Below are 55,791 nucleotides of genomic sequence, written 5' to 3'. Positions count from 1 at the left end.
GACACGGCAGCGGTGGGCAGCATGGCATAGCCCTCGGTCAGGGTCATGCCGATGGCCGGGGCGTCCAGCAGGGCAAACAATTCCTTCTTCACCGTATGGTCCGGACAGGCCGGGTAGCCCGGTGCCGGGCGGATGCCACGGTATTGCTCGTCGATCAGCGCTTCGTTGTCCAGCGCCTCGTCAGCAGCATAGCCCCAGAACTCGCGCCGCACGCGCTGGTGCATCAGCTCGGCAAAAGCCTCGGCCAGCCGGTCGGCCAGCGCCTTGAGCAGGATGGCGGAGTAGTCGTCGTTGGCTTCCTCGAAGCGTTTGACATGCGGTTCGATGCCGATGCCGGCGGTGACGGCAAAAGCACCGATATAGTCCTCGACGCCGCTGTCAGCCGGGGCGATGTAATCCGCCAGTGCCCAGTTGGGCTTGCCGTCGGCCTTGGGCAGCTGCTGGCGCAGGCCCACCCAGGTCATCTGGCTGCTGCTGCCGTCCACGCTGCGGATGTCGATATCGTCATCATTCACCGTAGCGGCCGGGAACAGGCCGATCACCGCATTGGCGGCGAGCCAGTTTTCGCTGATGATTTGCGCCAGCATGGTCTGGGCGTCGGCATACAGGCTGCGGGCGGATTCGCCGACGACTTCGTCATCCAGAATGCGCGGGAAACGGCCAGCCAGCTCCCAGCTCTGGAAGAAAGGCGTCCAGTCGATCAGCTGGGCAATCTCGGCGAGCGGATAGTTTTCGAAACGGCGCACGCCCAGCCACTGCGGCTTGGGTGGGGTGTAGCTGGCCCAGTCTGTCTGCTGCTTGTTGGCACGGGCCACTTCCAGGCTGACTACCTTGCGGTTGGCCTTGTTGGCATGGCCTTCGCGCGCACGCTGGTAGTCGGCAGCCACTTCCGCGACAAAGGCATCGCGCAGGGTATCGGACAGCAGGTTGGAGCACACCCCCACCGCACGGCTGGCGTCCGGCACATAAATCACCGGCTGCTGATAGTGCGGGGCGATCTTCACCGCCGTATGCACCTTGGAGGTGGTGGCACCACCAATCAGCAGCGGAATGTCAAAACCCTGGCGCTGCATTTCCTTGGCCACATGGCTCATTTCTTCCAGGCTGGGGGTAATCAGGCCGGACAGGCCGATGATGTCGGCCTGGTGCTCGCGCGCGGCATCCAGAATGGTCTGGCACGGCACCATCACGCCCAGGTCGATCACCTTGTAGTTGTTACAGCGCAGCACCACGCCGACGATGTTCTTGCCGATATCGTGCACATCACCCTTGACCGTGGCCATGATGATGACGCCTTTGGCCGGCGCATCGGCCAGCCCCATGCGGATTTTTTCTTCTTCGATGAAGGGTTCCAGATGCGCCACGGCGGCCTTCATCACGCGGGCGGATTTCACCACCTGCGGCAGGAACATCTTGCCGGCGCCAAACAGGTCGCCCACCACATTCATGCCGTCCATCAGCGGGCCTTCGATCACATGGATCGGGCGTTCGCTCTTGAGACGGACTTCTTCGGTGTCTTCGACGATATAGGTGGTGATGCCCTTGACCAGCGCGTGTTCCAGCCGCTTTTCCACCGGCCATTCGCGCCAGGCCAGGTCTTCCACCTTTTTCTCGCCCGCCGCTTCGCCCTTGAAGCGTTCGGCCAGCGCAATCAGGTGTTCGGTGGCGTCGCCGCCATCCTTGGGCGTGCGCATCAGCACCACGTCTTCGATACGCTCACGCAGTTCCTTGTCCACCTCGTCATACACTTCCAGCGCGCCGGCATTGACGATGCCCATGGTCATGCCGCGCTGGATGGCGTGGTAGAGGAACACCGCGTGGATGGCCTCGCGCACCTTGTTGTTGCCACGGAAGGAGAAGGACACATTGGACACGCCGCCGGAAATCTTGGCATGCGGCAGGTTTTGCTTGATCCAGCCGGTGGCCTCGATAAAGTCCAGGCCGTAACGGGCGTGCTCTTCAATACCCGTGGCCACGGCAAAGATATTGGGGTCGAAGATGATGTCTTCCGGCGGATAACCCACCTCGTCCACCAGAATGCGGTAGCTCTTTTCGCAGATTTCCACCTTGCGGGCGTAAGTGTCGGCCTGGCCTTTTTCGTCGAAGGCCATCACGATCACCGCCGCGCCATAGCGGCGCAGCAGGCGCGCTTGTTCCTTGAACTTGTCCACCCCCTCCTTCATGGAGATGGAGTTGACGATGCCCTTGCCCTGAATGCACTTGAGGCCGGCTTCGATCACTTCCCACTTGGAGGAGTCGATCATGATGGGCACGCGGGCAATGTCCGGCTCGGCGGCGATCAGCTTGAGGAAGCGATCCATGGCCGCCAGCGCGTCCAGCATGCCTTCGTCCATATTGATGTCGATGATCTGCGCGCCGTTTTCCACCTGCTGCCGCGCCACATCCAGCGCGGTGGCGTAGTCGCCGTTCAGAATCAGCTTGGCAAAGGCGCGGCTGCCGGTGACGTTGGTGCGCTCGCCCACATTGACGAACAAATCGTGGTCGCCAATATTGAAAGGCTCCAGCCCGGACAGGCGGCACTTTTTCTCGATGTCCGGCAAGGCGCGCGGCGCAATGCCATCCACCGCGGCGGCAATGGCGGCAATGTGCTCCGGCGTGGTGCCACAGCAGCCGCCAACGATGTTGATCAGGCCGGATTGGGCCCATTCACGCACATAGTCGCCCATGGCTGCCGGTTCCAGGTCGTAACCGCCAAAGGCATTGGGCAGGCCGGCATTGGCATGCACCGACACATAGGTGGCGGATACACGGGACATTTCTTCCACATAGGGCCGCAACAGGTCCGGCCCCAGTGCACAATTCAGGCCGAAGGACAGGGCATCGGCGTGCGACAGGCTGTTGTAGAAGGCTTCGGTGGTCTGGCCGGTCAGCGTACGGCCAGACTGGTCGGTAATGGTGCCGGACACCATGATGGGCAGACGGGCGATGTCCGGGTGATCGTCAAAATACTGGTGGATGGCAAACACCGCCGCCTTGGCGTTCAGCGTGTCGAAGATGGTTTCCACCAACAGGAAATCCGCGCCGCCAGCCACCAGACCGTCGATGGCCTCGGTATAGCTGGCCACCAGTTCGTCGAAACTGACATTACGATAGCCGGGGTCGTTGACATCCGGGCTGATGCTGGCGGTGCGGTTGGTGGGCCCCAGCACGCCGGCACAGAAACGCGGTTTGGCCGGATTCTTTGCGGTTTGCGCCACACACAGCTCTTTCACCAGCCGGGCTGCCGCGTGGTTGATCTCCCACACCAGGCTTTCCATCTGGTAGTCGGCCATGGCAATCGACGTGGCATTGAAGGTGTTGGTTTCAATGATGTCGGCACCGGCATCCAGATAGGCCTGGTGAATGCCGCCAATCACATCCGGCCGGCTCAGCACCAGCAGGTCGTTGTTGCCTTTTACGTCACAGGGCCAGTCGGCGAACCGCTCGCCACGGTAGTCAGCTTCCTGCAGGTCATGGCGCTGGATCATGGTGCCCATGCCGCCATCCAGGATCAGGATGCGCTGTGACAGCTGGGAAAATACCGGGTGGGTGGTGTTTTTGGTCATGGCAAACAGGCTGTTATTGGCTAGAACGATAAAAGGCACACTCAAGGTGCGGCCGATCAGTTTACCATTGGGTTTGGAACTGTCAGACAACTAACTAAGAAGAAGAGAGTACAAGCTTATGGTTGGTTTGAATAAGACCTGGCTGGCGCTGTTGACGGGAGCAGCGCTGGCACAAGTGGCCGCCGCAGGAGGCATGTTGAAAATCGGGGTGTCGGATTCCGACGCACCGCCCATCGTGGTACTGACGCCGGACAACCAGGCACTGTCCGGGGGGCTGACCAAGGAACTGGGCGATGCACTGGCCGCTGAACTGGGCATGAAAGCCCAGTATGTGGTGATTGCGCGCAAGCGGGTGGAAAACGCCATTGAAACCGGCAAGGTCAACATCGTGTGCAATGCCAATCCGGAATGGTATGGCAATGCCGCACGCCTGGGCTGGACGCGCGAATTCTATCCGCAAGTGGAGCGGGCGCTGTCGCTCAAGGACATGCCGGACCTGCACCAGGCCGATGAAATGGCCGGCAAGCGCATCGGCACCATTCGCGGCTACAGCTACCCCACGCTGGAACACCTGTGGGCAGTGGGCCGCACCACCCGCGTGGATGAGCCTCGGCTGGAACTGCTGGTCAAGTCCTTGCAAAAGCATCTGACCGATGTCGCCATTTCCTCGGAACTGGAGCTGGCCTGGTGGGCCAAGACCAATCCGCAGGAAGCCCGCGCCTTCAAGCAGCACCCGCTGACGGTAACCTATATGCCCACCATGTGCGCCGTGGCCCCCAGCTCGCCGGTCAGTACTGAAAAACTGAACCAGGGTATCGAGGCCATGCGCCGCAGCGGCAAGCTGAAGGCCATTCTCAAGGCCTACGAATGGCAGGCCGAGTAAGCTGTTTCACGTGAAACAGGGCAGGCCGACCGGCTTGCCCTGGCGGTACACCAGGTGTGCAAGCGTGACGGTACCCGTCTCCGGGCTCGCGCTTGCCCCTCCTGCCAGCGGCAGTCGCATCTCCCCGCCCAGCCCAAGCCGGTTGTGGTGTTCTCATCGTGGAACACGCACCGGGCTTCATCATCAATCCGCTCTTTGTTGTACACGCATCATGCACATTGTCTATCTGCACGGCTTCAACTCCAGTCCGCAATCGCTCAAGGCACAGGAAACGGCGGCCTGGCTGGCCCGGCATGCCCCCGCCGTCACCTTGCACTGCCCACGGCTGTCGCCGCATCCGGCCAGCGCCATTGCTCAGGCAGAAGAATTATTGCTGTCCCTGCCCGCCGACAGCTGGCTGATCGGCAGCTCACTGGGCGGCTACTACGCCGGCTGGCTGGCCGAACAGCATGGCCGCAAGGCGGCGCTGATCAATCCCGCCATCACCCCGTATGACGATCTGCGGCACTATCTGGGCTCGCAGCGCAATCCCTACACCGGGGAAGAGTACGTGCTGGACGAAGCCGACATGCAGGCTTTGCTGGACATGCGTCTTGCAGCACCGGCAGCCGGTGAATACTGGCTATGGCTGGGCAGTGCGGATGAGGTACTGGACTGGCAGGCCGCCGCACGCTATTACCGCGGACACCGACAAACCATTTTCAATGGCGACGACCACCGGCTCAAGCGCTGGCCTGAGTGTCTGGCTCCCCTGCTGGACTGGGCTGCTTCTGCTTGCTGAGCAGGCTGCTGGCCCGCTGCATGGCCACGGACAGGCGCTCCAGGCTGACCGGCTTGGACAGGAAGTCATTCATGCCCGCCTGCTGGCAACGCTCGCGGTCTTCATCGAAGGCATTGGCGGTCAGCGCAATGATGTGGGGCTGGCAGTCCAGCTCCAGCTGACGGATGGCGCGGGTGGCGTCCAGCCCGTCCATTTCCGGCATCTGCATGTCCATCAGGATCAGCTCCACCCCGCCCTGGCTGACCCGTTCCAGCGCCTGCCGCCCGTTGGCGGCCAGCAGCACATCGCGGTAACCCAGCTTGTCCAGCAGCTTGATGATCAACTTCTGGTTCACCGTATTGTCCTCGGCCACCATGACCGACAGCGCGGCCGCCCCAGGGCTCGGCGCCTCCTCCGGTAGCACGATGACCGGCGCCTCGGCGGCCGGAGCGCTGGTCTCAGTGGCAACCCAGTGCACGCTGAAGCAGCTGCCCACACCGGGCTCGCTGCTGACATCGATGCGCCCGCCCATGGCCTCGGCCAGGCGTCGGCAGATGGCCAGCCCCAGCCCGGTGCCGCCATAGCGGCGGGTGGTGGTGGAGTCGGCCTGCTCAAAGGCGGTAAACACCTTGCCCAGCTGCTCCTGGGTCATGCCGATGCCGGTATCACGGATCACCAGCACCAGACGCTTCATGTCGAAGGTATCTTCCAGCGGTTCGATGCCCACCGTCACGGTGATCGCACCCTGGTGGGTGAACTTGATGGCATTGCTCAGCAGGTTGCTGGTGATCTGGCGCAGCCGGGTGGCATCGCCCAGCAGCCAGGCGCTGCCCTGTGGCCGTTGCCATTCGATATGCAGGCCGGCCTCCATCGCCTTGGGCACAAACAGGTTGACCACGCTATCGAGCAGGGCATACAGATTGTAAGGCCGCTGTTCCAGTGTCAGCTTGCCGGCATCGATCTTGGACAGGTCGAGAATGTCGTTGATCAGCGCCAGCAGCGAAGTGCCGCACTCCTGCAAGGTGGCCACCTGCTCGCCCTGCTCCGCGGTCAGCTTGGAATGGGACAGCAACTCGGCCATGCCCAGCACCCCGTTGAGCGGCGTACGGATTTCGTGGCTCATCACCGCCAGGAATTCCGACTTGGCCTTGGCCGCCATTTCCGCCTTGAGCAGGGCCTCGGACAGCTGGGCCATGCGCCATTCGACGATCTTCTCCAGTTGGGCCGCCACGGTGGACAATTCGAAATTGGCGTCGTACAAGGCGCGGCTGCGCTGTTCCAGCAATACCTCGGCCTCCTTGCGCGCGGCTTTCTCGCGCTGGTAGCGCTTCTGGTAACGCAGCAGCTGGTCTTGCAACTGGGCCAGTTCGTCTTCGCTCATACCAGTTCCACCACAAAGCGCACCTTGCTGCCTTCATCGTTCAATGGCTCGACCACGATGCGCCCCTGCTCGCCGAAATGATCGAGCGCCCCCTGGATCAGCCCGGAAGCCAGCGGGGCCAGGCAGCGCGGCGAGCGGTACAGCAAGGTCAGGCAGCGCTCATCGCTGCTGAGCACCTCGATATGGGGCAGTTGTGCATCCGGATAGAGCTTGTGTACTTCCTGGTGAATGTGTTTCTCGATATTGCTCAGCACCATGAATGCATTGCTGCAACCCTGGATGCTGTACGGATACAGCAGGGCAAAACGCCCGAACAGGTAATGGCCGAAGGCGTAGATCAGCGCCTGCGGCTCCAGCCCGCTGCGCTGCGACAAGGCCGTCACCAGCGCCACCATCTCGGCAAAGGGGTAGCTGCCCACCGCGGTGTAGGCACCTCCTGACTTGATGCCGGCATCCTCGATGATGTCATCCACCATGTCGGCAGAAAAACGGCTCTCCACCATTTCCAGAAACTCGGTAAACACCACGCCTTTCATGCTTGTTCCCTTCGTGTGGCTTGCATGATCTGCTCCGCCCGATCCGATCTTCCCTGCTGGCAGCAAGGTACCCTGGATTCAATGTAGGAAGAAAACCGGCCAAACACCAAGTCAGCCCCCCGCGGGAAACGCACTGTTCGCCAGACACGGCTTGCATGGCGCCGGTACGCGGTGCAGACTCGACGCCATGTCTTCATGCTGGAAAAGGACCGTACCATGAGTCAGGCCATCCGTTTTCACGTCACCGGCTCACCCGATGTGCTGCAGCTGGAAAACAGCAGCGTCGGCGAACCCGGCCCAGGCGAAGTGCGCCTGCGCCACCATGCCATCGGCGTCAATTTCATCGATACCTACCAGCGCAGCGGGCTTTATCCGGTAGCCCTGCCCAGCGGCCTGGGTTGCGAAGCCGCCGGTGTGGTGGAGGCGGTAGGCGAAGGCGTGACCCAGCTGCAAGTGGGTGACCGCGTCGCCTATGCCGGCGGGCCGCTGGGTGCCTACAGCACGGAACGGCTGCTGCCGGCAACGCTGCTGGTCAAGCTGCCGGACAGCATCAGCGATGAAGTGGCCGCCTGCATCATGCTGCAGGGCATGACGGTGGAGTACCTGATCCGCCGTACCTTTGCCGTCCAGCCCGGCATGACCGTGCTGTGGCATGCCGCTGCCGGCGGCGTCGGCCAGATCGCCGTGCAGTGGCTCAGCTCACTGGGCGTGCAGGTGATCGGCACGGTCGGCTCGGCGGCCAAGGGCGAACTGGCCCGCCAGCTGGGCTGCGCCCATGTCATCAACTACAGCGAGGAAGATGTGGTGGCACGGGTGCGCGAAATCACCGGCGGCAAGGGCGTGCCGGTGGTCTATGACTCGGTAGGCAAAAGCACCTTCGAGATGTCGCTGAACAGCCTGGCCCCGCGTGGCAGCTTTGTCAGCTTCGGCAATGCCTCTGGAGCGGTGCCGGCATTCGAACCGCTGCTGCTGTCGCAGAAAGGTTCGCTGTTTTTCACCCGCCCCAAGCTGGCCGATTACATCGCCCAACGCGCAGAACTGGAAGCATCGGCAGCGGCCTTGTTCGAACGCATTGCCGCCGGCGCGGTGCAGGTCAGGCCATCCGCCAGTTATCCGCTGGCCACCGCCGCGGCTGCGCACCGCGATCTGGAAGGCCGCCGCACCACCGGCTCCATCATTCTGCAGCCCTGAATCGCGGCTGCCCATGAAAAACCCCGCTGTCGCGACAGCGGGGTTTTGTTTTGTGCCGGCTTCAGTTGCCGGAAGGTGCCAGGGCCTTGCGCACGCATTCGCGGCCTTGCTGCGCTGCGGTTTCGGCACAGCTTTGTTCGGCCGCCGCCCGCTGTTCGCAGCGGGCCTTGTTGGAGGCGTGGCTGCAATCCGCCGCCGGCAGGCGCTCGCGCACACACAGCCGTCGCGCCAGCCCCTCGCTGCCCTCGCAGGCCGCCTGGGCCGCCAGCAAGGCCTCGCAGCGCCGGGCATCGCGGCTGCGCTGGCAACTGAGCGCCGGGGTGAACTGTTCGATACAGGCGCGCCGTGATCCGGCAGTCAGATCCGAACAACTGAGCCAGCCCTGGCGGTAACTGGCACAGCGCTGCGGCGCCATCGCCTTGTCACACTCCGGGGCCGCCTGCAGCTGTGCCGACCATGCCAAACCCGCCAGCATGGCCAAACCCGCCAGCCAGTTGCCGCTACTCCACTTACCCCAAGCTTTGTTCAAGGCCGTGATCCTTGCCACTGGCAATGTCCGGCTGCTAAAGATAGCCGGATCAATCGTTCTGGAATTGCTCCTGAGCCTTTTGTCGCTTGTCGCGCCAGAAATTGCGCTGGCCCGGCGGCGGATGCGAAAAACCATCCGGTGCAAAACGGTCAGGTCCACCCATGCCACCCGCAGGCGGCGCCCCTGGAGGATGTCTGTGCTGCAGGCGGCGCGCGTCTTCCGGCGACAAATCACCGGCCTGCACCGCCTCCTTCAGACGCAGATTGCGCAAGCGGCGCTCCTCGCCGGCAGCTTGCCGGGGCGGGAAACGCTGGAACTGCGCTGCACCATCCTCCACGCCATTCGGGCCTTGCGCCAGCGCTGGCAAGGCGAACGCCGTCACCGTGGCAAACAGCAAGACATAAATGGCATGGTACTTCATGGCTTCATTTTAACCTGACATTACGCCTCCTGCCATGATGACTCAGCGGCATCACAGCAGAAGGCTGATGGAATATGAATGACTGTGGGCTTACTTTTCACCGGCTGGGCGCCGCATCGGGGTCGATGCGCCATCCGGCACGGTGTAACCGGCAAGCGGCGTTGCCTGCTGGGTGCTTTGCGCGGCCAGCTGGCGCGCCTCGCGCACATCGGCACCGTTGCCACCGCGCTCGGCCGCCTGCACTACCGCGGCCAGACCCGGCAAACAGATGGCAAACAGCAGTAAAATCAAGGACTTTTTCATGATCATGATCTCCGGCATGCAGCACACCGTCCCAGTGTAGAAGGCGGCCTTTGCGCATCCGTGTGTCGCATGTTACCAAATGTTAACTTTTGTGAATGGCCGATGGCGTTTAACAGAAATTCATGATCCACCATCGCCTAGCCGGTTGGGTCGGGTTAAGCTTTGCCATCAGCATGCCAGCCGCTTTGCCGCGCCGGGCGATCAAGGAAAACACCATGGAACACAACAAGATTCTCATCGTCGACGACGACGCCAAGCTGCGCGAACTGCTCACCCGCTATCTGGGCCAGCAGGGTTATGTGGTCGACACCCTGCCGGATGCCCGTGAACTGGACCGCAAACTGGCACGCAACCGTCCGGACCTGATGGTGCTGGACGTGATGATGCCCGGCGATGATGGCCTGGCCGTGGTGCGCCGCCTGCGCGCCCAGGGCGAGATGGTGCCGGTCATCATGCTGACCGCCCGTGGCGAGGATGTGGACCGCATCCTGGGCCTGGAAATGGGTGCCGACGATTATCTGCCCAAACCCTTCAATCCGCGCGAGCTGACCGCGCGCATCCAGTCGGTGCTGCGCCGCCATCACGCCACCCCGGCGCTGGCCGCCCGCCACGAGTCCGACGAGGTGATCGAGTTTGGCGAATTCCAGCTCAATCTGGGCCGGCGCGAACTGCTGAAAAACCAGCAGCCGCTGTCGCTGACCACCGCCGAATTTGCCGTACTCACCGTGCTGGCCACCCATCCGCGCCGCCCGCTCACCCGTGAACAGCTGATGGAAATGGCGCTGGGCAAGGGCAATGGCGAATCGCTGGATCGCAGCATCGACGTGCATATATCCCGCCTGCGCAAAACGTTGGAGGGCGGCGACAGCCCGCTGCGCTTCATTCAGACCGTGTGGGGCTACGGCTATGTCTTCGTGCCCGACGGCAGTGAACGGGAGTAAGCGGTGCTGCGACGCCTTGCCGGTTCCCTGCTGTTTCGCCTGATCGTGCTGGTGGTGGTGGTGGTGGTCACCACCCAGATCGTCACCGTCTATATCGCGGCGGGTGAGCGCCACAAGCTGATGGACAAGCAGCTGTATGCCCAGGTGGTGGACACGCTGGCCTTCCTCGAAGGCTCGATGGACAATATGAGCCCCGACCAGCGCAGCGCTTTTCTGGCCAGCTACAACCGCCCCGGCCTGCCGCGCCTGCTGCCACAACAGGCCGCAGCCAGACAACAGTTCGACACCGAACTGCCGCGGGTGGCCAACAGCCTGGTGAGCCGGCTGAGCAAGGGCCTGGACGACACCGTGCGCGGCTATATGGTGCACCGCGAAGACCGCAACGAACTATGGGTCAACGTGCATGTGCTGGACACCCCCTACTGGCTGGTGATTCCATTTGGCCGCTATAGCGACCGGCCCATCTACGCCATCATCCAGGCTGCGCTGCTGGCCACCTTGCTGGCCACCTTGCTGGCCTCGCTGGTGGCATGGCGCATCACCCGCCCCATCGGCAAGGTGGTGGCAGCCTCACGCGAGCTGGCGCGCGGCAAACTGCCGCCGCCGCTGGCCGAAGAGGGGCCGCGCGAGCTGATGGCGCTGGCCCGCGGCTTCAACCACATGGCCAGTGCGCTGGATAGCGCCGCCCGTGAACGCCGGCTGATGCTGGCCGGGCTGTCGCACGACCTGCGTACCCCGCTGACCCGCTTGAAGCTGATGCTGGAGCTGCAGGAACACAATAGCGATACCCCGGACATGCTGGCGGATATCGACGAGCTGTCGCGCATCGTGCGCCAGTTCATCGACTTTGCCCGTGCCGAAGAATCGGCCAGGCTGGAGCCGGTGGCGCTGGCCGAACTGGCCGACAGCGTGGTAGCGCGTTTTGGCCGCGACGGGCTGGATGTGAAACTGCTGCGCCAGGCCGAGCCGGAACTGCAGGCCGATGCCCTGGCGCTGGAGCGGCTGCTGTCCAATCTGCTGGAAAACGCCCGCCGCTATGGCAAGCCGCCGCTGCGGGTGGAAATCGACCAGCGCGACGGCATGGCGGAACTGAGCGTGATCGACCACGGCCAGGGCATTCCCGCCGCGCTGCGCGAATCGGCGCTGGCCCCCTTCGAGCGGCTGGCCGAACACCGCGGCACCGATGGCGGCAGCGGCCTGGGGCTGGCCATCGTGTCGCGCGTGGTCAAGCAGCACCATGGCCAGCTGCAGTTTGCTGACGAGGCCGATGGCGGCTTCCGCATCCGCATCCTGCTGCCGCTGGCTCAGCCGCAGCCAGTCAGCGCCTGAGCCGAAGGCGGGCGTCGGCTGGCTCAGCCAGCACGGCGCCAGCCCAGCAGCAACACCCCGCACAGAATCAGCACCCCGCCCAGCAGCATCAGCACGCCGACAGGCTCGGCCAGCAACATGCTTCCCCACAGCACGCCAAAAACCGGCACCAGATAGGTGACGCTGCTGGCGCGGGTCGCACCCAGCCTGTCGATCAGCCAGTAGAAAATCAGATAGGCCAGCGCGGTGCTGCCCAGCGCCAGCATCACCACCGCCCCCCATACCGTGGCCGATGGAGCCTGGGCCGGCAAGGTCAGCCACGCCAGCGGCGTCACCAGCACCGCCCCGCTGAACAGGCTGCCGGTGGCCGTCACCAGCGAAGGCAGGCCGGGCAACCAGCGCTTGGCCATATGGCCGGACCAGCCATAACAGGCGGTGGCGCCCAGCATGGCCAGCACGGGTAGCATGGTCCTTACATCAAAGGCGGCCCCACGCCCCAGCATCAACACCAGCACCCCGGCCAGCCCCAGCAGCAAACCGGCCGCCCGCGGTGCGGTCATGCGCTCGCCTGCCAGTGGCATGGCCCACAGCGCGGTCATCAGCGGGGTAGTGGCATTCAGCACCGACGCCACCCCCGCCGGCAGGCTGAGACTGGCCCAGGCAATCAGGCAGAAAGGCAGTGCCGACAGAAACACCCCCACCACGGCAATGCGCTGCCAGTGTTGCCGCCACAGGCCGATACCGCCTCGCCACAGCAAGATGGGCAGCAAGACCAGCGAGGCCAGCCCCAGCCGCAAGGCAATCAGCACGAATGGCCCCAGCGCGGGCACCGCCACCCGCATGAACAGAAACGAAGCCCCCCACAAGGCTGCCAGCACCACCAATCCTGCCATTTCCCGTCGCATCGCCACCCTCCCCTGGTCATGACTGCCAGCATAAGTGGGAAAAGCCGCCGCCGCTCCCTGTTTCTTGCCATCGAATGCCTCATTCCAATGCCGCCAGCAACTAGTTCCAGCGGCGGATGGCAAAGCGGATGGCCAGCCCACACACTGCCAGCTGCCACTTTCGCCCCGTACTGAGCACCATGGACATCGACGATTTCAACACGCTGCTGGCTGCAGCCCGCCAGCAGTCCGAGCCGCAGCATCTGCTGCTGGTATTTACCAAAGCCGTGCTGCATGACGACCACCAGCCGCAGGAAGCCGAGCGCTTTGCCCGCGGCGAGGGCGGCATCCTGCTGCCCAGCATGTGCCTGGACCGCGCCGCCAGCGAACTGGCGGACTTTGCCAGCCTGCAAGCCGAATCGGCCCGCATGGGCGAGCCGTGGCAAATCGTGTTTGTCGCCTGTCTGGATGGCAGCGCCGGTGGCCCGCCCGCCGCAGCCGATATCGAAGCGGCGCTCAAGCGCATGATCCAGACCATCCAGACCGGAGGCGATGTTGCGCGCTATCTGGCTTTCGATCACAACGGCGACATCGTGCGTTTTCATTAAGACCATCACTGCGCTGCCACCAGCCATGGCGCAGCCCCGGCCTGGGCGCTAAGCTGAAGCGGATCAGACAGCACAAGTCCCAACCCTTGTGCTGTAGCATCCCGCATTCAGCCCACGCCTGCCGGAGCCCGCATGAACCTGTCCCTGCTCAGCCGCTATGCCTTTTTCGCCGCCTGCATCCTGCTCAGCCTGATCGGCCTGGTATTGCACCAGATCGAATGGCTGTGGCCCTTCACCCTCGCAGCCATCGCGCTCAGCCTGCTGGGCGTGCTGGACCTCACCCAAACCCGCCACGCCGTGCGGCGCAACTACCCGGTGCTGGGCAATATCCGCTATCTGGTGGAAGCCATCCGCCCGGAAATCCGCCAGTACCTGCTGGAAGCCGATGGCGAACAGCTGCCCTTCTCGCGTGACCAGCGCTCGCTGGTTTACGCCCGCGCCAAGAACACCCAGGCCGACAAACCCTTCGGCACCCTGCTGGATGTATATGGCAGCGGCTTCGAATTCATCAGTCACTCGATCCGCCCGGCCCCGCGCAGCGACCCGGCCGGTTTCCGGGTGCAGATTGGTGGCCCGCAATGCGCGCAGCCCTACTCCGCCTCGGTATTCAATATTTCGGCCATGAGTTTTGGTGCACTCAGCGCCAACGCCATCCGCGCGCTCAACCAGGGGGCCAGCCAGGGCGGTTTCTACCACGACACCGGCGAGGGCAGCATCAGCCCCTATCATCTGGAACACGGCGGTGACCTGGTATGGGAGCTGGGCAGCGGCTACTTTGGCTGCCGCGATGCAGACGGGCATTTCGACCCGGAGCGCTTTGCCGCCCAGGCACAAAACCCGCAGGTGAAGATGATTGAAATCAAGCTTAGCCAGGGGGCCAAGCCCGGCCACGGCGGCATTCTGCCCAAGCACAAGGTAACGCCGGAAATCGCCGCCACCCGTGGCGTGCCGCTGGGGCAGGACTGCGTGTCGCCCTCCAGCCACAGCGCCTTCTCCACTCCGCTGGAGATGATGGCCTTTATTGCCCGGCTGCGTGAGCTGTCTGGCGGCAAGCCGGTGGGCTTCAAGTTTTGCCTCGGCCATCCGTGGGAATTCATGGCCATTGCCAAGGCCATGCTGGAAAGCGGCATCCTGCCGGATTTCATCGTGGTGGACGGCAAGGAAGGCGGCACCGGCGCGGCACCGCTGGAATTCACCGACCATATTGGCGTGCCGCTGCGCGAGGGCTTGCTGTTTGTCCACAACACTCTGGTGGGGCTGAATTTGCGCGACAAGATCAAGCTGGGCGCCAGCGGCAAGATCATCAGCGCCTTCGACATTGCCAGCGTGCTGGCCATCGGGGCCGACTGGGCCAATTCCGCCCGCGGCTTCATGTTTGCCGTGGGTTGTATCCAGAGCCAGAGCTGCCACACCAACCGCTGCCCCACCGGCGTGGCCACGCAAGACCCGCTGCGCCAGCGCGCTCTGGTAGTGCCGGACAAGGCCGAGCGGGTGTATCACTTCCACCGCAACACCCTGCATGCGCTGTCCGAGATGCTGGCCGCCGCCGGCCTTACCCACCCGGAACAACTGGAGGCGCATCACCTGGTGCGGCGGGTGAGCGATACCGAAATCCGCCTGTACTCACAGCTGCATGTGTTCTTGCAGCCGGGCGAGCTGCTGGCCAGCGAGATCAAGGCCGAGTTCTATGGCCGCATGTGGCGTATGGCGCAGGCGGGCAGTTTTGCGCCGGCCCATGCCTGAAACTGCAGTCAGGGAGGCCAGCCGGCCTCCCCGCCATTCTCAGCCCGCCACGCTGTCAAAGCCGGACAATACATTTACCGCATTCACCCCGATGTCCTCCACCGCATAGCCGCCTTCCATCACAAACAAGGTGGGCAGGCCCAGCCCGCCAATGACTTCACCCATGCGCAGGTAGTCGGCGTTCTTTAATTTGAAGCGCGAGATCGGGTCTTGCTCGAAGGTATCCACCCCCAGCGACACCACCAGCGCGTCCGGCGCATAGGCGGCAATCTTGCTGCAGGCATCGGCCAGCGCCGGGCCGTAGTGCGACCAATCGGTGCCATGGGCCAGCGGGTAGTTGTGATTGAAGCCCAACCCGGCCCCTTCCCCGGTTTCGTCGGCATGGCCGAGGAAATAGGGGTACTCCACCATGGGGTCGCCATGCAGGGACAAAAACTGCACATCGCTGCGCTGATAGAAAATGCTCTGCGTGCCGTTGCCGTGGTGGTAGTCCACATCCAGAATCGCCACCCGCTTGGCACCACGGTCCAGCATGGCCTGGGCGGCAATGGCGGCATTGTTGAGGTAGCAATAGCCGCCCATATAATCCGCTGCGGCATGATGGCCGGGCGGACGGCACAGGGCAAAGGTGCTGTGCCCGGTGGCCAGCATGGCATCCAGCCCGCTCAGCGCCACATTGGCCGAGGAACGGATGGCCTGCCAGGTGCCGGCGGTGATGGGTACCCCGGCATCGAAGGAGTAATAGCCCATCAGGCCGTCGATATCCTGCGGGATACGGTCGGTACGCAGGCCGCGCACCGGCCATACCAGCGGCAGCGCATCATGATTGCGGCCTTCGGCCTGCCACAGGCTCCAGGCTTGCTCCAGAAAACGCACATAGCCCGCGTCATGCACGCGCAACAGCGGCTGCAGCCCGTGTTCGGTGGGGGCGATGATGTCGCCCAGCCCGGTCTGGCGCACGCGCTGCAACACCATGTCGGCGCGGCTGGGCATTTCAAAGCAAGGCTTGAGAGTACCGTCAATCAACTCGGCATTGCCGTGGTGCAGGTGGTGGTCGTCACTGTAAATCGTCAGCATGCAGGTCTCCTTGCCGCGGGCATGGGGCCAGCGGCATTGCTTGGTGTTGGCGAGGGAAAGCCGGCTGCAGAACCTGGTTCTTAGCCGGCGAGACTTATTTCTTCAGCTTGGTCCACACCCGGTCGCGCAGGGCATTGGCCTTGGCCGAACAGTTCTTGTTGGGCACAAACAGCGCGCGCATGGCGGCGGTGGGGTTGATGGCCGGGTCGGCCTTGAGGTCGGCGACAAAATAGGCAGAGCTGCCCTTGATGGCATTGTTGTAGCCGGTGAAGTTGGAGGCCTCGGCGATATTCTTCGGTGCCATCATCCAGTTGATGAAGGTGAGCGCGTTATCGCGGTTCTTGGCGCCCTTGGGGATGACCAGATTGTCGTTCCAGAAGGGGATGCCCTCTTTCGGATAAACAAACACGGCGGACTTCAGCTTCTGCCGGGTACGGTAGGCGGCACCGTTCCATTGCTGGTGCATGATGACTTCCTGCGCCTGCATGCGTTCGATGGTGCCGTCGGAGTTATACATGGCCAGCATGGGCTTTTGCGCTTCCAGCAGGTCCTGGATGCGCTTGGCCTGCTTGGGGTCCTCGGTACACTGGTCCACTTTCAGGTAGATGGCGGCAGCCTTGTACAGCTCGGCCACGTCATTGAGCGCCACCACCTTGCCCTTGAGCGCGGCCGGCGGAGTGAAGAAGCTCTTCCAGCTATTATCCAGCTTGCCGCCCGGCACGCGGCTGGCGTCATAGGTAAAGCCGGTTACCCCCCACATATAGGGTGCGGAATATTCGCGTTGCGGGTCGAAATCCGGCTTGTTGAGCGGAGCCTGCACCAGCTTGAAATTGGGCATCTTGCTGACGTCGATTTTTTCCAGCAGGCCTTCGTCACGCATGATCTTCACCATGTAGTCAGACGGCACCACCACGTCATAGCCCTTGGCCCCGGCCTTCAGCTTGGCCAGCAAGGATTCGTTGGAATCAAACACATCCAGGTTGACCTTGATGCCGGTTTCCTTCTCGAAGCGCTTGAGCAAATCCTGCGGAATGTAGTCGGACCAGTTGTACAGGTTCAGCTCTCCTGCGGCCATGGCCGAGGCGGATAGCAGCAGTCCAGCCGCCAGGGCCAGCGCATGCAGTTTGCAGACTTTCATGGCAATTCTCCTTCGTATGTTGTGCAACAAGCGAAACATGAGGGGCGAAACCGCCGCCGACCCGGTTCAGGATTTGCGCTGGCCCATCCAGTAGGACAGCGCGACAAAGGCAATGGACACCAGCAGCATCAGCGCCGATACCGCATTCACTTCCGGGGTGATGCCCATGCGGATCAGGCCGAAGATGTATACCGGCAGTGTGGTGGCACCGGCACCGGCCACAAAAAAGGTGATGACGAAATCGTCCAGCGACACGATGAAAGCCAGCATGGCGCCGGACAGCACACCAGGCAGAATCAAGGGCAGGGTCACCCGGCGGAAGGTGGCAAACGGCCCGGCGTACAGATCCGCCGCGGCTTCCGCCAGCCGTGGGTCCAGCCCTTCCAGCCGGGCGCGGATGGGCAGATAGGCAAAGGGGATGCAGAACACGGTGTGGGCAATCAGCACCGTCAGCAGGCCCAGGTCCAGCCCCAGCGCCAGGAAAAACAGCAAGGACGCCACGGCGGTGACGATTTCCGGCACCAGCAGCGGCAGGCCCAGCATGGCATTGATGAAAGCCTGGCCGCGAAAGCGCCTGCCGGCCATGGCCAGCGCCGCCATGGTGGCAAAGCTGGTGGCCAGCAGCGTGGCCCCGCAGGCGATGATCAGCGAGTTCTTGGTAGCCCGCAGGATGTTGTCGTTGTCCATCACCTTCAGATACCAGTCGAAGGAAAAACCGGTCCACAGCGTGGCAATGCGGTTGGCGTTGAAGGACAGCACCACCAGCACCACGATGGGCAGGTAGAGATAGACAAAGGCCAGCATGGCGGTGGGGGTGACGCCACGAAAGCGCCACAGGGTATTGGATGCTTGCATGTCATTCTCCCGGAGGGCGCTGGAAGCGCCTGGTGTAAACCCACATCGCCAGCAGCACCAGCGCCAGCAACATGAAGGACAAGGCAGCACCGAACGGCCAGTTACGCGCAGTGCCAAACTGGTTCTGGATCAGGTTGCCTATCATCAGGCTCTTGCCGCCGCCCAATAGCTCGGGGATGTAATAGGAGCCGATGGCCGGAATGAACACCAGCAGGCAGCCCGCCACGATGCCGGGCATGGCCAGCGGCAGAATCACCCGCCGTAGCGCCTGCCAGCGGTTGGCTCCCAGGTCGAAGGCTGCTTCCACCAGCCGCCAGTCCATTTTTTCCAGACTGGTGTAGATGGGCAGCACCATGAAGGGCAGGAAGGAATAGACAAAGCCGATGGCCACCGCCGTGGGGGTGTACAGCACATCCAGCGCGCCCTGACTCAGGCCCAGCCAGGACAGGCTGCTGTCGATCAGCCCACCATTGCGCAGCAGCAGCATCCAGGCGTAGGTGCGCACCAAGAGGTTGGTCCAGAACGGGATGGAAATCAGCAGGATCAGCCGCTGGCGGGTTGTTTCCTCTTTCAGCGCGATATACAGCGCGGTGGGAAAGCCGATCAGCAGCGTCACCACGGTGGCAAAACCGGCCAGCAAAAACGAACGGCCGAAGATTTGCAGGTAATCGCTGTTGAGCGTGAGGCTGTCGTCCAGATCGCGCTCGTACAGGAATTGCACATAGGCATCCAGGCTCCACTCATGCCAGCGCACGCCGCCGTAGGTGTCCGGCGCCAGTACCGACATCCAGGCCATCAACAGCATGGGCAGCAGCATGAACAGCAGCAGGGTAAGCGTGGTGGGCGCCAGCAGCAGGCGGCGACGCCAGCGCCGTTGTGGGTCAAGCGACATGGTCGGCCTCCTGCAAACGGTGGAAGGCACCGGGCTGCGCCGACAGCTGCACGCTGTCACCCACCCGCGCCAGCCGCACCGCACCGCTGTCATTGGTATTGCGCACCCGGCAGGGCTGACCGTCGGCCAGTTGCACGGTGTAAACGGTATCCACACCGCGATACACCACCTCGGACACCACGCCGTGCAGGCCGCTGCCGCTGGTGGACAGTTGCAGGCGCTCGGGCCGCACCGCCAGCGCGGCATGGCCGTCGTGGCTTTGGTCCAGCACCGTGCCGGGCAGGCTGCCGGCATCGCCAAAGTGCAGCAGGCCATCAGCCACCCGGCCTTGCAGGAAGGAGGTTTCGCCGATGAAATCGGCGACGAAGCGGTTGGCAGGGCGGTCGTAAATGTCCTCCGGGCTGCCCACCTGTTGCAACTTGCCCGCCGACATCACCGCGATGCGGTCGGACATGGTGAGCGCTTCTTCCTGATCGTGGGTGACAAACACAAAGGTGATGCCGGTTTCACGTTGCAAGCGCTTGAGCTCCACCTGCATTTCCTTGCGCAGTTTCAGGTCCAGTGCGGACAGGGATTCGTCCAGCAGCAATACCTTGGGCGATGGCGCCAGCGCACGGGCCAGCGCCACCCGCTGCTGCTGGCCGCCGGACAGCTGGTGCGGACGGCGGCGGGCAAAACCGCCCAGTTTCACCAGCTCCAGTTTTTCCGCCACGATGGGCTTGATGTCGGCAGCCTTGACCCCGCGCATTTCCAGCCCGAAGGCCACGTTTTCTGCCACGGTCAGGTGCGGAAACAAGGCATAGCTCTGGAACACGGTATTCACCGGGCGCTGGAAGGGCAGCTTGCCGGCCAGCGATTGGCCATACAGGCGGATGTCGCCGCTGCTGACGTCCTCGAAGCCGGCAATCATGCGCAGCAAGGTGGTCTTGCCACAGCCGGACGGGCCCAGCAGGGTGAAGAATTCGTTCTCGCGGATACTCAGCGCAATATGGTCCAGCGCCAGTACCGCATGTTCATCATGACCAAAACGCTTGCAGACATGGTCGACCTCAATGGCCACACGATTGCCGCTCATGGCAGTCCTCCGGTGCAAATGCAGTGAAAACACGCCCCCGCACCACGCCGCATGGCGGTGGTGTTGGGCTGCTGTCAGGGTCAGGAAAGCCTGGCGCTACACGCCGGGCGGACGGGCATGGCCGCACGGGCTGAGCCGTGCAGCCGGGTCATGGCACAGGAAGGAACTGCCGTGGCAGCGCGGGGAACAGTCCCCCTCCGGCAGCGTGCCGCTGTGTCGCAGCGACTGGCGCATGGTCGGGCATGGCGTCGCCGGGATGGCGACAGCGCAGGGTTTGCTCATGGTTTCTCCTCCGTTTTGTGTGATCGGACGTGGCATTGCCTATGGGCCGGGCAGCCGCGGGGCACTCTCCTGGCGAGGGAGAACTGGCCTTGGCAATGACAGCGAGTGGTCCGTCTTTTTTTATTCATTCTGCCAACAAGCGCCGCGGCGAAAAGATACATAGCGGTCAACTATGGGATAAATACGGCCAAAAATGGCCTGCCAACCGCGTGCAGGATGGCTCCCATCGCTTGGGACAGGCCATTCCGGACAGGGCAAACCCGTCCCCTGGCCGGCGCGCCAGCCGGGGCAGAACAAAGGGGTGCAAAGGCGGCGTCAGCGGCGCAAATCGGAGGGGCGCTTGCCGGTCCAGCGGGCAAAGGCATGGCGAAAGCTGGCGGCTTCGGCAAAGCCCAGCCGCTCGGCAATCATGCTGATGGACAGGCTGCTTTCCTGCAGCAGATGCAGTGCCTGCTGGTGCCGCGCCTGATCCAGCAGGGCCTGGAAGGAGGTGCCCAGCGCCGCCAGCTTGCGGCGCAGGGTGCGTTCGGACATATGCAGGTTGGTGGTCAGCTCGTCCAGCCGGGCAAAGCGTACCGGGTCGGACTGCATCAGCCGCAGCACCCGTGCCACCAGCGCCGAGCCATGGCTGCTGGCCCATTGCTGCTGCTGGCGCTGGCACTGTTCCAGCGCCATGTGAAAGCTGACCGCATCGGCCAGCGGCTGGGGCCGGTCCAGCCATTTGGCCGGAAACAGCAGCGCATTTTCCACCATGTCAAAACTGCCGGCCTGGCCGAAAATGGCCGGATAAAGCCCGGCATGCGCGGGTGGGGCAAAGCTCATGTGCACCGCCTTGGGCGACCAGCGCACCCCCATGCAGTCGCGGGCGATGGTCCACATCGAGGACAGACACATTTCGGCATTGAAGCTGAGCAAATCCGCGCGGTAGCGATAATCGTCGGCCAGCAGCCAGGCTTCCTTGCCACGCTCCTCCAGCCGCAGGGTAAAATAGCTGGCCAGCAGCAAGGGAAAGCGGATGGCGGTTTCCAGTGCCACGCGCAAGGTGGGGCTGACCAGCATGGTGTAACCCAGAATGCCGTAGTTGGAGGTATGCATGGCATGGCCCAGCCGCAGGCCAAGGGCATCGTCCTGCGACAGGCGCCGGGCCGTGTCGAACACGGTGAGTTCCTGATGATGGTTGATCAGCCGCGCCGGCTCCAGCAGGCGTTCCGGTGGAATGCCGCTGCCGGCCAGCAGCTCGGCCGCGGCAATGCCCTGTTCGGCCAGCACATTCACCGTGGACACGATGGCGTGCAGCGACACCGGCCGGCCGGCAGGGTTGTCGCCGCCGCACAGAACAAGGCTGTCCTTACCGGAAGACTGGGCCAAGCGGTTTTCCTCGTGTTTTGCATGCAATGGCCTGATCTTGCCGCCCGGATAGCCGCCACACAAGCCAGGCGGGCGGGTGGCCGATCAATTTTTGTAAATCTGCTTGTGCCAGGCCGCCGCCACTGGGAACAATAGCCCGGCACATGCAGTCTACCGTTGCCACAGCCGGCTTGACCGACAGCCTGTTCAGCGCAGGAGGCCACTGCTGCAATGACTTTTCTCACCGCAAGATTTCGCACCGTGATAGATAACGCCAAGACCATGACCCATCTGAAGAAAACCATTGCCGGCACCCTGCTGCTTAGCCTGGGCCTGCTGTGTGCGTCGGCACAGGCTGCCGTCTCCCTGCTTTCCGTCTCTGACAGCGTCAGCGCCACGGTGGGCAGCATTTCCACCTCCTTGCAGAACTCCTCCAAGGCTGTTGGCAAGATTGCCGAAGGCGACTACAAGGTGGTGGCCGTGGCCCAGGCCGAGCAAGCGGGCAAAACCCAGCTCACCCTGGTACCGGTGGCTGCCGCCAACAATACCGAACCGTTCAATCTGTTCGTGGCCCAGGCGGATGTGAAGCATAGCGGCGTGGAAACCGGCCAGATCGTGCATGCGCAGAAGCAAGCCTATGGCCTGGTGTTTGCCCGCGCCGACAACCAGCAGCCGTTTGCCCTGCTGCTGGATCAGGCCTGGAAATCCGAAGTACAGCCCAAAGTGGTGTCCTGATCCTGTTGCACCGTTACACCGGCCGAGGTCTGCAAGCCCTGCTGCTGGCAGGGCTGCTGGCCTTGGCGGCCACACTGGCCAACGCTGCGGCGGCATCGTCCTTGATGTTCTGCGAGCAGGCCTCACAGCAAAGCGTGGCACGCAAGAGCGAGCTGCTGCTGTTCAGCCAGCAGGTGCGCCAGCTGCTGGATGAATCCGGCCATCAGGCGGCCATCATCTCCCGCTCCGGGCTGGATCTGGAACGCTTTCACATCCGCCTGTCGCATGCCGGCATCAGCCTGCGCAACAATCCCAATACGCCATGGTCGGTACGCCAGCTCTACTACGCGTGTGACGAACAGCGTCCGCATTTGTACGACCAGGGCCTGCCCGGTTTTCTGATCGACCAGCCGCAAGGCAGCAATGTCTATCTGTCCATCCTGCTGTTGCCGGCCAAACAGGAAGCACAACTGGTGGAGGCCGCACTGGACAACAAGCTGTCGCTGCAGCTGCTGGGGGCGGACTACAGCGCCAATGCCTATCCCTTCTCCACCCGCTACCAGAACTGCAACCAGTGGCTGGTGGAGCTATTGGCCCACGCCTGGGGGCAATTGCCGCGTGCAGGCGATGGCCGCAGGCAGGCACAGGACTGGCTGCAACAACAGGGCTACCGCCCGGATACCGTCGATGTGAAACACCGCTACATGGTGTGGGCGGCCAATGTGGTGCCGCTGGTGCATAATGGTGACCACCCGGACAGCGAACTGGCGGCAAACCGCTATCAGGTGAGCCTGCCCGCGGCCATTGAAGGTTTTGTGCGCCAGCAGGCCGCCGGAACCGAACGTATACAGGTATGCCTGCGTGGCAAGACCCTGGTCACCCACCATGGCTGGGACGACATGGCGGATGATTGCCAGCCGGCCGAGGGTGACACCGTGCAACAGCTGGACTAGGCAGTGGCCGGGCGCAAGCCAGCGCGCTTAACCTTTCTTTACCCGATCTTTACCTCCACCCCCCTCATGTCGTCGCTGCGCCATGCCGATAATGAAGCATCCGATCATCATTTGTATGCAGCGAGACCGTGATGGATATCAGCAAAGCAAACGCGGTAAACAATAGCGGCACCAGCACACTGAGCGCTAACGGCCAGACTGCCGCCAGGGCGGGCAAAGCCAGCAACACGCTGGACAGCGATGGCAAGGCGGCAAGCGCCTCGCCCTCCACCATCGTGAAACTGCAAAGCAAGGGCAAGGCGGATGAGGCCAGCAGCGACAGCAATGCAGCCAGCACGGATGACAACGCGCCATCCGCCGTCAAATCCTTTACCTACGGTGTGCTTAACCTGCCCGACCCGGCGGCCGAGCCCGCCCCGGCAACGCCCCAGTCCGACAACAGCTATTTCACTGCCGGACGCTGGGCGGCGGCGGCGGTCACCGTCGGCACGCTGATTTCGCTGGTGGTTTGAGTCCGCATCCCACTGCATCGTCAACATGCAAAAGGCCGCTTTGCAGCGGCCTTGTTGTTTCGCCAGCCCGGTTCAGCGCCGGGCAATCAGCACAATCCCCGCCCCCACCAGCAGCATGCCGGCCAATTCGCGCGCCAAAGGCCACTCTCCCAATTGCACTGCGGCCATGGCCACCGCCAGCAGCGGAATCACCAGCGCGTTGAAACTGAGCGTGCTGGCCGGCAAGCGCTTGAGCAGCCACAGCCAGGCCAGCCAGCCCACCGCGCTGGACAACACCCCGGCATACAACAGACCCAGCACAAAACTGCCGGACCAGTGGATATGGGCAAAATCCGCCCACGGCCACAGCGCCAGAATGGGCAGCAAGCCAATCAAGGCTTGCCAGGCCGAAAAATTCAGGCTATCGAGCTGGCCACAGCGCGTCGCCCGCTTGCTCAGTACCGAACCGAGCGCCCAGAAGAAACCGGCCAGCACCGCCAGCAGCATGGGCAGCACACCGCCATGCAGCTGCCAGGGCGCCACAATCAGCATCAGCCCGACAAAACCGGCCAGCAGCGCCTGCCGGGTACGACGGCCAAACGGTTCGGCCAATAGCCAGCGCGATAGCAAGGCCACCCAGAACGGCATGGTGAACACCAGCACCGAGGTCCGCCCCGCCGCCCCCGCCACCAGCGCCAGGGTAATGGACAGGCTGTACAGGCAGGTGGTGCTCAGCCCCACTTGCGCCGCCTGCATCAGCCGCTGCGGCCGGATGGCACGGCCACGCGCCAGCAGCACGCCAAACAGGGTCAGGCTGCCCAGCGTGGTGCGCAAAATCAGATGGGTAATGGGCGTGGTGGCCTGCAAGGTCTGCTTCATCACCACATAGTTGTAAGCCCACAGCGTCACCAGCGCGGCAAACAGCAGCATGGGCAGCCAGCGTGCTGAGGCGGCGCTGCGGGACAGGAAGGGGTTAAGGGTGGTAGTGGAAGCCGACATGGTGCATCTCCGATGGATGCTGCCAGTGTAAGCAGCACGCCAGCTTGCACCGCTGCGTTTTACTGCGTCAGAATGCACACAAACTGATGATTTTGAATATTCAATGCAGGAAAACTGATATGGCGGATGAAAAACAGCTGGATAGCTACGACCGCAAGCTGCTGGCGCTGTTGCAGGAAGACGCGCGCCGCACCCACGATGAACTGGCCGAAGCCGTCAGCCTGTCGCCTACCGCGGTTACCCGGCGGCTGAAACGGCTGCGCAGCGAGGGCATCATCCGCCGCGAGGTGGCCCTGGTGGACCCGGCCGTGCTGGGGCGACCATTACGGCTGGTGGTGAATGTGATTCTGGAGCGCGAGCGCATTGCGCTGGTGGATGCCTTCAAGCAGGCCATCCGCGCCGCGCCGGAAGTGGTGGAGTGCTACCACGTGACCGGGCGGCCGGACTTTGTGCTGGTGGTGCTGGTACGCGACATGGGCGATTACGAGCGCTTTTGCCGCGAGCACATCATGAGCAATGACAATGTGCGCGAGTTTGAATCGCTGGTGGTGATGGAAACCACCAAGTACAGCACCGCCGTACCACAAGACACGGCGGGCGAAGGTAGCTGAAACCCCGGCCCGCCCGCGGGGCTAGCCCTCGTGCAGCAGCGCGTGCTGGATTTCCGACAGTGCCTGCGGCACGCGCATGAAGTTGAGCGGCATGCCCAGCCGCCGTGCCATGTGCGAAGTTGAGAACATGCCGCACAGCTGGTAATGGCCGGTGTTCAGGTCCAGCTCGGCCACCAGCGCATGCTGCCGCCCCTGCTGCTTGAGCGTGGCCACCATGTGGCCGACGGTGGCGTGCTGCACATCGGCCAGCGACAGCATTTCCAGTTCGCTGCGCGGCGTCATCACATCGCGCACCAGCACTTCATCATGGCGCTTGCCATGTTCCAGCATGCACTGCACCGGGCGCTCACCCAGAATATCCGACGCGGTGATCAGGCCCACCAGCCGGCTGTCCTCATCCTGCACAAACAGCAGGCGGATGCCGCGGCTGATCATCAGGTTATGCGCGTGACGCAGGATTTCATCCTCGCCAATGCTGACCGGATCGATGATGCGCAGGTCGGTCATCACCTCCAGCGCCGGGCTTTTCAGATTGATGGGACGCAGCGGACGCTGGTCCAGGTGCACCAGGTCGGTATGTTTGGGCATGGCCATGGATGGCAGCGCTTGAAATGAAGTTTCCATGTGACTCTCCAGCTGGATCGATGTTGTTGTCTGGCCAGACGGCGAGGCCTGGTCACAGTGGCACGACAGGCTGGCTGTCGCGTCGCTGACGGGCTGGACCGGCGCTGTCTCCCCCGCTACGGTCCAGATTTCATTCTAGGCAGGATTTTCCGGATGCAAGGCCGCTGTTCGCAGCATGCTGCAAATTTGTGTTGCAGCCCTCTGCGGATGAATGGCCGGGCGAAACATGCCGGGCAGCGGGCGGCCAGCAGTACGGCACAAACAAAAACCGCCCCTCGGGGCGGTTGGCATGTCTGGCACAGCAAATGCCACGGTCACTGCTGCATGATGGCTTCCAGCTCTTCCACGGTTTTGGGAATCGGCTCGCCCAGCACCCGGCTGCCGCTTTCCGTCACCAGCACATTGTCCTCGATACGGATGCCGCCAAAACCAGTCATCTCGGCAAAACGGGCGTAGTTGATGTACTGGCTGTGGCGGCCTTCGGCCTGCCAGGCGGCGATCAAGGCCGGAATGAAATAAATGCCCGGCTCCACCGTCAGCACCATGCCGGCTTTCAGCGCCTTGCCCAGCCGCAGATAGCCCAGGCCGAACAGCGGGCTGCGCTGCACGCTGTCGTCATAGCCCACCAGATCCTCGCCCAGACCTTCCATATCGTGCACATCCATGCCGATCTGATGGCCCAGGCCATGCGGGAAGGCGATGGCATAGGCACCGGATTCGACAATCTCCTCCACCGGGCCATGGAAGAAGCCCAGTTCGCTCATGCCCTGCACCATCACCTGCGCCGCCAGCTTGTGCACATCCAGATAGCGCACGCCGGGCTTGATGGCGGCAATGGCCTGCAACTGCATGTCCAGCACGATGTTGTACAACTTACGCTGTTGCTGGTTGAAACGCCCGCCCACCGGGAAGGTACGGGTGATGTCACTGGCGTAGCCACCACCCGAGGTACAGCCGGTGTCGTTCAATACCAGGTCGCCCTTTTGCAGCACATTATCGTGGGCATGGTTGTGCAGCACCTCGCCGCGGCGCGAGAAAATGGACGGGTAAGCCAGCTGCCAGTCGTGGCGGCGCATGATGCCTTCCATGATGCCCACCACCTGATGCTCCACCACGCCGGGGCGCGAGGACTGCATGGCCGCCACATGCATGGCACCGGTCACCGCCAGCGCGGCTTCCATTTCCGCCACCTCTTCCGCGCTCTTGATTTCGCGCAGCGCCACCACGGCACGGGTCAGCTGTGGCGAAAAACCGCCAGCCACCTCGGCCGGATGCACCTGCAGCAGGCGGCCCAGCTCCAGCCGGGTTTCGCCGCGATACGGGGCCAGGTAGTGAATCGTCCGCCCGGCAGCCCGTGCAGCGGCCAGCACCTGCTCCAGCGCGGCATAGGGCTGGCTGTGGCTGATGCCGGCACGCGCGGCGCGCTCGGCCAGCGTGGGCTGCGGGCCGGTCCACACGATGTCGGCCACTTCCGGATCATTGCCGAACAAGGTGGTGCTGCCAGCCGCCGTGTCGATCAGCGCCGCCATGCCCGGCTGGTTCTGGCCAAAGAAGTAGCGAAAGCTGGAATCCTGCACAAAGGGAAAGATGTTGTCGTGGTAGTTCATCGGCGAATCCACATTGCCGACGAACAGCAGCAGGCTGCCCGGCAGGGACTGTTGCAGCGCCGTGCGGCGTTGCAGATAGGTAGCGGCAGAAAACATCGTGTTCACTCCTTTTTCAACCATGTCAGCCGTGCCAACGGCACCCGGACGGCATTTTATGGCCGATATCGCACTGACTGGAAAATTGTATACAGAATGACCACTGTACACGGCAGGCCGGGACATGACCAGCTTCCCACCCCGCGGCAAGCGCTGCCGACCCAGGCAAAGCAGGGTGTCACCACCCAGAGCACGCCCGATGCATCGGCCCTGTTGCTGCAAAAATCATCAAGCATGCTTTAGAAATGAGCCTGCCAGCCCTGGCCAAGCTATGCCGACGCCAGCCATCGCGGGGCAGGACAGAAAGGCAGAACAGCGCAGCCGTTTTTTACGGCTGTCGCGGCCAATATCCGCAGGATTATCTGGCTTCCCTTTAAAAAGAGCCTTGATTATCCGCTGCGCTTTTAGCGCAGCCAATAAAATGGCATGACAAGCCTGATGCAAGGTACAAGGTGCAAGACCGCGGCAATACTTGCTTGCGCTGATTATTCGACCAGCCAGCGGAGAAATGCATACAGGGCAAACCCGAAAAATGGTCAGTTGTCTCCAAATAGAAAATCGCATATTAAAACGCTAATTACTCGCCAAATATATTATAAATCTGAACTATCCATTTAGCTAAAAGAAAGTTCCCAGTACGCACTGATCATTTTATTTTACCCTGTCGACGGGTTTATTTTTTGGGATCTTGCCAAATGAAACACTGCCGTGATTCCGCAAGAATGATCATCCGCAATAGTCTGCCCAGCAGCCAGGCCGCAGACCCGGTCAGTCATAAAATATTCAAAAAAATCTTCTTGGTCCTGGCTGGCCTTCTTGCCTTGCACTCTGCCACTGCCTTCGCTTACTGCATCGACCCGCTCGGCGGTAAGATCGTTTTTCCGTCATTCAAATTCAATGCCAACAGCATTCCCATCAATGGCAAAATTGGCAATGAAATCATCTCTGGCGATATCCCTGTGGCACAATGCGGCTCTCCCGACCTCAGACGCATTTTTTGGATATGGGGCCTGACATCCCATTACGTCACAAGCATCAATGGCCGCAATATTTACCGGACAAACACCGCGGGAGTGGGATTTTCCTTTGGCTTTGAGCCAGGCAATTTTTGCCAGTCCAATGGTACGACCTGGTTGGCCGGGGGGAGTAATAACCAAGCCCAATACGCATGCGAAGACACCGTCAATAGCGCACGTCGCTATGACTATCTTGGTCGCTTTCATTTTCAATTGTATAAAATCGGTAATATAGCCAATATCGACAATAACACCATCTCATTCCCCACCGGTTACGGCTTATATGTCCACTACTACCAGACCGAATGGAACCGGCCAACTGGCGGCTTTCTCGTCACACCCCGCACTTCAGCGTTTACCATTACCGCCGACAGCTGCACCCTGCAAAACCTCAGCCCGGCCACCGTCAATCTGCCACCAATCGATGTAAGGCGACTGCCTGCACTGGGTAGCACGGCAGGTAATGTACCTTTCAGCATCACCGTCAACTGCCCCTACCCCACCAGCCTGAGCATTACCTTTACCGACAATAATAAAATTGGCCAAACCAGCAATATTCTTAGCGCAGCATCGACATCAAGCAGCAAAGGACTGGGCCTGCAATTGCAACATAATCAAAAAATAATCAGCTTTGGACCAGACTCCTCCGAACCCGGCACCATCAATCAAATCGTTCTTAATAACAAGCTGACCGGCCCGCAGACCTTTACCTTTACGGCATCCTATATCCGCACCGGTCCGATCACCCCGGGCATGCTCTCCGCAGCGGCCACCTTCACCCTGTCCTATCAATAAAAATGGCCGCTTGCTGCTGCAGGCGGCCATTGTCTTGTCTGACTCAACGCTCAGTTTTTGCCCTGTATCACCGGCTTGCTGGCCGGCGTGCTTTTGGGGCGCGCCTTCAGCAGCCAGGACACACTGCCACCGGCCAGTACCGCCCACAGCGGTGAGCCCAGCCCGGCGATGGTGACACCGGATGCCGCCACCACAAAGGTAAGCAAGGCCGCTTCGCGGTGGCCCTCGTCCATCAGCGCCGCGGTAAGCGATGAGGCCAGCGTACCAAACAGCGCCAGCCCGGCGGCCGTTACCACCAGCGCCTTGGGCAAGAGCAGCACCAGGCCAGCCAGCGCGCCGCCGGCAATGCCCAGCACGATGTACAACGCCCCGCACACCAGCCCGGCCATGTAACGGCGCTGCGGGTCGGGGTGGGCTTCCGGCCCGGTACAGATGGCGGCGATGATGGCCGCCAGCGTCACACCATGCCCGCCCAGCGGCGCGGTGATGACCGAAGCCAGCCCCAGCACGGTGACCGGCGAGCGCGCCGGGATGTGGTAACCAGAGGCCGACAACACCGCCATGCCGGGCAGAAACTGGCTGGTGAGCGCCAGCAAGGCCAGCGGCAAAGCCAGGTTGACGAAGGCCGTCCACGACCATTGCGGCATGGTAAACAGCGGGCCGCTGCTACCCTGCCAGCTGCCGCCCGTGCCATACATGCCTTGCCAGCTGGCAATGGCCAGGCCCAGGCCAATGGCGGCCAGCAGCGCAAAGCGCGGAAACAGCTTGCGGCCAATGAAGAACAGCACCGTCATCGGCACCACCAGCAGCGCCTGCTGGCTGGCGGCAGCGGCCACATCGGCGACAAAGTGGAAGAGGATGCCACCCAGCATGGCGGCAGCCAGCGAGGCCGGAAAGATCTTCATCAGCTTGTCGAAGGCACCACTCACCCCCACCAGGGTGACCATGACGGCGGCGGCGAGAAACGCCCCCACCGCCTCGCCATAGGGCACACCAGGCAAGGCGGCCAGCAGCAGGGCGGCACCGGGTGTACTCCAGGCGGTAATCACCGGCACGCGCCAGCGCAGCGTCAGCCAGATACCGGCCACACCAGAGGCAATGGACACCGCCCATACCCAGGAACCCAGCTGGGCCGCACTCAGCCCGGCCGACTGGGCGGCATGCACAATAATAAGAAAGGGGCCGGAATACCCCACCAGCAGCGCAAGCACTGCGGCAAGGCCGGCCGAAGGCGAGAAATGCGACCAGCTGAACGGCACACGATCAGCATGCGTCGGGCTGGCAGGAGACTCGCGCGGGGAAAGGGTGGACATGGATGACTCCAGATGCGTTGATGGGTACAGGCTAGAGCAAGCCGGCCCATCTGCCTTCCCACAGCGGCCACAAACAGCGTAGACTGGGCTGAATCTGTTATATAGAACAGCAATGACCGATCTTCCGCTTTATCTGCATATCGCCCACCAGCTACAGGCAAGGCTGGACAGCGGCGAATGGCCACCGGGCAGCCGCCTGCCGGCGGTGCGCCGACTGGCGGCCGAGCACGGCGTCAACACCCTGACCGCACTGGCGGCCTACCGTCATCTGGAAGAACAACAACGCGTGGTGGCACGGCCGCGCAGCGGCTTTTTTGCCGCGCTGCCACGCCATGTCGCCAGCGGTACGACGGCGCCGCCCGGCCCCACCGCGGCGGCACTGGTGGATGTCGACAGCCGCATGAGCCAGCTGATCCGCCTGTCGGCCTCGTCCATCCGCCAGCAACTGCATATGGCCGAGGCGCACAGCAGCCTGTACCCGGCGCAGGAGCTGTCACGCCGCATGCAGCTGCTGCTGGCGCGCCAGCCCGAGCTGATCGGCGCCTACCTGCCCACCGCCGACCAGCAGCAGCTGCAGCAGCAGATACGGCGGCTGGCCGCCAGCTGGCAACTGGACATCCCTACCGACCATATCCTGTTTACCCAGGGCATTACCGAAGCCATCAGCCTGTCGCTGCGTCACCTCACCCGGCCGGGCGACGTGGTGGCGGTGGAAACCCCGGTGTACTTCGGCCTGCTGCAAACCCTGCAGATCCTGGGGCTGAAGGCGCTGGAAATACCCTGCACGCCGGATGCCGGGCTGTCGCTGGAGGCGCTGGAATTTGCCCTGCGCCACGGTGCACCGGTGAAATGCCTGGTGACGGTGACCAATTTCCAGAACCCCACCGGCGCGCTGATGCCGGACGACAACAAGAAACGCCTGCTGCAACTGGCCCGCCGCCACGGCCTGACCATCATCGAAGACGATGTGTTCGGCGAGCTGTACTTCGGCGCGCAGCACCCCACACCGCTCAAGGCCTGGGACCGCGACGGCGAGGTGATTTACTGTTCGTCCTTCACCAAGAGCTTTGCCCCGGCCTTCCGCCTGGGCTGGCTGTCCGGTGGCCGCCACCATGCGGCACTGGAGCGGCTGCGTGAAAGCAGCAGCCTGGTCAGCCCGGCCATCCTGCTGGCGGTGTTGTCCGAGGTGCTGGCCAGCGGCGATTACGCCCGCATCAGCCAGCGCATCCGCCAGCAACTGAAGCAACAGATGGACGCCCTGGCCGATGCCGTGCTGGCGGCTTTTCCGCGCGGTACCCGCGTGCGACGGCCACAGGGCGGCATGCTGCTATGGGTGGAAGGCCCGGAAGGGCTGGACAGCCAGGCCATGCTGGAAACGGCCCTGGCGCGCTCCATCAGCTTTGCCCCCGGCCTGGTGTTCTCGGCTGAACCGCGTTTTGCCCATTGCCTGCGCATCAATTGCGGCCAACCCTGGTCCACCCAGCTGGCGGAAGACATCCGCACCCTGGGCTGGCTGGCCAGCGAACAACTGGCCGGGAGCCGCTGATGGACACACTGGATTGTGTAGTCATTGGTGCTGGCGTGGTGGGGCTGGCCATTGCCCGCCAGCTGGCCATGGCCGGGCGCGAGGTGATGATTTGCGAAGCCGAAGCGCAGCCCGGCCAGCACACCAGCAGCCGTAACAGCGAAGTGATTCACGCCGGGCTGTACTACCCCACTGACAGCCTGAAGGCGCGGCTATGCCTGCAAGGCCGCGACCTGCTGTACCGCTACTGTGCCGAGCGGCACATTCCACACCAGCGTATCGGCAAGCTGCTGCTGGCCCACAGCGCCGCCGATCTGCCGCGCTTGCAGGACATTGCCCGCCGCGCCGCCGCCAATGGCGTGGACGATCTGCAATGGCTGGACGCTGCCGGGGTGCGAGCGCTGGAACCGGCACTGAGCGCCCATGCCGCCTTGCTCTCCCCCTCCACCGGCATCGTCGACAGCCATGCCTTGCTGCAAGCCCTGCTGGCCGATGCCGAAGCCCACGGCGCACAGCTGGCCTGTCATTCGCCGGTGAGCGGCGGGCGTACCCTGCCACAGGGGCTGCTGCTGGAGATTGCCGGCATGCCCATACAAGCCCGGCTGGTGATCAATGCCGCCGGGCTATGGGCAGCGTCAGTTGCCACCAATATCGCCGGTGTTCCACGTGAAACCATCCCGGCCGCCCATTACGCGCGTGGCGTGTATTTCAGCCTGAGCGGGCGTTCGCCGTTCTCGCGGCTGATTTATCCGCTGCCGGAAGCGGGCGGGCTGGGCTGCCACCTGACGCTGGATCTGGCCGGACAGGCGCGCTTCGGCCCGGATGTGGAATGGATAGATGGCGTGGACTACCGGCAGGACCCGGCACGCGCCGCTGCTTTTTATCACAGCATCCGTCGCTGGTGGCCGCAGCTGGCGGACGATGCGCTACAGCCCGCCTATGCCGGGGTGCGCCCCAAGCTGGTGGGGCCGGGCATGGCCGATGCCGACTTTGTCATCCAGGGCCCGGCCGAGCATGGCGTGGCCGGGCTGATCAACCTCTACGGCATCGAATCCCCCGGCCTGACCAGCTGCCTGGCACTGGCCGAGGCGGTGACTGCCCTGGCCAATCAACACCGATGAGACCGACATGAGCGACAGCCTCACCCTGCATTCCATCAATCTGGCCACGGTCAGCCCCATGCTGATCGAGGGCCGCCGCATCATGAGCGGCATCAACAAGCTACCCGTCAGCACCCTGCTCCGCCCCACCGCCATTACGCTGGGCAAGCTGGGACTGGCCGGCGACGAACAGGCCGACCCCACCGTGCACGGCGGGCTGGCCAAGGCCATCTACGCCTATCCGCTGGAGCACTACCCCTTCTGGGAGCAAGCCTGCCAGCAGCATGGCTCGCGCCACGCCGGTACCACACTGCACCACGGCATGCTGGGGGAGAACCTCACCATCAGCGGCCTGCTGGAACAGGATGCCTACGTGGGGGATGTGCTGGAATTTGCCGACTGCCGGCTGCAGATTACCGAGCCGCGCCAGCCCTGCTTCAAGTTCCAGGCCCACATGGACATGCGCCTCGCCGTCAAGCTGATGGCGCAAAGCGGCCATTGCGGCTTTTATCTGGCGGTGTTGCAAAGCGGCACGCTACGCGCCGGGGAATCCTGCCGCATCCTGCCCGGCCCGCGACAGCTGAGCATTGCCGAAGCCTTCCGCCGCAGGCTGCGCCGGCTGGATTGAAGCCCTGACAGCGATGGACAACATTTGGCGAAATGCGCCGCTCATGTAGAATCAGACAGCCTCCAACACTGCTGCATACAGACAAACGACCCGCCACCATGATCATTCTCAATCAGCGCCAGCAGGAACTGCTGGGCATCGTCCATCGCGAAAGCTATGTCACCGTGGAAAAGCTGGCCGCCCATTTTGGCGTCACCCACCAGACCATACGCCGCGACATTGCGCTGATGGCGGAACACCAGCTGCTGCAGCGCTATCACGGCGGCGCCAGCGTGCTGTCCAGCGTGGAAAACGTGGCCTACAACGCCCGCCAGGTGCTGTGCATCGAGGAAAAACGCCGGCTGGCCGAGCTGCTGGCCAGGCAGATTCCCGACAATGCCTCCTTGTTCATCAATATCGGCACCACCACCGAAGAAGTGGCCAAGGCGCTGCACCGCCATCGCGGCCTGCGGGTCATCACCAACAACCTGCACGTGGCCGACATGATGGCCGACTACCCGGATTGCGAAGTCATCGTGCTGGGCGGCGTGCTGCGCAAGCGCGACCGCGGCATCACCGGCGAAGCCACGGTGCAGCTGATCCGCCAGTTCAAGGTGGATTACGGCATCATCGGCATTTCCAGCATTGAAAACGATGGCGTGCTGCGCGATTACGACTATCGTGAAGTACGCACCTCGGAAGCCATCATCCAGCAATCGCGCCAGGTGCTGCTGGCGGCGGACCATTCCAAGTTTGGCCGCCCGGCACTGGTGGAACTGGGCCATCTGTCCCAGGTCCATGCCTTGTTTACCGACAAGCCGGTGCCAGCGGAAATGGAAGCGGTGATTGCCGAAGCCGGCACCCAGCTGTTTGTGGCCGGCTGACCCTGACGCCCAGGCCACCGCAGTACTACGGAGTCATGCCATGAAACTGTTATCCCGTCTGTGTCTGGCGCTGGGTGTCAGCGCCCTGCTGTGTTCGGCGCTGGCCCAGGCCGAACTGGCCAAGGGCGCCGCCGCGCCCGACTTTCGCACCGAAGCCTCGCTGGGCGGCAAGCGCTTTCAGTATTCGCTGAACGAAGCGCTGCAGCACGGCCCGGTGGTGCTGTATTTCTACCCGGCGGCCTTTACCAGTGGCTGCACGGTGGAAGCCCACCTGTTTGCCGAGGCGGTGGACAAATTCAAGGCGCTGGGCGCCACGGTGATTGGCGTGTCCGGCGATGACATCGAAAAGCTGCAGCGCTTTTCCGTGTCCGAATGCCGCAGCAAATTCCCGGTGGCGGCCGATGGCGAGCGCAAGATCATGAAAGCCTACGACGCGGTGATGATTCCCGGCACCAGCTACGCCAGCCGCACCTCCTATGTCATCACCCCGGACCACAAGGTGTGGTACAGCTACAGTGCCATGGACCCGAACCAGCATGTAGCCAATACCATGCAGGCGGTGGAAGCCTGGAAAGCCGCGGGTCACTAAGACCCGCTCACAAACCCCCCGATTCTGCGTTGCGCCGACTTGCCGTACTCACTGTACTGTCTGCGTCGGCGCGCCTTGACTCGGGTGCTCTACGAGGTTTTGTGAGCGGCTCTAAACCGGTCTCCGCCAGCCCGCGCCGCCAGCGCCGCCCCGCCGATGATGGCCAGGCAGGCCAATAGCAGGCTCCAGCTGGGCGTGGCCAGGCCAGCGGCCAGCAACAACAGGGTGGAAATCAGCGGCGCGGCATAGGACAACACCCCCAGCAGCGGCAGATCGCCCTGCTTCATGCCGATATCCCAGGTAAAGAAGGCGATACCCACCGGCCCCAGGCCCAGGGCCAGCACGCCCAGCCAGGCCGACCACGGTGCCGTCCATACAGTGCTTTCTCCGTACAGATGACACAGCGCCGCCAGCAAGGCCGTCGCGGCGCAAAACCAGCCCACGGCATCGGTCGGCACCTGCGCCACCAGCCGGCTGGCCACCGAATACAGCGACCAGATCAGCGCGCACAGCAAGGCCATCAGATAGCCGGGCAGATACTGGCCGGCAAAACCGCCCTGCCCGCCGCCCAGCAGCAACCAGCAGCCGCCCAGTGCCAGCAGGCCGCCCAGCACATGCCAGCGCGACAGGCGATGGCCGGGCAGCATGGCGGAAAACAGCAGAATCAGCAGCGGCCACAAATAGGCCAGCAGGCTGACCTGCACCGCCGGGGCCAGCCGCATGGCCAGAAAGTAACAAAAGTGATAACCGAACAAGCCGCCCACCCCCAGCGCCCAGGCCAGCGGTGGCTGGCGCAGGCATGCCAGTGGCGACTGGCCGGCGCGCAGCCATTTGGCCAGCATCAGGCCGAAGGCCAGCGCAAAGCTCATGGCCAGCAACTGAAACGGTGGAAACACCCCGGCGGTCAGCCGGGTCAGCAGGGCCAGACTGCCCCATAACACAATGGACAGACTGCCGATCAAGGTAGCCTGGCGGCGGCTCAGCATGGCAAAACACCCCGGATGGAAAGCAATGCGCCAGCGTAACGTGCGCTCGGCCAGCAGGCTTTGGCGAGCTGGCGGGCTTATTTGCCGTGCTGGCGGAAGTGGCTGGGCGCGATACCGAAATGACGGCGGAAGCGGTCGCTAAAGGCGGACAGGCTGGCATAGCCGCAGTGCTCGGCCACCTGCTGTACCGGCAAACAGCCCTGCTCCAGCAACAGCCAGCCATGCTGCATGCGCTGCTCCAGCTGGTATTGGCCGGGGCTCATGCCCAGCTGGCGGCGGAACAGCTCGGACAGCTGGCGCACGCTCAGATGCGCGGCCGCCGCCAGCTGCGCCAGGCTGATGTCTTCGGCAAAGCGCGCATCCAGCAGCGCGCGCGCCGCCGCCACCCGCCGGTCCAGCTGCAAGGCAGCGCCGGCCCGTTCGGCCAGCAATTGCGTCAGCAGCAGCAACATCTGCCGCCGTCCGGCCACAGCGGCCTGTGGCCGTTGCAGCTCCTCGCGCAAAAAGGCGACATAGGCCAGCAGGCCGGCATCCAGCGGCAGGAAAGCCGGCAGCTGCGCCAATTGCGGCGCCAGCGCCGCCGGCACATTGGCCACCACAAAGGCATTGTCGCCGGGCGCAGCAAAGCCGTGGCCGCTGCCCGCAGCGATCACCGCCAGCTGGCCGGCCTGCACCAGGCCGCCACGGCCGGCCACATCCAGCTCCAGGCAGCCACGCACCGGCAGCACCAGCTGATGGTAATCATGCTGGTGCTGCCGGCTTTCCTGCTGGTAGCTGCGCAGCTCCAGCAGCAGGTCGTCTTGATGGGGCATGTGCCCATGGTAGCGGCATGGCAAGGGGCTGCGTGCAGGCTGCTACAAAAAAATGCCCCACCGACAAGGGTGGGGCCAGGGGAGGAGACGGGAGCAAGCCCCGATACAACAAGATACGCCAACAACAAACGCGATCACTCAGCCCGGCTGGGTGCCGGCAACCAGCCGCTCAGGCTGACGCAAGCCAGCGCCGGCACGGTACTGCGCCAGCCAGCCATCCAGGATGGCGCCGGCAGTAGCCGGCAAATGCAGCCGCAGCTTGCTGCGCCGCCACAGGATGTCCTCTGCCGTGAGCGCCCATTCCTGATCCACCAGATAGCTCAGCTCGGCCTCATACACGCCGGGCAGGATTTCCGCCCCCAGCTCGCTCAGGCTGCGGGCACTGCCGATCAGCGTGGCCAGGCGCGTGCCATAGCTTTTCACATAGCGCTGCAACAGCGCGGTCGGCAGCCAGGGATAGCGCTGCTGGCTGGCCGCCAGGAAAGCCGCCGCGTCGGCGTTTGGCATGTCGCCACCGGGCAAGGGCACGCCGGCCGTCCAGGTGGGCTGGTGATTGCCCAGCAGCGGGGCCAGTCGGTCTACTGCTTCTTCCGCCAGCTTGCGGTAGGTGGTGATCTTGCCGCCAAACACCGACAGCATTGGCGCACCGGCACTGTCCAGCTCCAGTGAATAATCACGCGTCACGCTGGAGGCATTGCTGGCATCGTCGTCCAGCAGCGGGCGCACGCCGGAATAGGTGCTCAGCACATCATCCGGGCCGATCTGGCTGTTGAAATAGCGATTGCTCATGCGGCACAGATAATCCACCTCGTCCGCATCGATGGCCACGGCACCGGGGTCGCCGTGGTATTCCACATCGGTGGTGCCGATCAGGGTGAAGTCGTTTTCATAGGGGATGGCGAAAATGATGCGCTTGTCCGGATTCTGGAAAATATAGGCATAGGGGTGATCGAACAGCTTGTTCACCACGATGTGGCTGCCCTTGACCAGACGGATGGACTTGGGCGATGGCAGCTGCAGGGTGTCTTGCAGCAGGCTTTCCACCCAGGGGCCGGCGGCATTGACCACGGCACGCGCCGCTACCTGCTCGCGCTGGCCGTCGCTATGCTGCAAGGTACAGATCCAGCGCTCGCCCTCGCGCCGCGCCGCCACACAGGCGGTGCGGGTGACGATGCGCGCACCGTGTTCGGCGGCGGCCATGGCATTGAGCACCACCAGCCGCGCATCCTGCACCCAGCCATCGGAATAGACAAAACCACGCTTGAAAGCGGCCTGCAGCGGCGCGCCGGACGGATGGCTGGCAAAGCTGATGGTTTCCGAGCCGGGCAATACTTCACGCCGCGCCAGGTGATCGTACAGAAACAGGCCGCAGCGGATCATCCATTCCGGGCGCTGGCTGCTGTCATGCGGCATGACAAAACGCAGCGGCCAGATGATGTGCGGTGCAGCCTTGAGCAGCACTTCGCGCTCCTGCAGCGCCTTGCGCACCAGGCCGAATTCGTAATACTCCAGATAGCGCAGGCCGCCATGGATCAGCTTGGTGCTGGCCGACGAGGTGTGCGAGGCCAGGTCGTCCTTTTCACACAGCAGCACGGACAAGCCGCGCCCTGCCGCATCGCGGGCAATGCCGGTGCCATTGATGCCGCCGCCAATCACCATCAGGTCATAGAGTTTCACAGTGCAATCCTCGGTCTTGTCTGCATCCGGCCTGCGCCTGTCGCTACAGGGCAAGAAGGCGGATTCTGCTTGTTGATGCTGCTTAGCATAGAGTCATACGAATACAAATTCAACACAAAATGTTCGTTTGTTTTCGTTTTGTGCGCTGCAATGTGCGTATAGACCACAATATTGTTTGCTCGCCGCCGCCAGGCGCCGGCGCCGCCTTCTTCCCCCTGCCCTGCCGGCAGCGGCAGAACACCCGGTCACGGGCAGGAACTGCACATAAAAAAAGCCACCCGCAGGTGGCTTGCCGGCCCCGAACCTCCGGGGCGACCAGGAGCAAAGCAAAATCACAGATGGGTGTAGGTCACCGCCGCCAGGGTGGCACCCAGCAAGGAACCCACTACCGGCACCCAGGCATAGCCCCAGTCGCTGGAGCGCTTGCCGGGAATGGGCAGCAGGGCATGCATGATGCGCGGTGCCAGATCGCGCGCCGGGCTCATGGCATAGCCGGTGGTACCGCCCAGCGACACCCCGATGCCCAGCACCAGCAGCGCCACCGGCAGGGCATCCATCGCCCCCAGCGACATCTTGGGCGCCACCATGCTGAGGATGGCAAACACCAGCACAAAGGTGGCCAGCACCTCGGACAACAGGTTGCCCGGCAGGCTGCGGATGGCCGGGCCGGTGCAGAAGGTGGCCAGCTTCAAATCGGCACATTCGGTGGTTTCGTAGTGCTTGCGGTACATCACCCACACCAGCAGCGCCCCCATCATGCCGCCCAGCATCTGCGCCAGCACATAGCCGGGTACACGGGCCCATTCAAACTTGCCAGCCACCGCCAGCGCCACGGTCACTGCCGGGTTCAGGTGGGCACCGCTGATGGCGGCCACGCTGAATACCCCGACAAACACCGCCATGGCCCAGCCAAAGGCAATCACGATCAGGCCGCTGTTATGGCCCTTGGTATTGTTCAGCAGCACATTGGCCACCACGCCATTGCCCAGCAACACCAGCAGGGCGGTTCCGATAAATTCACCAAACAAAGGATTCATGGTTTTGTCTCCGCGCCAGGGCTCCCGCTACCGTCCGCTACATTGGCAGACAGCTGCTCTCCCCGACGCTGCTACCACCGCAGCAGACCGCTGACGACACCTATATCGCCATGCCGGCTGCCTGGTGGACACTCAGGAAAATGAAGCAAGACAACCGCCGGACTGTGCATCCGGCCCACCGTCCGCCCGGGCAAGGCGGCGGCGGGACAAGGCGGTCGGTTTGCGACTCAGGATTCAGCCCAGGCCTTGGCGGCGTTGACGGCGCGGTTCCAGCCGCGGACATTGTCCGCTACCTGTTCGGCAGCCATGTTCTGCTGGAAGCGACGATCCAGCTGCCACTGGCCCTGGATATCCGCCACGCCATCCCAGTAACCCACGGCCAGGCCCGCCAGATAAGCGGCTCCCAGCGCGGTGGTTTCGGTGATTTTCGGGCGCACCACATCCACGCCGAGGATGTCGGACTGGAACTGCATCAGCAGTTCGTTGACGGTGGCACCACCATCCACGCGCAGCTCGGCAATGGCCATGCCGGCATCGGCTTCCATGGCCTTGAGCACGTCCATGGTCTGGTAGGCAATGCTGTCCAGCGCGGCGCGGGCGATATGCGCGGCCTTGGTGCCCAGCGTGGCACCGACAATGGTGCCGCGGGCATTTTGCTGCCAGTGCGGCGCACCCAGCCCGGCAAAGGCCGGTACCAGATACACGCCATCGCTGCTGTCCACTTCCTGCGCCAGCGGGCCGACATCGGCCGAATGGCGGATGATGCCCAGGCCGTCACGCAGCCATTTCACCACCGCGCCGCCAATGAAAATGGAGCCTTCCAGCGCGTACTGCACCTGGCCATCCAGCTTCCAGGCAATGGTGGTCAGCAGATTGTTGGAGGATTCGATCGGCTTGCTGCCGGTATTCATCATCATGAAGCAGCCAGTGCCGTAGGTGTTCTTCACCATGCCCGGACGGGTGCACTGCTGGCCGAACAGCGCCGCCTGCTGGTCGCCGGCCACGCCGGCAATCGGGATTTCCACGCCCAGATGGGCGGCATGGGTGTGGCCATACACTTCGCTGGAGCTTTTCACCTCCGGCAGCATGCTGGCCGGGATGCCCATGATGTCCAGCAGCTCGGCATCCCACTGCTGGCTGTGGATGTTGTACAGCATGGTGCGCGAGGCATTGGATACGTCGGTAACGTGTACCTTGCCGTGGGTGAAGTTCCAGATCAGCCAGCTATCTACCGTACCAAAGGCCAGCTTGCCGGCTTCGGCGCGGGCACGCGCACCCGGCACATTGTCCAGAATCCACTTGATCTTGCTGCCGGAGAAATAGGCATCCACCGGCAGGCCGGTCTTGTTGCGGATGGCGTCGGCCAGGCCGCGCTCTTTCAGCTGATCGCAAAATTCCGCGGTGCGGCGGTCTTGCCAGACGATGGCGTTGTATACCGGCAGGCTGGTTTCACGGTCCCACACGATGGTGGTTTCGCGCTGGTTGGTAATGCCGATGGCGGCAATGCTGCGGCCATCGATACCGGCCTTGGCCACGGCTTCGGCCGCGACGCCGGCCTGACCACCCCAGATCTCCTGCGGGTCGTGCTCCACCCAGCCCGGCTGGGGGTAGATCTGACGGAATTCCTTTTGTGCCAGCGAAACGATGTCGCCCGCCTGATTGAACAGAATGGCGCGGGAACTGGTGGTTCCCTGGTCCAGAGCCAGGATGAACTGGTTTTTCATGTGAGGTGTCTCCTTTGCAATCCAAAGGGCCGTTGCAGGCCGAGCGCTTTTTTGCTGACTGGTGTTGACGGCATCACCTCGAACACTCCCGCCTGACAGGCCAGGAAAGTGAGGCAGCAATCTTTGTTATGTTGTTTTTTGTATTTATATTGTTCGTTTTATTTTCGGCCCATTCTAGTTGTCACGATTCAGCTGTCAATCAACACGCATAAAACTTTCGCAGTTTGCGGAAATCCGACCAGCCGCCTACGGCCACCTGGCCGTTTTGCAGCGCACGATATCGCAAATGACTATGGTCTGTAAGCACTGCACTACAAGGATTTGCGCCTTTCTTGCTTTGCAGCAAACCAGCCGTTTTGCCGGACGAGGCAAAATAACAACACCATGCGACGGCTGCGCAAGCAAAACGCGCATTAAGCGCACCCGGAAAATTTGTCTACTGGCAAGACGGCAACACCCAGACCAAGTGCCGGCAAGGTAGCGCAGCCACTACAGCGCGGATGTGGCAGCATGATGCGGAAACAAAGAGACCCTGACAGGCAACTAGCCTGCAGATCAGGCGCACCGGACAACACCTCACGCCCGCCGGCAGCACTGGCCGGGCATCGACAAGGACCAAGACATGCTCCGCAATACCAAGATTCTCGCCACGCTGGGACCGGCCTCCAGCAGCCCGCAGCAGATCCTGGCGCTGGCTCGCGCCGGGGTGAATGTGTTCCGGCTCAATATGAGCCACGGCAGCCACGACGACCACCGCGCCCGCCTGGCCGCCATCCGCGCCGCCGAAACGGCAATGGGCCGCCCCATCGGCGTGCTGGTGGATCTGCAAGGCCCCAAGCTGCGCATTGGCACCTTCCCGCAGGGGCCGGTCACCGTACACACCGGCCAGCCCTACCGCTTTGTGCTGGACCAGGTGGACGGCGATGCCGAGCAGGTCACCCTGCCCCACCCGGAAGCCTTTGCCGCGCTGGAACACGGCCATCACATCCTGGTGAATGACGGCAAGCTGTCGTTTCACGTGGAACGCGTGCAGGACCGGGTGATCCACACCACGGTGGCGGTGGGCGGCGAGCTGTCCGACCGCAAGGGCTTCAACCTGCCGCAAACCATCCTGCCGCTGTCGGCCATCACCCCGAAAGACCGCAAGGATGCCGAATTCGCGCTGCAGGAAGGCGCCGACTGGATTGCCCTGTCCTTTGTGCAAACCGCCGAAGACGTACGCGAACTGCGCCAGATGATCGGTAACAGCGTGGGCATTGTGGTGAAGATCGAAAAACCCTCTGCCGTCGACCAGCTGGATGAAATTGCCGAACTGGCCGATGCGGTGATGGTGGCCCGTGGCGATCTGGGCGTGGAACTGCCACCGGAAGACGTGCCGGTGGTACAGCGCCGCATCGTGCACCAGTGCCGCCATCTCGGCCGTCCGGTCATCGTGGCCACCCAGATGCTGGAATCGATGATTTCCGCGCCTACCCCCACCCGCGCCGAAGCCAACGACGTGGCCACCGCCGTGTATGAAGGAGCCGATGCGGTGATGCTGTCGGCCGAAACTGCTGCCGGTTCCTTCCCGGTGGAAGCGGTGCAGATCATGGACCGGGTGATCCGCCGCGTGGAAGGGGCGCCGGACTACCGCCGCGTGATGGCACTGGACTACAGCGCGGCCGAGGCTCCCGGTCAGGCCGATGCCATTGCCGCCTGCGTGCGCAAGGTGGCCTCCATCCTGCCGGTGACCGTCTCCGCCGCCTTCACCACCTCCGGCTCCACCTGCCTGCGGCTGGCGCGCGAACGCCCGCACACCCCCATCATGGGCATCTCGCCGCGGCTGGACACCGCCCGCCGCCTGACCCTGGTATGGGGCGTGGTGGCCTATAACGGCCCGGATGCGGAAAACCTGGAAGACATGGTGGTGAAAACCACCTTCTGCGCCACCAAGCTGGGGCTGGCCGAACAGGGCAAGCCGATGGTGATCATTGCCGGCGTTCCCTTTGGCACACCGGGGGCCACCAACCTGCTGCGCATCGTCTACCCCTGATCGGCCTGCTGGCCCACCGCGCATGAAAAAAGCCGCCAACGGAATCCTCCGCTGGCGGCTTGCTGTTTTCTGACGCTACCCTGCTCTGCCCGCCAGCATCAGGGCGATGTGGCAACGCCATGCAAGCGCGCAGCCACGGCTGGCAAGCCTTGCAAAAAGGCATCCAGCGGTGCGGCCCACAAGGTTGCCGGGTGGCGGCTCAGCCCATGGCCGTCGCCATCCGGCACCGCAGCGGCATGCACAAAGCGCGTCGGGCTACCGCCCGCAGCAAAAGCCTGATGCCAGGCCACCGGTTCATCCGGCCCCCAGTACTGGTCGTTTTCGGCGTAAATCCACAGATTGGGCAGGGTGGTATGCCGGCCCAGTTCGCCATACAGGCGGGTGAGCTGTTCTGGCTCGCAGCTTTGTCCCGGTGATTTTTCCGGATTGCCCCCGGCACCGCCGGCAAAATTGATATAGCCGATCACCCCGGGCGGGGTGGTGGCGCCCACCGCCACCGTGAGCAAACCGCCTACCGACTGCCCTTCCAGCACGATGGGCTGGCCCGCCCCCCAGGGCTGCTGGCCAATCCAGCGGATGGCGGCCTGCACCGCCGCGCCGCCCGCCTCGGCGGTATGACGAAAATCAGGCTGACCGCTGCACTGGCCCGGCGCCAGCATGTGGGCGCTGTGATATTCCGGGTCGCCACCACCAGTGCTGCCATAGCCCGGCCGGATGGGCGCCACGATGATGAAACCCTTGCCCAGCCAGTACGCCAGCTGGCTGCGGCCCATCGGGTATTTCAGCTGGTGCCGCTCGGCCGCGCTGCCCGCCCGGCCGTGGGAAAACAGCAATACCGGAAACGGCCCATCCCCGGCGGGGCGGTACAGCAGGGCCGGCATGTCCAGCGTGCTGCCAAACAGGCCGGCACCGGGCAGGGGGATGCTGACTTCCTGCGGGGCAGGCAAACTGGCGGCGCGTACCGGCAGCACCAGACAGAGGGCCAGCAGCAGGGCTTGGCAGTAAGCACGACATTCACGCCACATGATCTTGCTCCAGAATCGCGGCCAGCAAGGCAGCCAGGCCGGCAGGGTTGTCTTCACTCATGGCATGGCCGGCATCAGCCAGCACATGCACGCTCACACCATCTTGCGCCAGGCGGGTCAGCGCGGGCTGGGGCAAGGAGCGCTCGCCCACCACCACATCGCGTGGCATGCCCAGCGCCAATAACTGGCTACGCCAGCTAGGTTCGCCCCCCTGTACCAGCGACACCGCCGCCCGGTGTACCGCTGGCGCATGGCTGGCGGCCAGCGAGCCGGCCCACAGCGGGCTGCCTTCGCAACTGGCCAGCCGCGCCAGGCGGCGCTGGCCGCGCTGGATGAATGCGTCTTCGCTCATGGCTGCCAGCGCGCGGCTGAACACACCGCCGCCGGCATCCAGATTCGGCTCCAGCAATAGCAGCCGCGCCACCTTGTCCGGGCGCAGGCTGCTGGCGGCAATGGCCACGGCCCCACCCATGCTGTGACCGACCATGTGCAGCTGCGGCAGGTCCAGATGATCGAGCAGGTCGGCCACCGTTGCGGCATGGGCGGCGATGGTATAGGCGAAGTCATCCGGCCGGTCGGAAAAGCCGGCGCCCAGCAAGTCCAGCAGCAAACAGCGCTGACCGGCCAGCGCCGGATCGGCCGCCACACGGGGAAAGTCGCTGGAGCCTGCACAGCCCAGGCCATGGATGAACAACAGCGGCACACCGCGACCGGGCAGATCGTGATAGCGCAGCGCGCCGTGCTGACTGTGAAAAACCTGCATGCAACCGCTCACCCCGTGACATGAAACGCAGGGCATAGTCTAGCGCGAGCGGGCAGGCGCGCGTAGGCTGCCGTTTTTAAAGGCCACGCCGGCAAGAAAACAGGCCGCATGTGCGGCCTGTGGTCTGTCACAGCGCGACTGGCGCTGCTGTTATTTTTTGCTGTAGAGCTGGTCGAACACACCGCCATCGGCAAAGTGCTTTTTCTGGGTGCTGCGCCAGTCGCCAAACACCTCCTTGAGGGTGAACAGCTTCACCTTGGGAAACTGGCTGGCGTACTTGGCCGCGATCTTGGGATCACGCGGACGATAGTAGTTTTCGGCAGCAATGGTCTGGCCTTCCGGGGTGTACAGGAACTTCAGATAAGCCTCGGCCTGCTTGCGCGTGCCCTTCTTGTCCACCACCTTGTCCACCACCGCCACCGGCGGCTCGGCCAGAATGGAAATCGACGGCGTCACGATGTCGAACTTGTCCGGCCCCATTTCCTTGATGGCCAGCACCGCTTCGTTTTCCCAGGCCAGCAGCACATCACCCAGGCCGCGCTGGGTAAAGGTCAGCGTGGCACCACGGGCACCGGAATCCAGCACCGGTACGTGCTTGTACAGTTCGCTGACATAGGCACGCGCCTTGGCCTCGTTGCCGCCGTTTTTCTTCAGGGCATAGCCCCAGGCCGCCAGATAGTTCCAGCGGGCACCGCCGGAGGTTTTCGGGTTCGGGGTAATCACCTGCACATCATTGCGCACCAGGTCGCCCCAGTCCTTGATCCCTTTCGGATTGCCCTTTTTCACCAGGAACACGATGGTGGAGGTATAGGGCGAGCTATTGTCCGGCAGGCGGGTTTGCCAGTTTTTCGGCAGCAGGCCCTCATCCGCCAGCACATCGATGTCGTAAGCCAGGGCCAGCGTGGCTACATCAGCCGCCAGACCATGCTGGATGGACAGCGACTGCTTGCCCGAACCACCGTGCGACTGCTTGATGGTGAGCTCTTCGCCGGTCTTTTTCTTCCATTGCTCGGCAAAGGCCTTGTTCACGTCCTGGTACAGCTCGCGGGTGGGGTCGTAAGACACATTGAGCAATTCGGCCGCCTTGAGCGGGGTCACCGCCAGCAGCAGCACGGCTGCCAGCGCTTGCAGATTGGTGCGGATAGTCATGGGTGGCTCCTGAGTCGGTGGGCTGTTATGCAGCACACTGTAATCAGGATTTGTTTAGTTCCAGAAATGATTGTTTTTCATTCTGTTATTCTAATTAAGTCTATAAAGATCGCACCGTTAATTTCTCAATTGCATATAAAAACAATTATTTATTACTTTTTGCGCTATCCGGTTTGTCCTATAGTGGCTGCTTCAGGATAAGGACTGCGCCATGACGCACATTGCCGACGATTTCGATTTCATCATCCAGCCCGGCTGGAAAGGAAGTGGTGCCGACCACTGGCAAAGCCATTGGCAGCAGCGGCTGAACGCCATCCGGGTGGACAATGCCAACTGGGAACAGCCCGATCTGGACAGCTGGCTGCAAGGGCTGGACCAGGCGCTGTCACAAGCGCGCCGCCCGGCCATTGTCATCGCCCACAGCCTGGGCTGCATTACCGTGGCGCACTATGCGCGCCGGCACCCGCAGCGCATTGCCGGCGCCTTGCTGGTGGCACCGGCCGATGTGGAGCGCCCCTTCGTGCCGCGCGAACTGCTGCCCTTCGCCCCGTTGCCACGCCAGCCGCTGCCCTTTGTCAGCCGGGTGGTAGCCAGCGACAACGATCCCTTCTGCAAGCCGGCCCGCGCAGCGCGGCTGGCCGGCTACTGGCAAAGCCCGCTCTCCTGGCTGCAGCAAGCCGGGCATATCAATGTGGCCTCCGGCCATCAGCAATGGGAAGAAGGACTGGCCTTGCTGCCGCCCTTGCTGGAACGCGCCCGCGCCCAGCGCCAGGCCGCCGCCTGAGTCAGCGCGCCGCACCACTGGGGAACTGTCCCCACCGGCAGGTCATCAAAGCTGCTTTGACCACGCAGGCTGGCGGTGTCACACTGCCTGCCTTGTGTATCTGATGCCCATGCCGAAAAGGATGTCTCATGTTTGCTGCTAGCCCGATCAAGACCGCCATTGCCGCCATTGCGCTGACCCTGCCCATGCTGGCCCATGCTGACGCCGCACAGGATGCCGCCGCCAAGGAACTGGCCCAGGTGATCGGCCTGAACAATATGCCGAACGACCTGGCCAACCGCACCACCGGTTCGGCCGCCCCGCTGCTGCAGGAATATTTCGTCAAGAACAAGATCAACCTGACGCCGGAACAGCAGAAAAAGGCCCAGGATGGCTTCAAGGGCTACGCGGATGGCGTGCACAAGAGCGCTGCCGATTATTTCAACTCGCCCGCAGTGAAAAAGCAGTTCGAACAGGAAGTGGTCAAGAATTACAGCGCCCAGTTCTCTGCCGCCGAAATGCAGCAGATCGTGGCCTTCTACAAGACACCGGCCGGCCAGAAGCTGATGAAACAGCAGCCGGTGGTGATCGACGGCATCATGAAGAGCATGCTGGGCTCGGCCGAAAAAACCCTGCTGCCGAAAATGCGCAGCGCTGCCGAAGCCTACGGCAAGTCCATCACCAAGTAAGACCTGTCAGCACCGACAGCACCATGATGAAACGGCCCTGCGGGGCCGTTTTTCATTGATCCTGATGCGGCACCATCAGCACACTCTTGGTGAATGTGCAGGGCTCCGCGCCCAGATTGTGATAGCTGCATGGCTGATCCAATGCAAAGGCCAAGGACTGCCCGGCTTGCAACACATGGGTTTGCTGTTGCAGCGGTAACTGCAATTGCAGCTGTCCGGCCAGTACGTACAGCAGCTCCTGACAGCCGGGCGCATCGGCCTCGGCCAGATAACTGTCACCAGCCGCCAGTTGCCAGCGCCACAGCTCCATTGTCATGCCCGGCATGGCCAGCGACTCCAGCAAGCTGGCATGACTGTCCGCCCGCTCGCCCTGCCAGATGCGCAGGGGCAAGCCCGGCCCCTTGTCCGCCAGCGGCGGCGGCCGCACCACCTCGGCAAAACTCAGCCCCAGCGCCGAGGCCAGCTTGTCCACGGTGGCAATGCTGGCATTGCTTTCCCCGGCCTCGATATTCACCAGCATGCGGCGGCTGATGCCGGCGCGCTCGGCTAGCCTTTCCTGGCTGTAGCCCTGCTGCTGCCGCGCCTGGCGCAGATTGGCCGACACATTCTGCATCACTTCCAGCGAACCGTTGCTCATGGCATTGGGCAATATATTGCACAGATGATAATAAGTGCATTATATTGCACTTACCTAGTCACCAGCAATCTGCGACCCGCCATCATGACCACCCTGACCGCCAGCGCCAGCCTGCCACCGCGCCACTCCCACCTGCCCGACATGGTGCTGATCGTGGTCACCATGATCTGGGGCTTCACCTTTCTGGTGGTACAACACGCCCTGCAATGGGCCGGCCCCTTCGGCTTTGTCGGCCTGCGTTTTGCCGTGGCCGGGCTGATTGCCATGCTGCTGTGCTGGCGCGAGCTGGCCGGCATCCGCCGCACCGAGCTATTGACCGGCCTGCTGGTGGGCAGTGTGCTGTTTGGCAGCTACAGCCTGCAGACTCTCGGCCTGCAGCTGATTCCCAGCAGCAAGTCGGCCTTTCTCACCGGCCTGTATGTGCCGCTGGTGCCCTTATTCCAGCTGCTGCTGTTTCGCCACCGCCCCAGGTTGGCGGCCTGGCTGGGCATTCTCGTCGCCTTCGCCGGGCTGGTGCTGCTGTCCGATCCGCGTGGCCTGCACTTCAGCTTCGGTGCGGGTGAATGGCTGACCGTGGCCGGCGCGGCCATGATCGCACTGGAAATCAGCCTGGTCGGACGCTTTGCCGGCCAGTGCCATCCCCGCCGGGTGGCGGTGGTGCAGCTACTGACCGTGGCCCTGTTATCCGGCTGCGGCTGGCTGATCAGCGGTGAAGCCGCCCCGCAGCCACAGCCTGGCCTGCTGCTGAGCCTGCTGGGCATGGGGCTGGCCACCGCCGTCATCCAGATTGCCATGAACTGGGCGCAGAAAACCGTCCCCGCCACCCGCGCCACCATCATCTATGCCATGGAGCCGGTATGGGCCGGGCTGGTGGGTGCGCTGGCCGGCGAACAACTGGGCATCATGGCCATCAGCGGCGCGGCGCTGATCGTGGCCAGCGTGCTGATCAGCCAGCTGGGCGGACGCCGCCCGCACTGAACGGCAGTGCGGCAAGCAAAACCACTTGCCAGTAACCGCACAGCGGCGCATAAACAGCAGCACTGCTTCACCGGCCAAGCCACATGTCCGACTACATCACCCTGCTTGATCAGGTGCGCCATTGCCAGCTGTGCGCGGCACAGCTGCCCCTGGGCCCGCGCCCGGTGCTGCAGCTGCACCCGGCAGCCCGCCTGCTGATTGCCGGGCAGGCGCCCGGCCGCAAGGTGCATGCCTCGGGCCTGCCGTTTGACGATGCCAGTGGCGCCCGCCTGCGCGACTGGCTGGGCCTGGACGCCACACAGTTTTACGACCCGACGCTGGTGGCCATTCTGCCCATGGGTTTCTGCTATCCCGGCACGGGCCCGCATGGCGACCTGCCGCCACGGCCGGAATGCGCCGCCCACTGGCGTGTTCCCTTGCTGCAGCAGCTGCCCGCGCTGCAGCTGACCCTGGTACTGGGTCAGCATGCGCTGGCCTGGCATCTGCCGGATGCCGGCAATATCACCACAGCGGTGCGCAACTGGCAGGCCAGCTGGCCACATATCTTGCCGCTGCCCCACCCCAGCCCGCGCAATAATCCCTGGCTGCAGCGCAATCCCTGGTTTGCCGCCGAGGTCCTGCCCGCACTGCGCCAGCGGGTAGAACAACTGCTGACCGCCAGCTGAACGGTTTTCTGCAGCACATTTGACCGGCCGGTTTGCCAAACCACCCGGCCCGTGATTACTCTTGCCGCTTGTCCGAACCAACCCTGTCTGCCATGAAAACTGTCGATCTGCTCAAGGGCCTGTGCGCCATCGTGCTGGCTCTGGCCTTCCTGCTGTGGCTGTATGGCACCTTCACCAACCAGCCGGATTTTGTCACCGCCGCCATGTGGCTGGGCGATGTGCTGGTGATGCTGCCGGCCTACCTGATTCCCACCATTACCGCCTGGCTGGTGAAAAGCCCGCGCCTGAAAACCATTGCCCTGCTCAATATCCTGGGCGGCTGGCTGCTGATTCCCTGGATTGTTGCCATGGGCATGGCCATCAAGCGCGACGACCTGCGCGCACAGGACTGAGCCGGTTTCGCCCCAGCCGCCTTGCTGCTGGCGGCAGCCTTCCCGTAAGCTGCCGCCATGTCTGCCTTCCTTCCCCGCCCGCTGTTCCCTGCCCTGTTGCGCCCCTTTCTGCGCGACCGGCTCTTGCATGTGCTGCTGTTACTGATGTTGCTGTTGTGGCTGCCGCAGCCGGCGGCCAGCAGTCAGTTCATCCACTGGATAGACTGGCCCACCCTCACCACCCTGTCTGGCTTGCTGCTGCTGACGAAGGGCGTGGAGTCCAGCGGCTATCTGGGCCACCTGGGCCGCCTCATCATCAACCGCCTGCCAAACCAACGGATGCTGGCGCTGTTTCTGGTGGCCATGTCCGCCCTGCTGTCCACCGTGCTCACCAATGATGTGGCGCTGTTCATCGTGGTGCCGCTCACCCTCGGCCTGCGTGGCATGGCCGGGCTGCCCATTGGCCGGCTGGTGATTTTCGAGGCGCTGGCGGTGAATGCCGGTTCGCTGCTCACCCCGATTGGCAATCCGCAAAACATCTTGCTGTGGCAGCTGTCCGGCCTGTCCTTTACTGCATTTACCTGGCAGATGGCCCCGCTGGCACTGGGCAGCATGGCGCTGCTGTTACTGGCCACGGCACTGGCGTTTCCCGGCCAGCGCCTTCATACCGAGCTGCACGATGACGCCAGCGGCTATCAGCCACAGCTGCTATGGAGCTGCGCCATGTTGTATGGCGGCTTTATCGTGGCGCTGGAATCCGGCCATGCGCTGTGGGGTCTGGCTGCGGTGCTGGGCGGCATTGCCCTGCTGCGCCCGGCCCTGTTGCTGGCGGTGGACTGGAGCCTGCTGGCCGTGTTCATGCTGATGTTTGTCGATATCCGCCTGCTCACCCAGCTGCCGCTGTTGCGCCACTGGACCGACGCCGTGGCCGGGCTGAATAGCGGCGGGCTGTACCTGACCGCCCTGCTGGCTTCGCAGTTGATCAGCAATGTGCCTGCCACCATCCTGCTGGTGAAATACAGCAGTGCTTACAAGGTGTTGGCCTATGCGGTGAATGCCGGCGGCTTTGGCTGTGTGCTGGGTTCGCTGGCCAATCTGATCGCCCTGCGCATGGCGGGAGAGCGCGGCATCTGGCTGCGCTTTCATCTGTATTCCCTGCCGGCGCTGCTGCTGGCCGGCCTGCTGGGCTACTTTCTGCTGTAAACCAGCACACGCAAAAAAGCCCGGCCACCATCACGGTGCCGGGCCAAGCTCCTGATGACTAGCCGTGCTTACAAAGAGGGCAGCAAGCCAGCCGCGACAAAGCGGTTGTAACTGCCGCTGGCCACCAGCGCAGCGGCCTTCTCGATATCCGGTGCGAAGTAGCGGTCCTTGTCGTAGAACGGCACCTGCGCACGCAGTTCGGCCTTGGCTTCTTCCAGCTTGGCGCTGGCCTTGTGCGGGGCGCGGAAGTCCACACCCTGGCAGGCAGCCAGCAGCTCCACCGCAAGAATGCCGGCGGTGTTACCGGCCATGTCGCGCAGACGGCGACCGGCAAAGGTGGCCATCGACACGTGGTCTTCCTGGTTGGCCGAAGTCGGCAGGCTGTCCACCGAGGCCGGGTGCGCCAGCGATTTGTTTTCCGAAGCCAGAGCCGCGCCGGTGACCTGGGCAATCATGAAGCCGGAGTTCACCCCGCCATTGTTCACCAGGAAGGGCGGCAGCTTGGACAGGTTGCTGTCGATCAACAGTGCCATGCGGCGCTCGGACAGCGAGCCGATTTCCGCCAGCGCCAGCGCCAGATTGTCGGCGGCAAAGGCCACCGGCTCGGCGTGGAAGTTGCCGCCGGACAGGATGTCGTTGTCGTCGGCAAACACCAGCGGGTTGTCCGATACCGAGTTGGCTTCCACTTGCAGCACGCTGGCGGAGTGGCGGATCTGCGTCAGGCAGGCACCCATCACCTGCGGCTGGCAGCGCAGGCTGTACGGGTCCTGCACCTTGCCGCAGTTTTCGTGCGAGTGTTCGATTTCGCTGTGTTCCAGCAGCGCGCGGTAGGCGCTGGCGGCGTCGATCTGGCCGGCATGGCCGCGCACGGCGTGGATGCGCGCATCAAACGGGGTGCGGCTGCCCTGCGCGGCTTCCACCGACATCGAGCCGGCCACCACGGCGGAGGCAAACAGGTCTTCCGCTGCGAACAGGCCTTCCAGCGCAAAGGCGGTGGACGCTTGCGTGCCGTTCAGCAGGGCCAGGCCCTCTTTCGGGGCCAGGGTGATGGGTTCCAGACCGGCCGCCTGCATGGCCTCACGGCCATGTACGCGCTGGCCGTTGACGAAGGCTTCGCCCTCGCCGATCAACACCGCGCTCATGTGCGACAGCGGAGCCAGGTCGCCCGAGGCGCCCACCGAACCCTTTTGCGGAATCACCGGGTAGATGCCGTGGTTGAACAGTGTGACCAGCGCTTCGATCACCTGACGGCGAATGCCGGAGAAACCACGGGCCAGCGAGTTGATTTTCAGTGCCATCACCAGACGCACGGTGGAATCGTCCATCGGCGCGCCAATACCGGCGGCGTGCGACAGCACGATGGAGCGTTGCAGCAGTTCCAGCTCGTCCGGTGCAATGCGGGTATTGGCCAGCAGGCCAAAGCCGGTGTTGATGCCGTAGGCGGTGCGGCCTTCGGACAGCACACGCGCCACGGTGGCGGCGGAAGCGTCGATGCCGGCGTGGCAGGACGGGTCCAGTTGCAGCTTGAGGCCGGTTTCACGTGAAACGCGGCGCAGGTCGGCCAGCGTCAGTTGGCCCGGTACGATATTCAGAATGCTCATGGTTTCAGTCTCTATTGATTGTCAGCTCGCCGCATGCACGCAGGCTGGGCCGGATATGTTCTTGTTGTCGCGCCTGCCCTGCCTGAACCGGCAGGGCCATGACGCTGATCACGTGACTTCTGCACAAAGAATGCCCGCGGCAAGCTAAGGCCGGATCGGGCATTCTCTACCCGGCTTACTTGAGCATCGGCAGGTCCAGGCCCTGCTCCCGTGCACAATTTTTGGCGATGTCGTAACCGGCATCGGCATGACGCATCACACCGGTACCCGGATCGTTGCGCAGTACGCGGCCCACGCGTTTGGCGGCTTCGTCGGTGCCATCACACACGATCACCACGCCGGAGTGCTGCGAGAAGCCCATGCCCACGCCACCACCGTGGTGCAAGGACACCCAGGTGGCGCCGCCGGCGGTATTCAGCAGGGCGTTGAGCAGCGGCCAGTCGGACACGGCATCCGAGCCATCCAGCATGGCTTCGGTTTCGCGGTTGGGCGAGGCCACCGAGCCGGAGTCCAGATGGTCGCGGCCAATCACGATTGGCGCCTTGAGTTCGCCATTCTTCACCATTTCGTTGAAGGCTGCACCCAGACGGGCGCGGTCTTTCAGGCCCACCCAGCAGATACGTGCCGGCAAGCCCTGGAAGCTGATGCGTTCACGCGCCATGTCCAGCCAGTTGTGCAGGTGCGGATCGTCCGGGATCAGCTCTTTCACCTTGGCGTCGGTCTTGTAGATGTCTTCCGGGTCGCCGGACAGCGCCACCCAGCGGAAGGGGCCGATGCCTTCGCAGAACAGCGGGCGCACATAGGCCGGAACAAAGCCGGGGAAGTCGAAGGCATTCTGCACGCCTTCTTCCAGCGCCATCTGGCGGATGTTGTTGCCGTAGTCCAGCGTGGCGGCACCGCGCTGTTGCAGGGTCAGCATGGCGCGCACTTGCACGGCCATGGACTTCTTGGCGGCGGCGGTGATTTCAGCCGCGGCGGTCTGTTGCTTGGCGCGCCATTGTTCCACTGTCCAGCCTTGCGGCAGATAGCCGTGTACCGGGTCGTGCGCGGAGGTCTGGTCGGTCACCACATCCGGGGTGATGCCACGGTTCACCAGCTCGGTGAACACGTCGGCGGCATTGCCCAGCAGGCCGACCGATACCGCCTTGCCGCTTTGCTTGGCGTCTTCAATGATGGCCAGCGCCTCGTCCAGTGTAGTGGCCTTGCGGTCCACGTAACGGGTTTTCAGGCGGAAGTCGATGCGGGTTTCATCGCATTCCACGGCAATCATGCTGAAGCCGGCCATGGTGGCAGCCAGCGGCTGGGCGCCACCCATGCCACCCAGACCGCCGGTCAGGATCCAGCGGCCCTGCGGCTTGCCGTCGAAGTGCTGGTTGGCCACGGCAAAGAAGGTTTCGTAAGTGCCTTGCACGATGCCTTGCGAGCCGATGTAAATCCAGCTACCCGCTGTCATCTGGCCGTACATCATCAGGCCCTTCTTATCCAGCTCGTTGAAGTGTTCCCAATTGGCCCAGTGCGGGACCAGGTTGGAGTTGGCAATCAGCACGCGCGGCGCGTCGGCATGGGTGTTGAACACGCCCACCGGCTTGCCGGACTGGATCAGCAGGGTCTGGTCGTCTTCCAGACGCTTGAGCACGTCCAGGATGGTGTCGAAACATTCCCAGTTGCGGGCGGCACGGCCGATGCCGCCGTATACCACCAGGCTTTGCGGATGCTCGGCCACTTCCGGGTCCAGATTGTTCTGGATCATGCGGTAGACGGCTTCGGTCAGCCAGCTTTTGCAGGAAAGTTCGGTGCCGCGCGGGGCGCGGATCACTCGGGTCGGGTCGAAACGGCTGTCTTGTTGTGCTGCGCTCATTGCTGTCTCCTTGGTACTGCCATGTTGTCGGGCAACTGCCCTGAATTCCTTACCGGGAACCGCTGACAAAACCCCCGCTCCAGCGTTGCGCCGCCTTGGCCCGGGTTCTCTACGCGGTTTTGTCAGCGGTTCTTGACCAGATGACGGGTAATACTCCACGCCAGCCGGGCCGCCGTC

At 63.3% G+C, this 55,791-nt stretch carries 54 protein-coding genes (2 of these 54 running past the window's edge); 24 read left to right on the top strand and 30 right to left on the bottom strand.

The annotated features are described in order from the left end of the window. On the bottom strand, window positions 1–3,566 hold the 5' portion of the coding sequence (gene metH, locus DFR38_RS11535; protein WP_059286542.1) for a methionine synthase. 148 nt of this gene lie to the left of the window's left edge; 3,566 of the gene's 3,714 nt are visible here — the first part of the coding sequence; it begins with the start codon at window positions 3,564–3,566; the stop codon falls past the left edge of the window. A 118-nt stretch (window positions 3,567–3,684) separates the two neighbouring features. Here metH and DFR38_RS11530 point away from each other — a divergent pair, with 118 nt between their 5' ends. Beyond that, on the top strand, window positions 3,685–4,449 hold the full coding sequence (locus DFR38_RS11530; RefSeq protein WP_059286541.1) for a substrate-binding periplasmic protein: 765 nt from the start codon (window positions 3,685–3,687) through the stop codon (window positions 4,447–4,449). Window positions 4,450–4,660: 211 nt separating this feature from the next. Continuing rightward, window positions 4,661–5,230: a YqiA/YcfP family alpha/beta fold hydrolase gene (locus tag DFR38_RS11525; protein WP_239688726.1), complete on the top strand. Its 570-nt coding sequence runs from the start codon at window positions 4,661–4,663 to the stop codon at window positions 5,228–5,230. Here DFR38_RS11525 and DFR38_RS11520 read toward each other — a convergent pair. Further along, window positions 5,172–6,590, bottom strand: a complete 1,419-nt coding sequence (locus DFR38_RS11520; RefSeq protein ID WP_059286540.1) for an ATP-binding protein — start codon at window positions 6,588–6,590, stop codon at window positions 5,172–5,174. The two genes, DFR38_RS11525 and DFR38_RS11520, sit on opposite strands and share 59 nt — an antisense overlap. Continuing rightward, complete coding sequence (locus DFR38_RS11515) at window positions 6,587–7,126, bottom strand: heme NO-binding domain-containing protein (protein WP_059286539.1); 540 nt, start codon at window positions 7,124–7,126, stop codon at window positions 6,587–6,589. The genes DFR38_RS11520 and DFR38_RS11515 overlap by 4 nt, the downstream gene beginning before the upstream one ends. Before the next feature lie 216 nt (window positions 7,127–7,342). Between DFR38_RS11515 and DFR38_RS11510 the strand changes: the two genes are divergently transcribed. Beyond that, window positions 7,343–8,317 (top strand): quinone oxidoreductase family protein, encoded by a 975-nt coding sequence (locus tag DFR38_RS11510; protein ID WP_059286545.1) that lies wholly within the window; start codon window positions 7,343–7,345, stop codon window positions 8,315–8,317. A 61-nt stretch (window positions 8,318–8,378) separates the two neighbouring features. Here the strand turns inward: DFR38_RS11510 and DFR38_RS11505 are convergent, their stop codons facing one another. The 3 genes from DFR38_RS11505 to DFR38_RS11495 form a co-directional block, all read right to left on the bottom strand. Beyond that, window positions 8,379–8,846, bottom strand: coding sequence for a hypothetical protein (locus DFR38_RS11505; protein WP_244909898.1), 468 nt, complete (start codon window positions 8,844–8,846; stop codon window positions 8,379–8,381). Between the two features lie 49 nt (window positions 8,847–8,895). Further along, on the bottom strand, window positions 8,896–9,267 hold the full coding sequence (locus tag DFR38_RS11500) for a hypothetical protein (protein ID WP_059287607.1): 372 nt from the start codon (window positions 9,265–9,267) through the stop codon (window positions 8,896–8,898). Window positions 9,268–9,357: 90 nt separating this feature from the next. Further along, on the bottom strand, window positions 9,358–9,570 hold the full coding sequence (locus tag DFR38_RS11495) for a hypothetical protein (RefSeq protein WP_146215968.1): 213 nt from the start codon (window positions 9,568–9,570) through the stop codon (window positions 9,358–9,360). Window positions 9,571–9,785: 215 nt separating this feature from the next. Between DFR38_RS11495 and ompR the strand changes: the two genes are divergently transcribed. Continuing rightward, complete coding sequence (ompR, locus tag DFR38_RS11490) at window positions 9,786–10,511, top strand: osmolarity response regulator transcription factor OmpR (protein WP_059287608.1); 726 nt, start codon at window positions 9,786–9,788, stop codon at window positions 10,509–10,511. 3 nt (window positions 10,512–10,514) lie between these two features. After that, complete coding sequence (locus tag DFR38_RS11485) at window positions 10,515–11,840, top strand: ATP-binding protein (protein ID WP_244909897.1); 1,326 nt, start codon at window positions 10,515–10,517, stop codon at window positions 11,838–11,840. A gap of 23 nt (window positions 11,841–11,863) precedes the next feature. On the opposite strand, the gene DFR38_RS11480 is transcribed toward DFR38_RS11485, so the two are convergent. After that, a complete protein-coding gene (locus DFR38_RS11480; RefSeq protein ID WP_233170567.1) occupies window positions 11,864–12,724 on the bottom strand; it encodes a DMT family transporter in 861 nt (286 codons plus the stop codon). A gap of 128 nt (window positions 12,725–12,852) precedes the next feature. Between DFR38_RS11480 and DFR38_RS11475 the strand changes: the two genes are divergently transcribed. Further along, on the top strand, window positions 12,853–13,311 hold the full coding sequence (locus DFR38_RS11475) for a ribonucleotide reductase subunit alpha (RefSeq protein WP_233170566.1): 459 nt from the start codon (window positions 12,853–12,855) through the stop codon (window positions 13,309–13,311). A 132-nt stretch (window positions 13,312–13,443) separates the two neighbouring features. Beyond that, window positions 13,444–15,054 (top strand): FMN-binding glutamate synthase family protein, encoded by a 1,611-nt coding sequence (locus tag DFR38_RS11470; protein ID WP_110313420.1) that lies wholly within the window; start codon window positions 13,444–13,446, stop codon window positions 15,052–15,054. A 39-nt stretch (window positions 15,055–15,093) separates the two neighbouring features. Here DFR38_RS11470 and DFR38_RS11465 read toward each other — a convergent pair whose 3' ends face one another. The 7 genes from DFR38_RS11465 to DFR38_RS11440 form a co-directional block, all read right to left on the bottom strand. After that, entirely contained in the window at window positions 15,094–16,131 is a 1,038-nt protein-coding gene (locus tag DFR38_RS11465) for a histone deacetylase family protein (RefSeq protein ID WP_059287329.1), read from the bottom strand. Between the two features lie 94 nt (window positions 16,132–16,225). Then, window positions 16,226–17,269 carry an extracellular solute-binding protein gene (locus tag DFR38_RS11460; protein ID WP_059287328.1) on the bottom strand — a complete coding sequence of 348 codons (1,044 nt, stop codon included), beginning with the start codon at window positions 17,267–17,269 and terminating at the stop codon, window positions 16,226–16,228. 66 nt (window positions 17,270–17,335) lie between these two features. Continuing rightward, entirely contained in the window at window positions 17,336–18,124 is a 789-nt protein-coding gene (locus tag DFR38_RS11455; protein WP_059287327.1) for an ABC transporter permease, read from the bottom strand. A 1-nt stretch (window position 18,125) separates the two neighbouring features. Next, a complete protein-coding gene (locus tag DFR38_RS11450; RefSeq protein ID WP_110313419.1) occupies window positions 18,126–19,016 on the bottom strand; it encodes an ABC transporter permease in 891 nt (296 codons plus the stop codon). Further along, window positions 19,006–20,091, bottom strand: coding sequence for an ABC transporter ATP-binding protein (locus tag DFR38_RS11445; protein WP_110313418.1), 1,086 nt, complete (start codon window positions 20,089–20,091; stop codon window positions 19,006–19,008). Before DFR38_RS11445 ends, DFR38_RS11450 begins: the two co-directional genes overlap by 11 nt. A gap of 96 nt (window positions 20,092–20,187) precedes the next feature. After that, window positions 20,188–20,373, bottom strand: a complete 186-nt coding sequence (locus DFR38_RS21025; RefSeq protein ID WP_146215967.1) for a hypothetical protein — start codon at window positions 20,371–20,373, stop codon at window positions 20,188–20,190. Between the two features lie 315 nt (window positions 20,374–20,688). After that, a complete protein-coding gene (locus tag DFR38_RS11440; RefSeq protein ID WP_158527729.1) occupies window positions 20,689–21,741 on the bottom strand; it encodes an AraC family transcriptional regulator in 1,053 nt (350 codons plus the stop codon). Window positions 21,742–21,951: 210 nt separating this feature from the next. On the opposite strand from DFR38_RS11440, the gene DFR38_RS11435 reads away from it, so the two are divergent. From DFR38_RS11435 to DFR38_RS11425, 3 genes are all read left to right on the top strand, one after another. Next, on the top strand, window positions 21,952–22,455 hold the full coding sequence (locus tag DFR38_RS11435; RefSeq protein ID WP_146215966.1) for a hypothetical protein: 504 nt from the start codon (window positions 21,952–21,954) through the stop codon (window positions 22,453–22,455). A gap of 5 nt (window positions 22,456–22,460) precedes the next feature. Next, window positions 22,461–23,387, top strand: a complete 927-nt coding sequence (locus tag DFR38_RS11430) for a DUF2145 domain-containing protein (RefSeq protein ID WP_082693392.1) — start codon at window positions 22,461–22,463, stop codon at window positions 23,385–23,387. Window positions 23,388–23,518: 131 nt separating this feature from the next. Further along, complete coding sequence (locus DFR38_RS11425) at window positions 23,519–23,899, top strand: hypothetical protein (RefSeq protein WP_059285706.1); 381 nt, start codon at window positions 23,519–23,521, stop codon at window positions 23,897–23,899. 72 nt (window positions 23,900–23,971) lie between these two features. On the opposite strand, the gene DFR38_RS11420 is transcribed toward DFR38_RS11425, so the two are convergent. Then, window positions 23,972–24,877: a DMT family transporter gene (locus DFR38_RS11420; RefSeq protein WP_082693393.1), complete on the bottom strand. Its 906-nt coding sequence runs from the start codon at window positions 24,875–24,877 to the stop codon at window positions 23,972–23,974. A gap of 119 nt (window positions 24,878–24,996) precedes the next feature. On the opposite strand from DFR38_RS11420, the gene DFR38_RS11415 reads away from it, so the two are divergent. Then, window positions 24,997–25,488 (top strand): Lrp/AsnC family transcriptional regulator, encoded by a 492-nt coding sequence (locus DFR38_RS11415; RefSeq protein ID WP_059285708.1) that lies wholly within the window; start codon window positions 24,997–24,999, stop codon window positions 25,486–25,488. A gap of 21 nt (window positions 25,489–25,509) precedes the next feature. Here DFR38_RS11415 and DFR38_RS11410 read toward each other — a convergent pair whose 3' ends face one another. Continuing rightward, window positions 25,510–26,112, bottom strand: a complete 603-nt coding sequence (locus DFR38_RS11410; protein WP_059285709.1) for a CBS domain-containing protein — start codon at window positions 26,110–26,112, stop codon at window positions 25,510–25,512. A 314-nt stretch (window positions 26,113–26,426) separates the two neighbouring features. Then, a complete protein-coding gene (locus DFR38_RS11405) occupies window positions 26,427–27,815 on the bottom strand; it encodes an aminopeptidase P family protein (protein WP_110313416.1) in 1,389 nt (462 codons plus the stop codon). A 695-nt stretch (window positions 27,816–28,510) separates the two neighbouring features. On the opposite strand from DFR38_RS11405, the gene DFR38_RS11400 reads away from it, so the two are divergent. Further along, entirely contained in the window at window positions 28,511–29,626 is a 1,116-nt protein-coding gene (locus tag DFR38_RS11400; protein ID WP_082693394.1) for a fimbrial protein, read from the top strand. A gap of 50 nt (window positions 29,627–29,676) precedes the next feature. On the opposite strand, the gene DFR38_RS11395 is transcribed toward DFR38_RS11400, so the two are convergent. Further along, window positions 29,677–30,939, bottom strand: a complete 1,263-nt coding sequence (locus tag DFR38_RS11395; protein ID WP_110313415.1) for a benzoate/H(+) symporter BenE family transporter — start codon at window positions 30,937–30,939, stop codon at window positions 29,677–29,679. A gap of 112 nt (window positions 30,940–31,051) precedes the next feature. Between DFR38_RS11395 and DFR38_RS11390 the strand changes: the two genes are divergently transcribed. From DFR38_RS11390 to DFR38_RS11370, 5 genes are all read left to right on the top strand, one after another. Continuing rightward, complete coding sequence (locus tag DFR38_RS11390) at window positions 31,052–32,485, top strand: aminotransferase-like domain-containing protein (protein ID WP_110313414.1); 1,434 nt, start codon at window positions 31,052–31,054, stop codon at window positions 32,483–32,485. Continuing rightward, entirely contained in the window at window positions 32,485–33,585 is a 1,101-nt protein-coding gene (locus DFR38_RS11385) for an NAD(P)/FAD-dependent oxidoreductase (RefSeq protein WP_059285712.1), read from the top strand. Before DFR38_RS11390 ends, DFR38_RS11385 begins: the two co-directional genes overlap by 1 nt. 7 nt (window positions 33,586–33,592) lie before the next feature. After that, entirely contained in the window at window positions 33,593–34,192 is a 600-nt protein-coding gene (locus tag DFR38_RS11380; RefSeq protein WP_059285713.1) for an MOSC domain-containing protein, read from the top strand. A 98-nt stretch (window positions 34,193–34,290) separates the two neighbouring features. Continuing rightward, a complete protein-coding gene (locus DFR38_RS11375) occupies window positions 34,291–35,055 on the top strand; it encodes a DeoR/GlpR family DNA-binding transcription regulator (protein WP_059285714.1) in 765 nt (254 codons plus the stop codon). A 40-nt stretch (window positions 35,056–35,095) separates the two neighbouring features. Further along, window positions 35,096–35,644 (top strand): peroxiredoxin, encoded by a 549-nt coding sequence (locus DFR38_RS11370; protein ID WP_082693395.1) that lies wholly within the window; start codon window positions 35,096–35,098, stop codon window positions 35,642–35,644. An 89-nt stretch (window positions 35,645–35,733) separates the two neighbouring features. On the opposite strand, the gene yddG is transcribed toward DFR38_RS11370, so the two are convergent. The 5 genes from yddG to glpK all read right to left on the bottom strand — a co-directional run bounded on the left by yddG (window position 35,734) and on the right by glpK (window position 41,880). Further along, window positions 35,734–36,630, bottom strand: coding sequence for an aromatic amino acid exporter YddG (yddG, locus tag DFR38_RS11365; RefSeq protein WP_110313413.1), 897 nt, complete (start codon window positions 36,628–36,630; stop codon window positions 35,734–35,736). Between the two features lie 77 nt (window positions 36,631–36,707). Beyond that, entirely contained in the window at window positions 36,708–37,442 is a 735-nt protein-coding gene (locus tag DFR38_RS11360) for an AraC family transcriptional regulator (protein WP_110313412.1), read from the bottom strand. 138 nt (window positions 37,443–37,580) lie between these two features. Further along, a complete protein-coding gene (glpD, locus tag DFR38_RS11355; protein ID WP_211310753.1) occupies window positions 37,581–39,119 on the bottom strand; it encodes a glycerol-3-phosphate dehydrogenase in 1,539 nt (512 codons plus the stop codon). A gap of 332 nt (window positions 39,120–39,451) precedes the next feature. Then, window positions 39,452–40,156, bottom strand: coding sequence for an MIP/aquaporin family protein (locus DFR38_RS11350; RefSeq protein WP_059287481.1), 705 nt, complete (start codon window positions 40,154–40,156; stop codon window positions 39,452–39,454). 227 nt (window positions 40,157–40,383) lie between these two features. Beyond that, window positions 40,384–41,880, bottom strand: a complete 1,497-nt coding sequence (glpK, locus tag DFR38_RS11345; RefSeq protein WP_110313411.1) for a glycerol kinase GlpK — start codon at window positions 41,878–41,880, stop codon at window positions 40,384–40,386. A gap of 622 nt (window positions 41,881–42,502) precedes the next feature. Between glpK and pyk the strand changes: the two genes are divergently transcribed. Beyond that, window positions 42,503–43,912 (top strand): pyruvate kinase, encoded by a 1,410-nt coding sequence (gene pyk, locus DFR38_RS11340; RefSeq protein ID WP_110313410.1) that lies wholly within the window; start codon window positions 42,503–42,505, stop codon window positions 43,910–43,912. A 98-nt stretch (window positions 43,913–44,010) separates the two neighbouring features. On the opposite strand, the gene DFR38_RS11335 is transcribed toward pyk, so the two are convergent. The 3 genes from DFR38_RS11335 to DFR38_RS11325 form a co-directional block, all read right to left on the bottom strand. Beyond that, the gene (locus tag DFR38_RS11335) at window positions 44,011–44,937 is read right to left on the bottom strand and encodes a dienelactone hydrolase family protein (protein ID WP_110313409.1); all 927 of its coding nucleotides are present in this window, start codon (window positions 44,935–44,937) and stop codon (window positions 44,011–44,013) included. Next, a complete protein-coding gene (locus tag DFR38_RS11330) occupies window positions 44,927–45,700 on the bottom strand; it encodes an alpha/beta fold hydrolase (protein WP_110313408.1) in 774 nt (257 codons plus the stop codon). The genes DFR38_RS11335 and DFR38_RS11330 overlap by 11 nt, the downstream gene beginning before the upstream one ends. A gap of 150 nt (window positions 45,701–45,850) precedes the next feature. Next, entirely contained in the window at window positions 45,851–46,849 is a 999-nt protein-coding gene (locus DFR38_RS11325) for a sulfate ABC transporter substrate-binding protein (protein WP_059287549.1), read from the bottom strand. Window positions 46,850–47,060: 211 nt separating this feature from the next. On the opposite strand from DFR38_RS11325, the gene DFR38_RS11320 reads away from it, so the two are divergent. Beyond that, a complete protein-coding gene (locus DFR38_RS11320) occupies window positions 47,061–47,633 on the top strand; it encodes an RBBP9/YdeN family alpha/beta hydrolase (RefSeq protein ID WP_110313407.1) in 573 nt (190 codons plus the stop codon). Window positions 47,634–47,761: 128 nt separating this feature from the next. Then, entirely contained in the window at window positions 47,762–48,301 is a 540-nt protein-coding gene (locus tag DFR38_RS11315; protein WP_059287585.1) for a DUF2059 domain-containing protein, read from the top strand. A gap of 52 nt (window positions 48,302–48,353) precedes the next feature. Here DFR38_RS11315 and DFR38_RS11310 read toward each other — a convergent pair whose 3' ends face one another. Continuing rightward, window positions 48,354–48,938: a helix-turn-helix domain-containing protein gene (locus DFR38_RS11310; protein ID WP_110313406.1), complete on the bottom strand. Its 585-nt coding sequence runs from the start codon at window positions 48,936–48,938 to the stop codon at window positions 48,354–48,356. Between the two features lie 84 nt (window positions 48,939–49,022). Between DFR38_RS11310 and DFR38_RS11305 the strand changes: the two genes are divergently transcribed. The 4 genes from DFR38_RS11305 to DFR38_RS11290 all read left to right on the top strand — a co-directional run bounded on the left by DFR38_RS11305 (window position 49,023) and on the right by DFR38_RS11290 (window position 52,155). After that, complete coding sequence (locus DFR38_RS11305) at window positions 49,023–49,916, top strand: DMT family transporter (protein ID WP_059287584.1); 894 nt, start codon at window positions 49,023–49,025, stop codon at window positions 49,914–49,916. Between the two features lie 83 nt (window positions 49,917–49,999). After that, complete coding sequence (locus DFR38_RS11300) at window positions 50,000–50,581, top strand: uracil-DNA glycosylase family protein (protein ID WP_110313405.1); 582 nt, start codon at window positions 50,000–50,002, stop codon at window positions 50,579–50,581. Window positions 50,582–50,673: 92 nt separating this feature from the next. Next, the gene (locus tag DFR38_RS11295; RefSeq protein WP_059286745.1) at window positions 50,674–50,973 is read left to right on the top strand and encodes a superinfection immunity protein; all 300 of its coding nucleotides are present in this window, start codon (window positions 50,674–50,676) and stop codon (window positions 50,971–50,973) included. A gap of 57 nt (window positions 50,974–51,030) precedes the next feature. Continuing rightward, on the top strand, window positions 51,031–52,155 hold the full coding sequence (locus DFR38_RS11290; RefSeq protein WP_059286746.1) for an SLC13 family permease: 1,125 nt from the start codon (window positions 51,031–51,033) through the stop codon (window positions 52,153–52,155). A gap of 68 nt (window positions 52,156–52,223) precedes the next feature. Here the strand turns inward: DFR38_RS11290 and hutH are convergent, their stop codons facing one another. The 3 genes from hutH to hutG all read right to left on the bottom strand — a co-directional run. Then, entirely contained in the window at window positions 52,224–53,756 is a 1,533-nt protein-coding gene (hutH, locus tag DFR38_RS11285) for a histidine ammonia-lyase (protein WP_059286747.1), read from the bottom strand. Between the two features lie 175 nt (window positions 53,757–53,931). After that, complete coding sequence (gene hutU, locus DFR38_RS11280; protein ID WP_110313403.1) at window positions 53,932–55,614, bottom strand: urocanate hydratase; 1,683 nt, start codon at window positions 55,612–55,614, stop codon at window positions 53,932–53,934. Window positions 55,615–55,736: 122 nt separating this feature from the next. After that, a protein-coding gene (gene hutG / locus DFR38_RS11275) for a formimidoylglutamase (RefSeq protein ID WP_110313402.1) crosses the window boundary here: on the bottom strand, window positions 55,737–55,791 show its final stretch. It continues 884 nt past the right edge of the window; only the last 55 of its 939 coding nucleotides appear in the window; the start codon falls outside the window, past its right edge; it ends in the stop codon at window positions 55,737–55,739.

Origin of the sequence: Aquitalea magnusonii (assembly GCF_003202035.1) — a bacterium.
Classification (GTDB): Bacteria; Pseudomonadota; Gammaproteobacteria; order Burkholderiales; family Chromobacteriaceae; genus Aquitalea; species Aquitalea magnusonii.
The sequence above is the reverse complement of the archived record's forward strand: the minus strand, read 5'-3'. Positions and strand labels throughout refer to the sequence as shown.

What these genes read in the sequence shown, in the direction of transcription:
- DFR38_RS11530 (WP_059286541.1), top strand. Translation starts at nt 3,685, where the DNA reads ATGGTTGGTTTGAATAAGACCTGGCTGGCGCTGTTGACGGGAGCAGCG.
- DFR38_RS11525 (WP_239688726.1), top strand. Translation starts at nt 4,661, where the DNA reads ATGCACATTGTCTATCTGCACGGCTTCAACTCCAGTCCGCAATCGCTC.
- DFR38_RS11520 (WP_059286540.1), bottom strand. Translation starts at nt 6,590, where the DNA reads ATGAGCGAAGACGAACTGGCCCAGTTGCAAGACCAGCTGCTGCGTTAC.
- DFR38_RS11515 (WP_059286539.1), bottom strand. Translation starts at nt 7,126, where the DNA reads ATGAAAGGCGTGGTGTTTACCGAGTTTCTGGAAATGGTGGAGAGCCGT.
- DFR38_RS11510 (WP_059286545.1), top strand. Translation starts at nt 7,343, where the DNA reads ATGAGTCAGGCCATCCGTTTTCACGTCACCGGCTCACCCGATGTGCTG.
- DFR38_RS11500 (WP_059287607.1), bottom strand. Translation starts at nt 9,267, where the DNA reads ATGAAGTACCATGCCATTTATGTCTTGCTGTTTGCCACGGTGACGGCG.
- DFR38_RS11495 (WP_146215968.1), bottom strand. Translation starts at nt 9,570, where the DNA reads ATGAAAAAGTCCTTGATTTTACTGCTGTTTGCCATCTGTTTGCCGGGT.
- ompR (WP_059287608.1), top strand. Translation starts at nt 9,786, where the DNA reads ATGGAACACAACAAGATTCTCATCGTCGACGACGACGCCAAGCTGCGC.
- DFR38_RS11480 (WP_233170567.1), bottom strand. Translation starts at nt 12,724, where the DNA reads ATGCGACGGGAAATGGCAGGATTGGTGGTGCTGGCAGCCTTGTGGGGG.
- DFR38_RS11475 (WP_233170566.1), top strand. Translation starts at nt 12,853, where the DNA reads ATGGCCAGCCCACACACTGCCAGCTGCCACTTTCGCCCCGTACTGAGC.
- DFR38_RS11470 (WP_110313420.1), top strand. Translation starts at nt 13,444, where the DNA reads ATGAACCTGTCCCTGCTCAGCCGCTATGCCTTTTTCGCCGCCTGCATC.
- DFR38_RS11465 (WP_059287329.1), bottom strand. Translation starts at nt 16,131, where the DNA reads ATGCTGACGATTTACAGTGACGACCACCACCTGCACCACGGCAATGCC.
- DFR38_RS11460 (WP_059287328.1), bottom strand. Translation starts at nt 17,269, where the DNA reads ATGAAAGTCTGCAAACTGCATGCGCTGGCCCTGGCGGCTGGACTGCTG.
- DFR38_RS11455 (WP_059287327.1), bottom strand. Translation starts at nt 18,124, where the DNA reads ATGCAAGCATCCAATACCCTGTGGCGCTTTCGTGGCGTCACCCCCACC.
- DFR38_RS11450 (WP_110313419.1), bottom strand. Translation starts at nt 19,016, where the DNA reads ATGTCGCTTGACCCACAACGGCGCTGGCGTCGCCGCCTGCTGCTGGCG.
- DFR38_RS11445 (WP_110313418.1), bottom strand. Translation starts at nt 20,091, where the DNA reads ATGAGCGGCAATCGTGTGGCCATTGAGGTCGACCATGTCTGCAAGCGT.
- DFR38_RS21025 (WP_146215967.1), bottom strand. Translation starts at nt 20,373, where the DNA reads ATGAGCAAACCCTGCGCTGTCGCCATCCCGGCGACGCCATGCCCGACC.
- DFR38_RS11435 (WP_146215966.1), top strand. Translation starts at nt 21,952, where the DNA reads ATGACTTTTCTCACCGCAAGATTTCGCACCGTGATAGATAACGCCAAG.
- DFR38_RS11425 (WP_059285706.1), top strand. Translation starts at nt 23,519, where the DNA reads ATGGATATCAGCAAAGCAAACGCGGTAAACAATAGCGGCACCAGCACA.
- DFR38_RS11420 (WP_082693393.1), bottom strand. Translation starts at nt 24,877, where the DNA reads ATGTCGGCTTCCACTACCACCCTTAACCCCTTCCTGTCCCGCAGCGCC.
- DFR38_RS11415 (WP_059285708.1), top strand. Translation starts at nt 24,997, where the DNA reads ATGGCGGATGAAAAACAGCTGGATAGCTACGACCGCAAGCTGCTGGCG.
- DFR38_RS11410 (WP_059285709.1), bottom strand. Translation starts at nt 26,112, where the DNA reads ATGGAAACTTCATTTCAAGCGCTGCCATCCATGGCCATGCCCAAACAT.
- DFR38_RS11405 (WP_110313416.1), bottom strand. Translation starts at nt 27,815, where the DNA reads ATGTTTTCTGCCGCTACCTATCTGCAACGCCGCACGGCGCTGCAACAG.
- DFR38_RS11400 (WP_082693394.1), top strand. Translation starts at nt 28,511, where the DNA reads ATGAAACACTGCCGTGATTCCGCAAGAATGATCATCCGCAATAGTCTG.
- DFR38_RS11395 (WP_110313415.1), bottom strand. Translation starts at nt 30,939, where the DNA reads ATGTCCACCCTTTCCCCGCGCGAGTCTCCTGCCAGCCCGACGCATGCT.
- DFR38_RS11390 (WP_110313414.1), top strand. Translation starts at nt 31,052, where the DNA reads ATGACCGATCTTCCGCTTTATCTGCATATCGCCCACCAGCTACAGGCA.
- DFR38_RS11385 (WP_059285712.1), top strand. Translation starts at nt 32,485, where the DNA reads ATGGACACACTGGATTGTGTAGTCATTGGTGCTGGCGTGGTGGGGCTG.
- DFR38_RS11380 (WP_059285713.1), top strand. Translation starts at nt 33,593, where the DNA reads ATGAGCGACAGCCTCACCCTGCATTCCATCAATCTGGCCACGGTCAGC.
- DFR38_RS11375 (WP_059285714.1), top strand. Translation starts at nt 34,291, where the DNA reads ATGATCATTCTCAATCAGCGCCAGCAGGAACTGCTGGGCATCGTCCAT.
- DFR38_RS11370 (WP_082693395.1), top strand. Translation starts at nt 35,096, where the DNA reads ATGAAACTGTTATCCCGTCTGTGTCTGGCGCTGGGTGTCAGCGCCCTG.
- yddG (WP_110313413.1), bottom strand. Translation starts at nt 36,630, where the DNA reads ATGCTGAGCCGCCGCCAGGCTACCTTGATCGGCAGTCTGTCCATTGTG.
- DFR38_RS11360 (WP_110313412.1), bottom strand. Translation starts at nt 37,442, where the DNA reads ATGCCCCATCAAGACGACCTGCTGCTGGAGCTGCGCAGCTACCAGCAG.
- DFR38_RS11350 (WP_059287481.1), bottom strand. Translation starts at nt 40,156, where the DNA reads ATGAATCCTTTGTTTGGTGAATTTATCGGAACCGCCCTGCTGGTGTTG.
- glpK (WP_110313411.1), bottom strand. Translation starts at nt 41,880, where the DNA reads ATGAAAAACCAGTTCATCCTGGCTCTGGACCAGGGAACCACCAGTTCC.
- pyk (WP_110313410.1), top strand. Translation starts at nt 42,503, where the DNA reads ATGCTCCGCAATACCAAGATTCTCGCCACGCTGGGACCGGCCTCCAGC.
- DFR38_RS11335 (WP_110313409.1), bottom strand. Translation starts at nt 44,937, where the DNA reads ATGTGGCGTGAATGTCGTGCTTACTGCCAAGCCCTGCTGCTGGCCCTC.
- DFR38_RS11330 (WP_110313408.1), bottom strand. Translation starts at nt 45,700, where the DNA reads ATGCAGGTTTTTCACAGTCAGCACGGCGCGCTGCGCTATCACGATCTG.
- DFR38_RS11325 (WP_059287549.1), bottom strand. Translation starts at nt 46,849, where the DNA reads ATGACTATCCGCACCAATCTGCAAGCGCTGGCAGCCGTGCTGCTGCTG.
- DFR38_RS11320 (WP_110313407.1), top strand. Translation starts at nt 47,061, where the DNA reads ATGACGCACATTGCCGACGATTTCGATTTCATCATCCAGCCCGGCTGG.
- DFR38_RS11315 (WP_059287585.1), top strand. Translation starts at nt 47,762, where the DNA reads ATGTTTGCTGCTAGCCCGATCAAGACCGCCATTGCCGCCATTGCGCTG.
- DFR38_RS11310 (WP_110313406.1), bottom strand. Translation starts at nt 48,938, where the DNA reads ATGAGCAACGGTTCGCTGGAAGTGATGCAGAATGTGTCGGCCAATCTG.
- DFR38_RS11305 (WP_059287584.1), top strand. Translation starts at nt 49,023, where the DNA reads ATGACCACCCTGACCGCCAGCGCCAGCCTGCCACCGCGCCACTCCCAC.
- DFR38_RS11300 (WP_110313405.1), top strand. Translation starts at nt 50,000, where the DNA reads ATGTCCGACTACATCACCCTGCTTGATCAGGTGCGCCATTGCCAGCTG.
- DFR38_RS11295 (WP_059286745.1), top strand. Translation starts at nt 50,674, where the DNA reads ATGAAAACTGTCGATCTGCTCAAGGGCCTGTGCGCCATCGTGCTGGCT.
- DFR38_RS11290 (WP_059286746.1), top strand. Translation starts at nt 51,031, where the DNA reads ATGTCTGCCTTCCTTCCCCGCCCGCTGTTCCCTGCCCTGTTGCGCCCC.
- hutH (WP_059286747.1), bottom strand. Translation starts at nt 53,756, where the DNA reads ATGAGCATTCTGAATATCGTACCGGGCCAACTGACGCTGGCCGACCTG.
- hutU (WP_110313403.1), bottom strand. Translation starts at nt 55,614, where the DNA reads ATGAGCGCAGCACAACAAGACAGCCGTTTCGACCCGACCCGAGTGATC.